Source organism: Bosea sp. RAC05 (assembly GCF_001713455.1).
Lineage (GTDB): Bacteria > Pseudomonadota > Alphaproteobacteria > Rhizobiales > Beijerinckiaceae > Allobosea.
In genome coordinates this window covers 524576-580947 of sequence record NZ_CP016464.1, presented here as the reverse complement: position 1 = coordinate 580947, position 56372 = coordinate 524576, and the positions used below count along the sequence as shown (strand labels likewise).

Genomic DNA, 56372 nt, shown 5'->3' with positions numbered 1-56372 from the left:
CAATGAGGGCGACTGGAAGGGCGGCTCGCGCGGCTTCACCATCTTCCGCAAGGACGGCACGGTCGAGTTCGATTCGGGCGCGGCGACCGACCATCTCGCGATCAGCCTCGGCCATTATCCCGAGCGCCGCTCGGCCGCCAAGGGCAGCGAGCCGGAGGGCATCGAGGTCGGGACCTATGGCCAGGACCGGCTGATCTTCGTCGGGCTGGAGCGTGCCTCGCTGGTGCTGGTCTACAAGGACGAGGGCCCGGGCCGCGCGCCGCGCTATCTCCAGGCGCTGCCCGGCGGCATCGCGCCGGAGGGGCTGCTCGCCATCCCGCAGCGCAATCTCTTCGTCTCGGCCTCCGAGGCCGATCTCGTCGCCAAGGGCGGGCCGCGGTCCGCCGTGACGATCTATCAGCGCAGCGAGGCCCCCGCCGCCTATCCGACGCTCGTCTCGGCCGATGTCGAGGGCGCGCCGATCGGCTGGGGGGCGCTCTCAGGACTGGCGGCGCATCCGGACCTGCCTGGCCGGCTGCATGCCGTCACCGACAGCGCCTATTCCCCGTCGCGCATCCTCGAGATCGACGCCACGCAGAAGCCGGCCCGGATCACGGCTGCCATCACCGTGACGAAGGACGGCAAGCCGGCCGCCTATGATCTGGAGGGTATCGCGGCGCGCGGCGACGGCGGCTTCTGGCTCGCTTCCGAGGGCAACCCCGAAACCAAGGACAAGCCGACCCAGAACATCCTGCTGCGGGTTTCGGCCAAGGGCGAGGTCGAGGAGGAGATCCTGCTGCCGGAAGAGCTGGCGAAGCAGGCGAGCCGCTTCGGCTTCGAGGGCGTCGCGGTGACGGGTTCCGGCGCCGAGGAGACGATCTGGCTGGCCGTCCAGCGCGAATGGAAGGACGACCCCAAGGGCAAGGCCAAGATCCTCCGCTACAAGCCCGCGAGCAAGAGCTGGGGCGTGCTGCACTACCCGCTCAGCGAGGCCGCCGCCGGTGCCTGGATGGGCCTGTCGGAGCTGACCGCGCTCGGCAACGACCGCTTCGCCGTGATCGAGCGCGACAATCTCTTCGGCGCGAAGGCGGTGAAGACGCTGGCGACCTTCTCGGTCAAGGGGCTGACGCCGGCGCCGCTCGGCTCGGCGACGATCCCCACCGTCGAGAAGACGCTGCTGCGCGACCTGACGCCGGCCCTGATGGCGCTCGGCGGCTATGGCCTCGACAAGGTCGAGGGCATGGCGCTCGACCGGGACGGCAACCTCTTCGTCGTCACCGACAATGACGGCGTCGACGATTCCTCCGGCGAAACGCAGTTCCTGGCGCTGGGCAAGATCGCCAACTGAGCGCGACGACCCCCGCCGTCATTGCGAGGAGCGCAGCGACGAAGCAATCCAGCCCTGGTGTCCAGTCGCCTGGATTGCTTCGCTGCGCTCGCAATGACGTCGAGGACATCGCCCAGCAGCCTCACAGGCGGCTGGCGCGTATGTCGCCAAGTGCGGAACAACAAAAAATGCCCCGGATGCGCGTCGCATCCGGGGCAGGCGCCTGGCGAGATGACAGCCAGGTGGGGAGGAACGGGATTACCAGCCGGCGAGCACGTTGCCCTTGAAGCGCTCGGCGACGAAGGCCTTGATCTCCGGCGACTGGTAGGTCTCGACCAGCGTCTTGACCCAGGGCTTGTCCTTGTCGGCGGCGCGGACCGCGATGACGTTCACATAGGGCCCCTTGGGGTCCTCGCGCAGGATCGCCGAGGTCGGCTCGATCTTGGCGTCGACGGCGTAGTTGGTGTTGATCGCGGCGGCGGCGACATCGGCCAGCGTGCGCGGGGTCTGGGCCGCCTCGACCTCGATGAACTTCAGCTTCTTGGGGTTGGCGACGATGTCGACCGGGCCCGGCTTGAAGCCGACGCCGTCCTTCAGCTTGATCACGCCCTTGTCCTGCAGCAGCAGCAGCGAGCGGCCGCCATTGGTCGGGTCGTTCTGGATCGCGATCGACGCCCCATCCGGCACATCGGCCCAGCTCTTGTGCTTGGACGAGTAGATGCCGAGCGGGAAGTTCACGGTCAGGCCGACACTGACCAGCTTGAAGCCGCGGTCCTTCACCTGGTTGTCGAGATAGGGCTGGTTCTGGAAGGAGTTGGCTTCCAGCTCGCCGGCGTCGAGCGCCTGATTGGGAACGACATAGTCGGAGAATTCGACTATCTTCAGGTCGATGCCCTTGGGCGCCAGCAGCGGCTTCACCTTCTCGAGGATTTCGGCGTGGGGGCCGGGCGAGACACCGATGCGGACGACCTGCGGGGCCTGGGCGAGGGCCGGGACGGAGAGGGTGAGCGCGGCGAGGGCCGTGGCGGCAAGGGCGGCGCGGCGGGAGATCGTGGTCATGCGGGCAGGTCCTTTGCTTGGGGCGAAAACCCCAGCCCTGATCCTGAGGAGCCGCGGCACGCGGCGTCTCGATGGATGCCCCAGCCTGCGCAGGAGCCTCCTGGACCATCCTTCGAGACGCAGGCTCCGCCTGCTCCTCAGGATGAGGGCTGAGGGGTGATGACCGGGGTGAAAGCCCCGGATTCTTCAGGCGTGGCGCAGGCGCTTGTTGAGCCGGCGGGCGAGATGGTCTCCGATCGTCTGGACGGTCTGGACGAGGACGATGAGGACGGCGACGACGGCGGCCATGACCTCGGGCATGAAGCGCTGGTAGCCGTAGCGGATGCCGAGATCGCCCAGGCCCCCGCCGCCGACAGCGCCGACCATGGCCGAGAAGCCGATCAGGCTGACGATGGCGAGCGTCAGGCCGAGCGCGATCGCCGGCAGCGCCTCGGGCACCAGCACCTTGCGGACGATCTGCAGGGGCGTCGCGCCCATCGACCGGGCCGCCTCGACCAGACCCTGATCGACCTCGCGGATGGCGCCCTCGATCAGGCGGGCGATGAAGGGCGTCGCGGCGACGGTCAGCGGCACGATCGCGGCCTGGGTGCCGATCGAGGTGCCCGCGACCAACCGGGTGAAGGGGATGATCGCGACGACGAGGATGATGAAGGGGGTCGAGCGCGTGGCGTTGACCAGCGTGCCGAGCAGCGTGTTGACGAGGGGCGCGGCAAAGAGTTCGCCGCGCTTGCTGGTCGCGAGGAAGACGCCGAGCGGCAGGCCGAGCACCGTGCCGAGGCCGGCGGCGATCGCCACCATCTGCAGCGTGTCGAGCGTCGCCTGCCCGATCAGGGCGAGAATCTGGGGCGAGATGATCTCAGGAAACATGGCCGATGACCTCCGCCTTGAGTTCGAGGCTGTTGAGCGCGCCGAGCACGGCGGCGAGTTCGGGCTCGCGCGTCGGCACCGAGACCAGCAGGCTGCCGAAGGGCTTGCCGGCGATGGCGTCGATGCGGCCGGCGAGGATGTTGACGTCGACGCCGATGGTCGAGCTCAGCCGGCTGATCACCGGCGCGGTGGCGTTCTCGCCGGTAAAGGTGATGCGCAGCACGGTGTCGTCGCCAGGCTTTGCGTCCTTGCGGATTCGGTCGGCGAGATAGGCCGGCAGTTCGACGCCGGTCACCGCCTCGACGAAGCGTGCCGTGGTCGGATGCTGCGGACGCGTCAGTACCGAGAAGACATCGCCCTCCTCGACGATGCGGCCATCCTCGATCACCGCGACGCGGTCGCAGATCTCCTTGATGACGGGGATCTCGTGGGTGATCAGCAGGATGGTGAGGCCGAGATCGCGGTTGACCTGCTTCAGCAGCGCCAGGATCGACTTCGTCGTTTCCGGATCGAGCGCCGAGGTCGCCTCGTCGCAGAGCAGCACCTTGGGGTCTGTCGCCAACGCACGGGCGATGCCGACGCGCTGCTTCTGGCCGCCGGAGAGTTCGGCCGGGTAGCGCTCGCGCTTGTCGGCGAGGCCGACGAGATCGAGCAGCCGCGCGACCTTGTCTTCGATCTGGGTCTTCGGCGCCCCGGCAATCTCCAGCGGCAAGGCGACATTGTCGAAGACGGTGCGCGAGGAGAGCAGGTTGAAGTGCTGGAAGATCATGCCCGTGGCGCGGCGGCGGGTACGCCAGCCGGCCTCGGTCAGGCCGGTGACGTCCTCGCCCTCGATCAGCAGGCGGCCAGAGGTCGCCCGCTCCAGCCCGTTGACGAGCCGGATCAGCGTCGACTTGCCGGCGCCGGAGCGGCCGATGACGCCGACGATCGCGCCCTTGGGCACGTCGAGATCAATGCCCGACAGCGCGGTGACCGACCCTTGCGCGCCACGGGCGGCATAGGTCTTGCCGATCTGCGCGAAGCGGATGATCGGGGCGGGCTGGTCCGGCGCAGGGCCGGGTTCGGCGCGGAAGACGCCGGGCTTCACGGGAGCGTTCATGGTGACCTCAGGAGGACATCGTGTCGGGGCGGCGCCGCGGCGAAGCCAGCTGCCGGGCGGCCCGCTCGGCCGCGACCGGCGTGGCGAAGCGATGGCCCTCGAGCGCGTCGAAGGCGGAAGCGGCGGAAATGAAGGTGAAGAAGCGCTCGTCAGCGCGCCGGCTGACGAGACCGGCCTGGGTCTCGCCGATCTCGATGACATAGGCCTGCTGGCTTGGCCGAAGCAGACCCTGGTCGGGCCGGCCGGCGTCGAAGGACAGGGTGTTCATGGCGGTGCTCCCGCCGCGGTTGCGGCGCAGGGTTGAGGATCTGAGTCAGCTGGTTTTCGAAGCCGCCGGCGGCGGCCTCATGGACAGGATCAGAGTCGACAACAGCCGCGATGCTGGAGCATGAGAGCGGGCTTGGAGGGGATGGCATCGGTCATGGTCTTCTCCCGTCGAATGGAGCCCACGACCGCGTCGTGGCGCTTTAGCGTTTGGTGACGCGGCGCAAGCTGCTCGCTCAAATCCCCGCGGCCGTTCGGCATGACCGAATGACAGTGTCCAATCTGACGGACTGAATCCTTTTTGTCAACGCAATCGTTCTTTTAAAAAAACGCCTCCGTCTGGAGCACTTCACCGGCCGCGGCCTCCGCGGGAGAAGGATCGCCTCCCGCGCCCTTGTCCGGCCTGCCGGCCTGCGGCCTCGCCGCGCCTTGACGCTGCGAGGCCGAGCGGGTCATCAGCACGACGACGGCGCCGCAAGGCGCACTTCCGGAACAGGACCTGCGATGACCAAGGCCCTTCTCGTCGCCATGGCGGCGCTCTCTTTGTCCCTGGGCGGCACCGCTCTGGCGCATGACTACAAGGTCGGCGCCCTCGTGATCGACCATCCCTGGAGCCGCGCGACGCCCGGCGGCGCCAAGGTCGGCGGCGGCTATCTCACGGTCGAGAACAAGGGCGCTGCCAGCGACCGCCTCGTGGCGGCAACCGCGCCGGCCATCGCAGGCCGGACCGAGATCCACGAGATGGCGGTGACCAACGGGGTGATGACGATGCGCCCGCTCGCCGACGGCATCGCGATCCCGGCCGGCGGCAAGGTCGAGTTCAAGCCCGGCGGCTACCATGTGATGTTCATGGAGCTGAAGCAGCCGCTGCGCCAGGGCGAACGGTTCAAGGGCACGCTGACCTTCGAGAAGGCGGGGAGCGTCGAGGTCGAGTTTGCGGTCGAGGCCGTCGGCGCGCGCGGCGGCGGACACGGCTCCGGCCATGGCGGCCACAAGGGCCATTGACCCTCTCCCGGAACGGCGCAGCCGGGGCCATGACAGGCCGCCCCCCTCGGTGCTAGGAACAGCCTCCCCCGGGGTCCAGGAACGTCAGCCTTGTCCGCCTCCCGCTCCATCCTGCTGATCATCGGCGGCGGCATCGCCGCCTACAAGTGCCTGGAGCTGATCCGGCGGCTGAAGGACCGGGGCATCGCCTCGCGCTGCATCCTGACCAAGGCGGGGGCAGAGTTCGTCACGCCGCTCTCGGTCTCCTCGCTCGCCGGCGAGCGCTGCTTCACCGATCTGTTCTCGCTGACCGATGAGGCCGATATCGGCCATATCGCGCTGTCGCGCTCGACCGACCTGCTCGTCGTGGCGCCCGCGACCGCGGACCTGATCGCCAAGATGGCGAACGGACTGGCCAACGACCTTGCCTCGACGGCGCTGCTGGCGACCGACAAGCGCGTGCTGATCGCGCCTGCGATGAATCCGCGGATGTGGCAGCATCCGGCGACGCGCCGGAACATGGCGCAGCTCGAGAAGGACGGCGTACTCGTCGTCGGCCCCAACTCCGGCGCCATGGCCGAGCGCGGCGAGAGCGGCATCGGACGCATGGCGGAGCCCGCCGAGATCCTGGCCGCGATCGAACGTGCGCTCGCGGGCGAAGCGCCTGCGCCGCAGCGGGCGATCGGCTTTCTCGGGCGCCTGCCCGGAGGCGCCGCCGAGGCCCCCGGCCTCCTCGCCGGTCAGCACGTGCTGGTGACATCGGGCCCGACGCATGAGCCGATCGATCCGGTGCGCTACATCGCCAACCGCTCCTCCGGCAAGCAGGGCCACGCCATCGCGGCGGCGGCCGCCGCGGCAGGGGCGCGGGTGACGCTCGTCTCGGGGCCGGTCGCCCTGCCCGATCCGGAGGGCGTCGAGACGGTCCATGTCGAATCGGCCCGCGAGATGCTGGCGGCGGTCGAGGCCGCCTTGCCGGCGCAGATCGCAATCTTCGCCGCCGCGGTCGCCGACTGGCGGGTGGCGGCGGAAGCGACGGAGAAGATGAAGAAGAATGGCGGCGGCCTGCCGCCGCTCGCCCTGATCGAGAACCCCGACATCCTCGCGACGATCGCGCGGCGCGCAGCGGGCCGGCCGGAACTCGTCGTCGGTTTCGCAGCCGAGACCGAGAACGTCGTCGCCTATGCCCAGGCCAAGCTCGCCAGGAAGGGCTGCGACCTGATCGTCGCCAACGATGTCGGTGGCACCGGCGTGATGGGCGGCGATGCCAACACGGTGCATCTGGTGACGCAGGACGGTGTCGAGAGCTGGCCGACCCTCGCCAAGGGGGAGGTCGCGACCCGCCTCGTCGCCCATCTCGCACGCCTGGCTGCCGGGCGACGCCCCGCGTGAGCCCGGCGTTGGAGATTGCGGTGCTGCGCCTGCCCCATGCCGTGGGCCTGCCGCTGCCGGCCTATGAGAGCGCCGGCGCCGCCGGCCTGGACCTGCGGGCCGCGCTGGCCGAGGGCGCGGTCCTCGAACTCGCCCCCGGCGCGCGCGATCTCGTGCCGACGGGGCTGTGCCTGCAACTGCCTGAAGGGTTCGAGGCGCAGGTGCGGCCGCGTTCCGGCCTCGCCGCCCGCCACGGCGTCACCGTGCTCAATGCGCCCGGCACGGTCGACAGCGACTACCGGGGCGAGGTCAAGGTCATCCTGATCAACCACGGGACGCAGACCTATCCGATCCGGCGCGGCGACCGCATCGCCCAGCTCGTGGTCGCTCCGGTCGCGCGGGCGCAGTTCAACGAGGTGACCGCCCTCGAGGCGACCTCGCGAGGAACCGGGGGCTTCGGCTCCACCGGCGTCCATCTTCAACACTCCCCCTCCCCTTCAATCCCGGATCCAGACCGATGATGCTGCTTTCGCGGCGCAGTCAGCTCGCCATCGCGGCGGTGGTCGATATCGCGTTGCATGCGCGCCCCTCGCCAGTGGCGGCGAAGCTGCTGGCGGCGCGGCACGATCTGCCGCCGCGCCATCTCGAAACCATGCTGCAGGCCCTCGTGCGGGTCGGCATCCTCAAGGGCGTGCGCGGCCCGCGCGGTGGCTATGAGCTGGCGCGCGAGCGGCGCAAGATCACGGCCGGAGACATCGCGCGCGCCGCCATGCAGGAATCCGGCGACGACGAGATTGGCTTGGCGCCGCAATCGGCACTGGTCGATGCCGTGGTCGGGCCTGAGGTGCTGCGAGCCTCGCGCGCCTTCCTCGCCATCCTCGACGAGGTGACCGTCGACGAGCTCTGCCGCCGAGCCCAGGTCCTGCCGGGGTTGGTCAGCGACCGGGCCATCTCTGATTTTACGATATGAATTTGTTATTTATTCGATTTATCGACATTGTATGTGAAATGCTCTAGCCTCCGGACACGGTCGGCATCGCCGGCGACAGAAGGAGCCCATCATGACCGAGGCAGCGCACAGACAGGATCCAGGCCAGGGCAAGCTGCCCGGGCGCGGCCGCATCTATGAGTCGATCACCGACACGATCGGCGATACGCCGCTGGTCAAGCTGAACCGGTTGCCGGCCGAGCGTGGGGTCAAGGCGACGATCCTGGCCAAGCTCGAGTTCTTCAACCCGATCTCGAGCGTCAAGGACCGGATCGGCGTCAACATGATCGATGCGCTGGAGGCGTCGGGGACGCTGAAGCCGGGCGGCACGCTGATCGAGCCGACCTCGGGCAACACCGGCATCGCGCTCGCCTTCGTGGCGGCGGCGCGCGGCTACCGGCTGATCCTGGTGATGCCCGAGACGATGTCGCTCGAACGCCGCAAGATGCTGGCGCTGCTCGGCGCCGAGCTGGTGCTGACGCCCGGCCCCGGCGGCATGCGCGGCGCTGTCGCGCGGGCGGAAGAACTCAAGGCCGAGATTCCCGGCGCGATCATCCCGCAGCAGTTCGAGAATCCGCACAACCCGGAGATCCACCGCAAGACGACGGCCGAGGAGATCTGGAACGACACGCAAGGCGCCGTCGACATCTTCATCTCCGGCGTCGGCACCGGCGGCACCATCACCGGCGTCGGGCAGGTGCTGAAGGCGAAGAAGCCGAGCGTGAAGATCATCGCCGTCGAGCCGGAAGACTCGCCTGTGCTGTCGGGCGGCGCGCCCGGCCCCCACAAGATCCAGGGCATCGGCGCCGGCTTCGTGCCCGGCATCCTCGACCGCTCGATCATCGACGAGGTGGTGACGGTCGGCAACCAGACGTCGTTCGAGACGTCGCGGGCGCTGGCCAGGAGCGAGGGCATCCCGGCCGGCATTTCGTCGGGCGCCGCCATCGCAGCGGCGCTCGAAGTCGGCGCGCGGCCGGAGAACGCCGGCAAGACGATCGTCGTGATCATCCCGTCCTTCGCCGAGCGCTACATTTCGAGCGCCCTGTTCGAGGGGCTGTGACGGCCGCGGCCGTCCAGATCGTCCGGATCGCCGAAACCCCGCCCGTCGGGTTCGAGACCTTGCGCGAGGAGGCCGCAGCCGAGGGCTACGGCTTCATCGACCGGCTGGCCGGGGAACTGGCGGGCGGGATCTATGCCGGGGATGCCGATCTCCCGGTGATGCTGGCCGCCTTCAGGGAAGGCGGCCTCGTCGCGATCGGTGGATTGACGCCAGACCCTTACGATTCCGCTCCGGACCTGGCCCGGATCCGGCATGTCTATGTCCGCCCGGCCATGCGACGCGAGGGGGTCGGCCGCTGGCTCACATCCGCCCTGATCCAGCAGGGCCTTGCAGTGGCCGCGCGCCTCTCGCTGCGGGCTGCCGATGCGCGCTCGGCCGCGTTCTGGGAAGCCCAGGGGTTCGCCCGCGACGAGGGCGGCACCGCGCGGACGCATCTGCTGACCCGTCAGGCCTGGCCGTCCTGACAGGCGTTCAGCGGCTTTGGGGGAAGACCAGCGTGACGCGGGTGCCCGGACGCTCCGAGCCGGGCGTCAGCGGAGATGATGTCATCGTCGCGCGCATGCTGCGCAGCAGGCTTGCGATCACCGTCTGGCCGAGCCCCTTGGCCTCGAGCTCCGCGGGCATGCCGACGCCGTCATCCTCGACCGTCAGGGCGAGCGCGGGCCCATCGTCGCGAGCCACCTCCTCGAAGCGGATGACGATTCGGCCCGGCCGGCCATCGGCGAAGGCATGCTTGATGGCATTGGTGACGAGCTCGTTGACGATCACCACGAAGGAGACGGCGTCGCGGCCGGGCAGGCGGATCTCGTCCATGGCGAGCGCGATCTCGATCGGCCGGCCCTCCGCCGCCTTGCCGATCTCGGCCAGCAGATCCTCCATATAGGGCCGTGCCTCGATCTCGTCGGTGTCGAGATCGAGCCGCAGGCGGCGCTGGCCGGCGGCGATCGCCTGGATGCGGGACTGCGCCTGCTGCAGCGCCGCCCGCACCGCCGGCTCCCGGCTCTGGCGGCTCTGCACGCTCAGGAGGGCCGAGACCATGGCGAGGTTGTTGCCGACACGATGATTGACGTCGCGCAGCAGCGCCTCGATGCGCAGGCGCTCGTTCTCGAGCTCCCGGGTGCGCTCGCCGACGACCCGTTCCAGCTCGGCATTGCTCTCGGCCAGCGACGCGCTGCGGCGCTGGCGCAGGCGCAGCTGCTGCCAGGCGGCGAAGGCCAGGCCCGCCAGCGCCACGACGATGCCGATGCTCGCCAGCAGCCGCCGCCGCTCCTCGTTGCGGTTGAGCGAGACGAGGCGGACATTCTCGGCGGCCTGCATCTGCTCGACGAGATCACGCAGCGCGTCCATGGCGCCGATGCCCTGGCCGCGGCGGATGAGCGCGAGCGCCTCGGCCTGGCGCCCGTCCCGCATCAGACCGATGGTGGCGTCGAGCTCGTCGAGCTTCAACTGCATCTGCGCGCGCAAAGCGGCGATCCGCTCACGCTGGGCGGGATCGTCGCCGACAAGCCCCTCCAGCGCGGCGAGGGCCGGCGCGGCCTCGCCGCGCCCTTCGGTGAAGGGCGACAGGTAGCTCGTCAGGCCGGTGAGCAGGTAGCCGCGCTGGCCGGTCTCGGCGTCGCGCAGATGCCCCAGGAAGCGCTCGGCGCTCTCGCGCACCGCGATCGCGCGGGAAACCTGTTCGGCCGTGTGCTGCGCCTGACGATTGATCCAGGCCGCCAGCAGGATCGCGATCGCGACGACCCCGATGGCGACGACCGTCGTCGTCGCTGAGCGAAGGCGCGCCCGCAAGGCCGGGATTGCGGGAGCGAGAAACCGTGTGCGCCGCCGCGCCTGAGTCGACATGCGCCCGGTCTTAGCGCGAAACGCCGATCGGCCCCATGTAAAATGACACGAGGATGCCGCCCGCGCGCCTCATGCTTCGTCGTCGCCGGACTCGTCACCGGTGAAGAACTGGCGGCCGAGCAAGGCGCCGAGCACGACGACGCCGCCGACGAGGGCGAGGCGCCAGCCCTTCTTCGAGGTCAGGCCGGCCCCGATCAGCTTCGCCGCCAGCGGCGCCGCGACCAGCGCCGTGGCCGCCATCGGGCGGGCGGGCCGCGGCCGGTTCTTGACGTAGAAGCCGATCGCGATCGCCATCAGCCCCGCCACGAACAAGCCGCCGGCCACGAACAGGCTGGCCTCGACTGACCCGTAGCGCAGCGCCAGGGCGGTGTGAACAGCCGCGACCAGATAGCCGCCGGCGCAGAGCATGAGGAGGACGCCGAGCCCCATGAGGACGGCGACCGTGACGTTGCGACGGACCGCGCCGGAGATTTCTCCCGCGATAAAGGCCCCGATACCCCCCAGCATGACGTCAGCGCGCCGAGAGGAAGCCGACGAAGAGGCCGACCGCTGCCGCCAGGCCGAGCGCGCGCAGCGGCCGCTCGCGGATCTCCTCCTCGATCAGGCGCTGGAGTTCGGTCGCCTGTTCCTTGGCGACATCGGCCATGCGGTCGGTGTCGACGCCGACGGAGCGAAGCTTCTCGCCCACGGTCGCGACCAGATCCTCGGCGCCGCGGGTGAGGCTCTCCTCGATCGCACCGGCCTCGCGCTTGACGCGGGCGGCGGTCTCCCGCGCCTCGCCCGCGATCTCCTCGCCACCGGCGACGACCTCGTCCTTGACCCGCTTGGCGGAAGCGGCTGCGCGTTTGGCGGCGGTGGTGCTGGTGGCCATGTCGGTCATCCTGTCCTTGCGTGAATCAACTCGATCGATCGTTTCGACGATCCGCCTCGGCAGGCGCATCGGTCCGGGTTCGATCCCGGGGCCAACGCCTGTGCGGTGCGCCGGTTCCCTCCGGCCCCGATTCAGGCGGGTTTCGCCTCGGCCTGCTCCTCGGCCTGCGCCGCCCGATAGCGCGAGAATTCCTCCTGCGCCACCATGGCGACGAGCAGGATCGGAGTCGAGAGCACCGCTCCCACCGGCCCCCAGAGCCAGAGCCAGAAGATGAAGCCGATGAAGACCAGGAAGGGCGAGACCGTCAGCCGACGCCCGACGAAGACCGGCGTCACCGCATTGCCCTCGATCAGGTGGATGACGAAATAGGCGGCCGCCGGCCAGACGGCCGTCAGGATGAGAGGCGCCTCGACCAGCGCACCGGCGAACAGCATGATGGTGACGATGATCGGGCCGATGAAGGCGAGGTAGTTGAGGACGAAGGCCAGCGCGCCCCAGAAGATCGGATAGGGCAGTCCCGCCAGCCCGGCGATGCCCATGGTGAGGATACCCATCCCCAGATTGATCAGTGTCACCAGCCCGAAATAGCGGGCCACGCGGCTCTCGATCTCCTGGAAGAAGACGCCGGCGGATTTCCTTGCGCCCCGGCCGAGGCAGAGGCGCAGGGCGCGGGCCTTGAGATGGCGCCGCGTGGCGAGCCAGAAATAGACGGTGGCCACGAAGATCAGCAGGCCGCCCGCGATCGCCGAGGACGACATGGCGAGGTCGAGCAGCGGGTTGCCCTGCGAGACGCTGAGTTCCGCACCGGTCTTGCCCATGAGCGTGCCGATGGCGGCCTTGGCCTCGTCCATCATCACGAAGAGGCCGGCGAGCTTGGTCTTCAGCGCGGTCATCATCGCCGGACCCTGATCGCTCAGGCTGGCGACGGGCACGGCGAGTACGGTGATCGCCGCGACGATGATGCCGAGGAACAGCAGCACGACGAGCGCGGCTGCGAGAAGCTGGGGGACATTGCGGCGCACGAGTCCGTCGACGGCCGGGCCGAGCACGAGGCCGAAGATGATGCCCGCCGTGATCGGCAGGGCGATCACCCGGGTCAGGTAGAGCGCGCCCGTCAGCAGGATCACGAAGATGCCGATGATGGCATAGCGGACGATCAGGTCATGCTCGGACGGGCTGACATCCTCGTTCGGGTCTTCGACCTCGACCTCGGGCTCCGCCCTGTATCGCGGAAACGGCCTCCAGGCAGACGAGTTCAACATGTTGTCAGGTTCCGACGCGCGACAGCGCCCCCGGCGCGTGTGCAGCGACAACGTGCCCTGGCCGGCGAAGGTTCCCGTCAGTGAGCCTCGTCCCAGTTGCCCGCCGCGCGGGCATCGACCTGGAGCGGAACCCGCAGCTGCACCGCCGAATGCGGCGCCTCGACCATCACCCGCGTGATCACGGGCAGCGCGGCCTCGACCTGATGGTCGGGCACCTCGAAGACCAGTTCGTCATGGACCTGCAGCAGCATGCGGACATCGAGCCTGGCTGCCTCCAGCGCGTCCTCCATGCGGATCATGGCGCGGCGGATGATGTCGGCGGCCGAACCCTGGATCGGCGCGTTGATCGCCTGGCGCTCGACGAAAGCGCGCTCGGAGGGGTTCTTCGAGGCCACCGCCGGGAAGTGGCAGATGCGCCCGAAGATCGTCTCGACATGGCCGTTGGCGCGCACGAAGGTCTTGGTCTGCTCCATGTAGTCGCGGATGCCGGGGAAGCGCTCGAAGTACTTGCGGATATAGGCGCTCGCCTCCTCGCGGCCGATGCCGAGCTGGTTGGCGAGGCCGAAGGCCGAAATGCCGTAGATGATGCCGAAATTGATCGCCTTGGCGCGGCGGCGGACCTCGCTCGGCATGCCCTGCACGGGCACGCCGAACATCTCGGAGGCCGTCATCGCGTGGATGTCGATGCCATCGGCGAAAGCCTGCCGCAGCTGCGGGATCTCGGCGATGTGGGCGAGCAAGCGCAGCTCGATCTGGCTGTAATCGGCCGAGACGAGCTTGTAGCCCTTCTCCGCGACGAAGGCGGTCCGGATCTTGCGGCCGGCCTCGGTGCGGATGGGGATGTTCTGCAGGTTGGGCTCGGAGGAGGAGAGCCGGCCCGTCGTCGTCGCCGCCAGCGCGAAGGAGGTGTGCACGCGCTGGGTCTGCGGGTTCACATAGGCCGGCAGCGAGTCGGTATAGGTCGATTTCAGCTTGGAGAGCTGGCGCCATTCCAGGATCTTGGAGGGCAGCGGGTGACCCTGCTCGGCGAGGTCCTCGAGCACGCCGGCGCCGGTGGCCCATTGACCGGTCGCGGTCTTCTTGGCGCCCGACAGCCCCATCTTGCCGAAGAGGATGTCGCCGAGCTGCTTGGGTGAGCCGATCGTGAACTTCTCGCCGGCGATCTCATAGATCTCGTCTTCCAGGCGCGCCAGCGACTGGGCGAACTCGCCCGAGAGCCGGGAGAGGATCTGCCGGTCGATCGAGATGCCGCGCGCTTCCATGCGGGCGAGCACGTCGATCAGGGGCCGCTCCAGCGTCTCGTAGACGGTGGTGCGGCCCTCCGCCGCCAGACGCGGCTTCAGGACGCGCCAGAGCCGCAGCGTCACGTCGGCATCCTCGGCGGCGTACTCCGTCGCCTTGTCGAGAGCGACCTTGTCGAAGGTGACCTGCGCCTTGCCGGTGCCGGCGACCTGGCCGAAGGTGATCGTCTCATGGCCGAGATGCAGCTCGGAGAGCCGGTCCATGCCGTGGCTGTGGTTGCCGGCATCGAGCGCGTAGGAGATCAGCATCGTGTCGTCGATGGGCGCGACGTCGACGCCGTAGCGCTTCAACAGGACGAGATCGTATTTGAGGTTCTGCCCGATCTTGAGCACGCCGGGGTCGGCGAGCAGCGGCTTCAGCGCCGCCAGCGCCTGGTCGAGCGCAATCTGCCCCTCCAGCATGCCGCCGCCGAAGAGATCGCTGCCGCCGCGATGCTGCAGGGGGATGTAGCAGGCCTTGCCGGGCGCGACGGCGAGCGAGATGCCGACGAGATCGGCCTGCATCGGGTCGATCGCGCTGGTCTCGGTGTCGACCGCGACCTGGCCGGCCTCGTAGGCCGCGGCGATCCAGCGCTCCAGCGAGGCGAGGTCGCGCACGCAGTCATAGCCCGTGCGGTCGATCTTCGCGGCGAGCGCCTCGTTCTTGCGGGCGGCGGCGAGATCGGCCGGCTTCAGCCAGCCATCGCCTCCGGTCGCCGAGACCGGCTGGGTCACGGCGGCGCTCGCGGCTTCCGACAGGGTGGGCTGCGCGTCTGCCTCATCGGCGCCGACATGGAGCGCCTTGAGTTCGGCCGCGCGCGTGCCGCCGGGCGCCAGGGCGGCATCGGCGTCGATCGCCGCGACATCGGCGTCATAGGCCTCGGCCACGCGCTTGGTGATGGTGGTGAACTCCATCGCCTTGAGGAAGGCGACGAGCCGGACGGGATCGGGCTGGCCTAGCGTCAGGTTCTCGAGCGGCGTCTCGACCGCGACGTCGTCGACCAGGCAGACGAGCTTGTGCGAGATGCGGATCTTCTCGACGATCTCGGGATTGGTCAGCGTCTCCCGGCGCTTGGGCTGCTTGATCTCGGAGGCGCGGGCCAGCAGCGTGTCGAGATCGCCATATTCGCCGATGAGCTGGGCCGCCGTCTTGATGCCGATGCCGGGCGCGCCGGGCACGTTGTCGGTGGCGTCTCCGGCCAGCGCCTGCACGTCCGTGACCTTGTCGGGTGTGACGCCGAAGTACTCGACGACCTCTGGCTCACCGATTTTGCGCTCGGCGCGGAAGCCCGCGCCCTTCTTGGCGTCGCCGGAGGCGGGATCGTACATCGCCACGCCCGGCCGCACGAGCTGCATCAGATCCTTGTCAGCCGAGACGATGAGCACGTCGGCGCCGGCCTCGCGCGCCTGCCGCGCATAGGTCGCGATCAGGTCGTCGGCCTCGTAGACATCCTGCTCCACCGGCAGCAGCCCGAAGGCGCGCACCGCCTCGCGCATCAACGGGAATTGCGGGATCAGATCGGGCGGCGGGTCCGAGCGATTGCCCTTGTAGGCGGGGTAGATCGCCTTGCGGAAGGAGTTCTCGGATTTGTCGAAGACGATGGCGAGATGCGTCGGGCGGACTCCGAGCACGCCCTCGCGCACGAACTGGAACAGCTTGGTGGCGAAGAGCCGGACTGCGCCGGAGGGCAGACCATCCGAGCGGACATTGTATTTCCGGTCCTGGTTGATCGACTGGAAATAGGCCCGGAAGATGAAGTTGGAGCCGTCGACCAGGAAGAGATGGTCGCCGGGCTTCAGGGCGGGGCCTGCGGCGGCACCGGCGGCGGTCTTGGCTGTCTCGCTCATGGCGCGGACCATAGTGGCCCGGCGCAGCCTGTGTCCATCGGCGCGGGCGGCCGATCCGCAAGATGCTGTCAGGAGCGGGGCCGCCCCGTGAGGCGGCCCCGCCCACTGATCAGAGGGCGGCGCGCTTGTCGGTTTTGGCGACGCGCGCCAGCAGATAGTCGACCTCGGTCTTCGCGAGGGCGCTGATCGCCGAGCCCGGCTTGCGCTGGGCGTCGCTGGCGAGGATGCCGCGCTTCATCAGCGTGTATTTGCGCACCGCCAGGCCGGCGCCGAGCTGCTGCTCGTAGCGCAGCAGCGGCAGATGGGCGTCGAAGATGTCATGCGCGTCGTCGCGCTTGCCGGCCTTCTGCAGCTTCACCACGTCGATCAGCAGCTCCGGGAAGGCGTAGCCGGTCATCGCGCCGTCGGCGCCGCGCTCCATCTCGAAATCGAGGAAGAGGCCGCCATTGCCGGTGAGGATCGAGATCGGGCGCAGGGAGCCCTCCTTCTGGAACTTGCGCAGGGTCGAGATCTTCTCCAGCCCCGGCCAGTCCTCGTGCTTGAGCATGACGCAGGAGGGGTTGTCGGTGACGATCTTGCGGATCACGGACGGCGTCATCACCACCGAGAGCGTCAGCGGATAGTCCTGGATGACGAAGGGGATGTCGGTGCCGATCGCCTCGACGGCCTGGGCGTAGTAGCCGGTGATCTGGTCGTCGGTGCGCAGGCTCGGCGGCGGCGCGATCATGACGCCGGCGGCGCCCAGCTCCATCGACTGGCGCGCCAGGGTGCGCATGGCGGCGAAGCCCGGCGCCGAGACGCCGACGATCACCGGCTTGCCCGGCATGCCGGCCACGGCCGTCTTGACGATGCGCAGGGATTCCTCCGGCTCGAGCTTGGGCGCCTCGCCCATGATGCCGAGCACCGTCGTGCCGTCCGAGCCGATCTCGTCATAGAAGGCGAAGAGCTTCTCGGTGGAGCCCCAATCGACCGAGCCGTCGGGGTTGAACGGGGTCGGCGCGATCGGGAAGACGCCAGCGGCGTCGGCGGTCAGGGTCATGGACACGGCTTTCCTGCAGGATGGGGAACGGGTTGCGGCGCCTCAGGCGATCCGGGTGCGGACGGTGCCGACGCCGGCGATCTCGCCTTCGAGCACATCGCCACGGACGACGGCGGCGACGCCCTCGGGCGTGCCGGTGAAGATCAGGTCACCCGGGGCGAGCTCGACAAGCCCGGAGAGATAGGAAATCGTCTCGGGCACATTCCAGATCTGCTTGGCGAGGTCGGAGCTCTGGCGCGGCACGCCGTTGACGACGAGCGCGATCTTGCCGGCGGCCGGGTGGCCGATCTGGCTGGCGGGGGCGATCTCGCCGACCGGCCCGGAGAGGTCGAAGCCCTTGGCCATGTCCCAGGGGCGGCCGGCCTTCTTGGCGGCGGCCTGGAGATCACGGCGCGTCATGTCGAGGCCCGCGGCATAGCCGAAGACATGGGCGAGCGCGTCGGCCTCGGCGATATCCTTGCCGCCGGTCCCGATGGCCACGACCAGCTCCATCTCGTGATGGAGGTCGGCGGTCTTGGTGGGATAGGGCATGTCGGCGCCGTTGATCAGCAGCGCATCGGCGGGCTTGGTGAAGAAGAAGGGCTCCTCGCGGTCGGGATCGCCGCCCATCTCGCGGGTGTGTTCAGCATAGTTGCGGCCGACGCAGAAGACGCGGCGCACCGGGAACATCCCGCCGCCCGCCACCGGCACGGCCGTCACCGCCGGCGGGTCGATCACGTAAGTCGTCATGGTGAAGCTCTCCTGCGCTCTTGTCGGCGTCGTTCATGCGTGAGCGCGGCGCGGCGGGCAAGGGCTCCGCTCGCGCCCGGCTTTGCTCGTGGGGCATGTCGGCCGCGGCGGCCGCGGCATGGCGCCCCTGCGACTCAAATTCTCGTTGTGCGCCGCGTCATTGCAACCGGAGCGAATTGCCCCCTACAGTAGGTTCGGCTCGGCATGTGCCGGGCTGAACTGAGACTGAAGGAACATCACGTGGCCACAGGTACTGTGAAATGGTTCAACGAAACCAAGGGCTATGGTTTCATCACGCCTGACCAGGGCGGTCAGGACGTGTTCGTGCACATCAGCGCGGTCGAGCGCTCGGGCATGCGCGGCCTGAACGAAGGCCAGAAGATCAGCTACGACCTCGAGGCGGATCGCAAGACCGGCAAGTCCTCCGCGGTCAATCTGAAGACGGCCTGATCCGACACCGAGACGGGAGGCCGATCGGCGGCGTCGCTTCCCGAGCCACTGCGAATCTCTCTCTATCTACCCGGACTGAAGACGATTCCCGGCATGCCCGTCGCCTCGATGGCGGCGGATGAGGGCCTCGAGGCCCGCCCCGCAGACACATCGGCGCCGGTCCTCTCCCGGCGTACGCCTCCCTCCATCCCCCACAGCCTTGCGCGCGCCCCTGGCGGGACGAACGGCCCCTTGCCGCGCCGCCTGGACGAGGCTGACCGCAGCGTCGTTGCAGAGCAGCTGCGCCCGGACTTTTCAGCCGAGCGCAAGGGACCCGACCGGTCGCGTCAGTGACGGCCCGCGGCGGGGCGGAAGAGCCGGCCCTTCTCCGCCACCAGCACGATCGCCAGCGCCACCAGCCCGCACAGCGCAAAGCCCAGCGTCAGCGGCACGACCGTGCCGTCGAAATGCTGGCCGATGTAGAAGCCCAGCAGCGCGCCGCCGATCGTCGTGACGAAGCCCTGGACCGAGGAGGCCGTGCCGGCGACATGGCCGAGCGGGTCCATCGCCATCGCGCCGAAATTCGGCGCGACCAGCCCGAAGCAGAACATCGCGCCGGCCTGGAAGGCGGCGAAGCTCCAGAGCGATTCGTAGCCCCACCAGGCGACCAGGGCATGGACGCCGGTCAGGCCGATATAGGCCAGCAGCGCGCCATGGGAGACGCGGCGCATGCCCAGCCGGCCGACGATGCGCGCGTTCAGCAGCGAGGCGGCGGCCATGAACATCGCGATCAGCGCGAAGATGGTGGTGAACCATTCCGGCGCATGGAAGACGTCGACGAAGACCTGCTGGGCCGAATTGATGAAGCCGAAGAGCCCGCCGAGCACGAAGGCCATCGCCAGCATGTAGCCGACGGCGAGCCGCGTCGTCAGCGTGGTGCGGAAGGCCGCGACCACCGTCGCGATCTCGATCGGCTTGCGATCCTCGGGGCTTTGCGTCTCGCGCAGGCTGAGGATGACCCAGAGCATCACCAGCGCACCGAAGATCGTCAGAACGCCGAAGATCCAGCGCCAGGGCGCGACGAGCAGGATCGCCTGGCCGATCGAGGGGGCGAGGATCGGCACCGCGAGGAAGACGATCATCGCCAGCGACATCACCCGTGCCATGTCGCGGCCGGAATAGCAGTCGCGCACGATCGAGACGACGAGGACGCGCGTCGCCGCGGCACCGATTCCCTGGACGACGCGGGCCACCATCATCGTCTCGAAGGAGCCGGCGAAGGCGGCCGCGATGCTCGCCGCGACGTAGACGACGAGCCCGAAGAGCAGGACGGGTCGCCGCCCGAAGCGGTCCGACACCGTGCCGTAGACGATCTGCGCCGAGCCGAAGCCGAGCAGATAAGCGGTGATGATCCATTGCCGGTCGTTGGCGCCGGCGATGCCCAGCGCCTCGGCCATCTGCGGCAGAGCGGGCAGCATCGAGTCGATCGCGAGCGCGTTGGCCGCCATCAGCGCGGCCATCAGGGCAACGAAAAAACGGAAGCGCATGCCGTGGCGGGGCCCGGCGGTCAGGGATGCGTCGGTCATGGCAGCCTGTCTGGGCGCCTCACGCCTGACGGCGGGCGCAGATGGTCGTAAGCCCCTGTCTGCCGCTCTAGGGCTTCGGGAAACGCGTGACAACCCGGCTTGAACAGGGCTCGCCATGCACAGGACGCCTGAGGCCGTGCCATGAAAAGCCCGGCGCAAGCCGCGGTCGCGCGCCGATGGTAATCGGTTTCGTCGTCGGCCGACGACCTGTTATCTTTGAGGCAAGCTGGGGAGCGGTGATCCGATGGTCGAAACAGGCGCGACGCGACGCGTCGCCATGGCGCAGGGGCTGATGACGGTCGAGGGCTCGCCCGACCGCTATATCCAGGGGCTGGGACGCTCGTTGCGCCTCGTCGCCGGTGGCTTGCGCATGGTCGGCGGCTTCACGCTGCGCGAGGGCCAGGTCGAGGACGCGACGCGGATCGAGGGACAGGCCCAGCTCGCCGGCGACCGGCTGATGCGGGCCGGTTTTCCCGGCGAGGCCACTTGGCTCGCGCTGACCATCCGGCCCCTCGCGACGGCAGGGGAAGCCCGCGCCCTGCTGATCCTGAGCTTCCGCGAGACGGAGGATCAGCCGGAGGGCGCCTATCTCGCCGAGATCTACGCGCCGCAGCGGGTGTTCGACGGGCTCGCCGGTGCCGTCGGTGGCGGGCTGGCGCACAGACTTTCGATGACGGCGGTGACGAGCCTGTGGGTGCGCGAGAGCGAGCGCGAGACCGCGCCCGGCGTGCCGGTCTCCTGGTTTCTGGGCGTCGAGGCCGACGGGCGTGTCAGCGCGCCCGCGCGTGGGCTGGTCGAGACCCTCGAATGGCAGCCGGCCGGCGCAGGCGAGGCCGAGCCCGCTCCGTCCCACGATGAGGACCCCGCCGAGACGACCCCGGGTCTGCTGGGCCGCATCAACTGGAGCCTCAAGCAGATCGCCCTCGTGCTGATGTTCCTGCTGATCGTGGTGGCGCTGAAGTGAGGGCCGGCCTCAGCGCTCGTGGCGGCGGATGCGCCGGACCATCTCGTTCAGCGCCAGCAGGACCAGCGCCAGGATAAAGGGCAGGATGTAGTAGATGATCCGGAAGATCAGCAGCGCGCCCAGCACCGGCTCGAAGGGCAGCCGGCTGAGCGCGACCAGCATCGTCGCCTCGAAGACCCCGAGCCCGCCGGGCGCATGGCTGGCGATGCCGACGAGGCAGGCGAAGACATAGACGGCCAGGAAGGTCGGGTAGTCGATGCCATGGCCGCCCGGCAGAAGGACGAAGAGCACGGCCGCCGCCGCGCAGACCTCGGCCGCGCCGAGGAACATCTGGCCGAGCGTGATGGCGAGGCCCGGCAGCGGCAGGTTCCAGCCGCGGACGCGGATGGTGCGCTCGCCGCTCGCGATCCAGAGCAGATAGCCGATGGTGCCAGCCGCGACGGCCGCGCCGACCGCCTGCACGACGAGGGGCGAGGTGCGCGCCAGCATCGCGACCGAGGGCGTGGCGTAGAACAGGCTGACGCAAAGGATGGCGCCCAGCCCGAGCCAGAAGGTCAGGCCGGCGATGACGGTGAGGCTCGCGACCTCGGAGGCGCGCACGCCCTTGGGCGAATAGATCCAGTAGCGCACGGTGCCGCCGGTCACGATCGGGAAGCCCAGCGTGAAGGAGACCGAATAGCTGGTGAAGGAGGCGAGCGCCGTCGTGCGATAGGGGATCGACAGGCCGAGCCGTTTCAGCGCCAGCGCGTCATATCCGGTCAGCAGCAGGTAGCTCAGGGCGGTGAAGCCGCAGGCCAGGCCGAGCTGGCGCAGGCTGGCATTGGCGAAGGCATTGGCGAGTTCGCCGGGCTCGATCTCCCGGACGATGTACCAGAGCACCACCAGCGAAGCGCCGAAGATGACGATGCTGGCGAGCGGACCCAGCCACCACCAGCGGCTGCGCCGACGCGGCGGCATTCCAGGCTCGAGCGGGCCGAACGACATGCGCACTCATGGTCGGTTCTGGCACCGGGGCGAAGAGCCGGCAGCGCCGATTGCGGGCACGAGGCGCAGGTGGCCCCGGCCGGAGACATAGCGCCTGCGCGCCAATCCACAAGGCGGGTCGGCGCGACGAATACGCGCCATGACCCGCGCGCGGGGGTGCCTCATCCGGCCTTGCGGAACACCCGCAGCGTCTTGAAGGACGCCACCTCCTCGACCGGGGCGGTCTTCGCCCAGTCGGCGATGATCGGTTCGGCCGTCGCATAGGCGAAGGAGCCGGTATAGAACAGCAGGTAGCCACCGGCATCGGTCTGGGCCGTGAAGAGGTCGATCACCTCGCGGTCGGTCAGCGCGCCATAGGCGTCATTGGCCTCCGTCCTGAACTCGCAGGCATGGAACAGGGTGACGATGTCGAAGCGCGGCAGAAGCTTGGCATTGCTGGTATAGATGTCGCCGAAATAGGCGCTGTAGGTCTTGGTGATGGTCGGGTTGCCGGTCGCGAGCTTGACGAAGGCGTCGTATTCCTTCGGCGAGGCGGTGATGCCCAGCACCGTGCAGTCGAGCTCGGGCTCGGCGCAGCGGATGCCGACATAGTGATGGCCGCCGGTACCGAAATGGTAGACGCGCTGGCCGGTGAGGCCGAGCTCCTCCAGCCATTCGACGAAATGCACGTCGCAGGGGCACTGCTCGACGCGCAGGCCCCAATAGACGTCCCAGATGTTCATCGCGGCAGCAGTCATCGTCTCGGGCTCCAGAAGGCGGTGAGGGTCATTCGGCAGGTCCGGCATGCGCGGGAGCTGCGAGGGGGGAGGCCGCTGGATCGGCGGCGGCGGGGCGTGCCGCCATCCGCACGACGCCGCCGGCGCGCTTCAGCAGCAGGCGGTGGGTCGCGGCCTCGGCGAAACCGGCGCCCTGGCCGAAAGCGATGATGATGGCCTCGGGCCGCGCGGCGCGCAGATGGTCGAGGAGTTCCAGCGCGGCGTCGGTGTCGAAGGCGCTCGTGGCCTCGTCCAGCAGGACGATGTCGGGCTGCTCCAGCTCGGCCCGGGCCAGCGCCAGGCGCTGTCGGTCGCCGGTGGCGAGTTCCCGGTCCCAGTCGCGGGTTTCGTCGAGCATGGGAGCGAGCGAGGACAGGCCGTAGCGCCGCAGGACCGTCTGCAGCTGCTCCTCCGGCAGGGTGCGGCCGGTTTCGAGGACGGCGCGCAGGCTGCCCTCCGAAAGGTGCAGCTTGTGCGGCACGGCCGTGACGAAGGCGCCCTCCGGAAGCCGGATCTCGCCGCGCCCCCAGGGCCAGAGGCCGGCGACGGCCTGGATCAGCGCGGCCTTGCCGAGGCCGAGTTCGCCCGAGATGTGCAGGGTCGTCCCGGGCGTCAGCGCACAGGAGATGTCGGCGACGAGGGTTCGCCCGTCGCGGTCGATCAGGGTCACCTCTTCGAGATGCAGCAGGCCGTCGGCGCTCGGCGCGATCGCGAGATGCTCGCCCGGCGGCTCGTGGTCGACACGCTCCAGCGCGTCGGCCAGCTCGTTGACGCGCCGGGCCGCCGCCAGCCATTCGGCGATGCGCATGAAATTGTCGAGGACCCAGTTGAAGGCGTTTTGAACCATCACGAAGGCGGCTGCGACCTGCACGACGCCGCCCAGGGACATGTCTCCGGACAGGTATTTGGGCGCCGCCAGCAACAGCGGCACCACCGGCACCAGCGCACCGCTGCCATTGGTGATCCAGGTCAGCCGGCCGCGCTGGCGGATCATGGCGAGCCAGCGGCCGACGAGGCTGTCATAGGTGCGCGCGACGGCGCGGCGCTCGCCCGCTTCGGTGCGGGACAGGGCGATGGTCTCGCCATGGTCGCGGATGCGCATGAGCGAGAAGCGCAGGCGCGCCTCGCCCTCGTTGCGGGCGGCGATGAGGCCGGGCAGCTTGCGACCGACGATGGTGATCAGCCCCGAGACCAGCACGGCATAGACGATCGCGGCGAGGACGAGATAGGCCGGGATCACCACCGTCGTGCCGCCCGCCTCGACGGTCAGCGAACCACCGATCTTCCAGAGGATCTCGATGAAGGTGATGATCGTGATGACGGCCGAGAGCAGGCCGATCGCGAAGTCGACCACCGGCTCCGTCGCCCAGCGGACGTCGTCGGCAATGCGGTATTCCGGATTGGCGGGCTCGTAGCCGGAGAGGCTGAGCCGGAAGAAGCGGCGCTGTCCCACCCAGGAATCGGCAAGCCTCGCCGTCACCCATTGCCGCCAATGGACCTGGAAGGTCTCGCGGGAGACCAGGATCACCACCCCGAGCCCCGCCACGATCAGCACGAGCACAGGAAAGACCGCCATGGCGATCAGCGCGCTCTCGCTGTCGCGTTTTTCCAGCGCGTCGAAGAACCAGCCGTTCCAGCGGTTGACGGTGACGTTGGCGAAGACGGAGAGAATGATGGCGCTGGCCAGCAGCAGTGACCAGAACCAGGCCCGAGCTGCGGTCCGACCGCTCCAGAAGCCGCCGGTGAGCCGCGCGAAGCGCAGCGCCACCTGCCGGTCCCCCGGTACAGCCTCCCTCCCCGGCGTCTCAGCTGGCGCCCGCACGAACCCGTCATCCCCCACTTGCCGGTTTTCCGGCCCTTGGCGTCAGGCTGGCCTGCGGAAAGTGAACTCGCCATGAACGGGGCGCGCGCGAGGGCCTTTCGCGTTCGATTTCGGCCGAAAGGGCCGCCGCGGCGCGCAAGGCGCGCGCCGCCACAGCCCGGGCGCGGCGGATCAGCCGCCGATGTTGAAGGCCGCCAGCGCCGCCATGTTGACGATGTCGCTGTCCTTGGCGCCGAGCGGCACGATCTGGACCGGCTTGTCGAGGCCGACGATCAGCGGGCCGATCACGGTCGAGCCGCCGAGCTCCTGCAGCATCTTGGTCGAGATCGAGGCCGAGTGGAACGCCGGCATGATCAGCACGTTCGCCGGCCCGCTGAGGCGGCAGAAGGGATACTGCGCCATTAGATCGCGGTTGAGCGCGACATCGGCGGCCATTTCGCCGTCATACTCGAAGTCGACGCGCTGGGCGTCCAGCAGCTTCACCGCCTCGCGCACCTTCTCCGAGCGCTCGCCCGCCGGGTGGCCGAAGGTCGAGAAGGCGAGCATCGCGACCTTGGGCTCGTAGCCCAGCCGCCGGGCGACGCCCGCGGCCTCGATCGCGATCTCGGACAGCTCCTTGGCCGTCGGCATCTCGGTGATGGCGGTGTCGGCGACCAGCACGGTGCGCTCGCGCGACAGCACGATCGAGACGCCGATGACGCGGTGCCCCGGCTTCTCGTCGATGACGCGGCGGACCTCCTCCAGCGCGATCGAGTAGTTGCGGGTCACGCCGGTGACCATCGCATCCGCGTCGCCGAGCGCGACCATGGCCGCGGCGAAATGGTTGCGGTCCTGGTTGATCAGTCGCTGGCAGTCGCGGAACAGGTAGCCCTGCCGCTGCAGGCGCTCGTAGAGATACTGGGCATAGGCCGCGTTGCGCTTCGACAGCCGCGCGTTCTGGACCGAGATGCCCTTGGTCTCGAGGTCGATGCCGAGGAACGTCGCGGTCTCGAAGACGCGCTCCTCGCGGCCGACCAGGATGGCGTGGCCGAGCCCCTGGTTGACGAAGGACACCGCGGCACGGATCACCTGCTCCTCCTCGCCCTCGGCGAAGACGACGCGCTTGGGATAGCGCCGGACGCGCTCGAAGATGCGGTTCAGCGTGCCGGCGACCGGGTCGCGCCGGGCCGAGAGCTGCGCCTTGTAGGCGTTCATGTCGACGATCGGCTTGCCGGCGACGCCGGTCTCCATCGCCGCCTTGGCCACCGCCATCGGCACGACCTGGATCAGCCGCGGATCGAAGGGCACCGGGATGATGTAGTCCTTGCCGTAGCGCGGGCGGGAGCCCTGATAGGCGGCAGCGACCTCGTCGGGCACGTCCTCGCGGGCGAGCGAGGCCAGCGCCTCGGCGGCGGCGATCTTCATCTCCATGTTGATGGTCTTGGCACGCACGTCGAGCGCGCCGCGGAAGATGAAGGGGAAGCCCAGGACGTTGTTGACCTGATTGGGATAGTCGGAGCGGCCCGTCGCCATGATGGCGTCGTCGCGCACGGCATGGACCTCCTCCGGCGTAATTTCCGGATCGGGATTGGCCATCGCGAAGATGATCGGGTTCTTCGCCATCGAGGCGACCATCTGCGGAGTCACCGCGCCCTTCTGCGACAGGCCGAAGAAGGCATCCGCCCCGTCCATCGCCTGGGCCAGCGTGCGCCGGTCCGTGATGGCGGCATGGGCCGACTTCCACTGGTTCATGCCCTCGGTGCGGCCCTGGTAGATCACGCCCTTGGTGTCGCAGAGGATGACGTTGTCGGGCTTGAAGCCCATCGCCTTGAGCAGCTCGGTGCAGGCGATCGAGGCCGCGCCGGCGCCGTTGATGACGAGGCGCGTCGTCTTGACGTCGCGCCCGGTGAGATCGAGCGCGTTGATCAGGCCGGCGGCGGCGATGATCGCGGTGCCGTGCTGGTCGTCATGGAAGACCGGGATGTCCATGAGCTCGCGCAGGCGCTGCTCGATCATGAAGCATTCCGGCGCCTTGATGTCCTCGAGATTGATGCCGCCGAAGGAGGGGCCGAGATAGCGCACCGCCTCGATGAACTTGTCGGCATCCTCGGTGTCGACCTCGAGATCGATCGAGTCGACGTCGGCGAAGCGCTTGAACAGGACCGCCTTGCCCTCCATCACCGGCTTGGAGGCGAGCGCGCCGAGATTGCCGAGGCCGAGGATGGCGGTGCCGTTCGAGATCACCGCGACGAGGTTGCCCCGCGCCGTGTAGTCGTAGGAGCGGGTCGGATCCTCCGCGATCGCCAGCACCGGGACGGCGACGCCGGCGAATAGGCGAGAGACAGGTCGCGCTGCGTCGCCATCGGCACCGTCGCGACGATCTCGAGCTTGCCCGGACGACCCTCCGAGTGGAACAGCAGGGCTTCCTGGTCGGTGAAGGTCGGGCGGGTGCGTTTGATCGGCGGCTGGTCGGGCATGGGATTGTTCTTTTTTGTCGGCGTTTCCTAGGGGACGCGGACCATAGGCAACGGCTCGCGCAGCCACAAGCCGGGCCGGCGTGGATCGCGCATGCGGGAGGAGGCAAAAGGTCGGCGGCCCCGCGGAGCCGAGGGCGGCCCCGCGTCCCGTTTCAGAGCTGGCGGCGCACGCTGGCGACGAATTGCCCGACATAGACGTCGAGCGCGCCGGTCTGCTCCTCGACGGTGCGCGCCGCCTCGACGACCAGACGCGCGGCCTCGCCCGTGACATGCGCCTCGTCACCGACCGAGCCGACATTGCTGGTCACCAGCACCGCATTGCCGGCGACGGCCTGCGCATCGGCGGCGATGGTGGAGGCGAGGTCCGCCTGCCGGTTGACGACGCGGGCGATCACGCCGGCGTTCTGCTCCATGTCGCCCATCGTCCTGTCCATGAAGGCGACGGCGCCCGAGGCCGTCGTCGCCGCCGCCCGGATGTCCTGCAGGGTGGCGGCAATGTCGCGGGTCGCCTTTTGGGTCTGCTCGGCGAGATTCTTGACCTCGCCCGCGACGACGGCGAAGCCGCGACCGGCCGCACCGGCGCGCGCGGCCTCGATCGTCGCATTGAGCGCCAGCAGATTGGTCCGTGAGGCAATGTCCTCGATGAAGCCCAGCACGTCGCTGGCCTTGTCGGCCGCGGTCTCGAGCCCGGCCACGTCGCGCTGCGATTCGCGGACATAGCACGCCGCCTCATGCGCCGAGCGGTCGGCCTGGTCAGCCTGGCGGTTGAGCTCGCGGATCGACGCGTCGATCTCCTCGGCTGCCCGCGCGACGCTGGCGATGCGGCTCGAGGCGCTTTCGACCTCCTGCGTCGCCGCCACAGCCCGGCTGGTCGTGTTGTCGGCGCTGCGCATCATCGCGCTCGCAGCCTCGTGCATGCTGCGGGCCGAGCGGGCGACGTCCCCCAGCGCCTTGCCGACCGTGACTTCGAGCTGACCCGCGAGATCGTCGAGCTGGCGGCGACGCGCCGCCTCGATCTCGGCACGCCGCGCCTCGAGCGTCCGCTCGTCGGTGACGTCGAACAGGATTCCGTCCCAGATCCGCGTGCCGTCCGGCAGCTGTCGCATCGTCGCTTCGCTGCGCAGGGCGACGATGGCCCCATCCTTGCCGTGGTAGCGCAGCTGGAGGCGCCAGTTGTCGCTCGGATCGAAGCCGTTCCGGCAGCTCTCCTCGAAACGCGCCCGATCCTCGGGAATCATCCGGTCGATCCAGACCCGGGCATCGCGCTCGACCTCCTCCTGCTTGAGGCCGAGCAATTCGCCGAGCTGGAAGGAGGCGAAGCGATAGCTGACCCGGCCACCGGGGGAGACGATGCGCTGATAGAGGGTGCCGGGCACGCGCTCCGCCAGATTGCGGAACTGGTAGGCCATCTCCCGGCGGTCGGCGTCGATCAGGATGATCAGCGCGCCCAGTGTCGCGCCAGCCACGTTCACGACCAGCGTCGGCGGCAGCGCCTGGGTCAGGACCGTCCAGATCATCTCGGCGTTCGGCAGCAGCAGCGGCGTCGGGAGCAGGACGCCGCCAGCGGCGAGCGCGATCAGGGGGATGTCGCCCTTGACCATGCTGCGCTCGCGGCGCGGCCTGCGCCAGAAGATCGCCAGCCCGGCGGCCCCGCTCAGCAGGATGCCCACGACGCCCATCACCATGCCCGAGCCGCCCTGCGAATAGCGCAGCAGCGACAACGGCAGCACCGTGGCGCCGGCGGCCAGCGGACCGCCGACGACACCGGCCAGCAGCGCCGCGATGTTGCGGGAACTGACGGTCACGCCGGGCGCGATCAGGAAGGGATGGGTCATGCTGGCGAGGCCCGCCGCCGCGAACAGCAGGCCAACCACGAGCGACCGCGCCAGTCTGTAGCGCTCCAGCCTCGGGGTGAGGACCGTGACCGCGAGCGCCGCCAGCAGGATGAAGGACAGGCTCTCGACGAGGGCGATGATCAAGTCCATCACCCGGCACTCGCCGAGGGCCGAACCGGTCGGCCCGGGACAGGAGAGGGAGGGCCGGGCGAGCGCATCATGACCGGGCGCCTAGAGCCTGCGCCGCAGGCTGCCGACGAACTCGCCGACATAGCGGTCGAGCGAGGCGGTCTGCTCGTCGACGGTGCGGGCGACATCGAGCACGCGCTCGGCCGCATCGCCGGTGACGGAGACCTCGGCGGCCACCGAACCGACGCTCGAGGTCACGGCGGTGGTGCTGCCCGCCACCGCCTGGGCATCGACGGTGATGGTGGAGGCGATGTCGGCCTGGCGGCTGACGACGCCGGCAATCGCACCCGAGGTCTGCTCGATCGTCGTCATCGTGACCTCGATCTGGGCGACGGCGTCGGAAGCGGTCGCCGCGGCGCCGCGAATGTCCTGCAGCGTCGCCGCGATGTCGCGCGTCGCCTTCTGCGTCTGCTCGGCGAGGTTCTTGACCTCGCCGGCGACGACCGCGAAGCCGCGACCGGCCGCGCCGGCGCGCGCCGCCTCGATCGTGGCGTTGAGGGCCAGCAGGTTGGTGCGCGAGGCGATGTCCTCGATGAAATCCAGCACGGAGCTGACCTTGTCAGCCGCGGCACCGAGCCCGGCGACGTCGCGCCGGGTGGTGCGGACATAGCTGGCCGCGTCCCGCACGGTCTGGTCGGCATGGGCGGTCTGGCGCGTCAGCTCGCGGATGGAGGCCTCGATCTCCTCGGCGGCGATCGCGACGCTGCCGACGCGGCGGGAGGCGAGATCGGCCTCGCGGGTCACCTCACCGGCCCGCAGGGCCGTGTTGTGGGCGCTGCCCGCCATCGCGTTCGCCGCGTCATGCATGCCACGGACCGAGGATGCGACCTCCTGGAGAGCCTTGCCGACCTTCGCCTCGAGCTGCAGGGCGAGCTCCTCGACCGCGGCCTTGCGATCCTCGTCCATCTCCTGGCGCTGCTGGGCCAGCGTGCGCTCGGCGGTGACGTCGGTCATGATGCCGTCCCAGCAGATCGACCCGTCCGAGAGACGGCGCGGCGCGGCGTCCGTCCGCAGCCAGATCAGCGAGCCGTCGTCGCGGATGTGCCGCGCCTCGAAGCGCCAGGGCTTGAGGGTGCGCTCGGCCACCGCGGCGGCGTTCGACCTGGCCAGAAACTCCCGATCCTCGGGCACCATCCAGCGCAGCCAGCTCTCGGGGTCGCGCTCGACCTCCTCGCGGGTCACGTCGAGGAACTGTTCGATGCGGGAATTGGCCAGCTTGTGCTGGATCGTGCCGTCCGGGCGCAGGATCTTCTGATAGATCACGCCCGGCATGTTGGCCGTGCAGGCCTCGAGCTGCAGCATCGCCTCGACGCGCTGATGGTCGCTCTTGATGATGAAGCCGATCAGCAGCGCACCGGCGACATTGACCGCCGTGGCCGCCGGTCCCGAGATCACGACCATCAGGTCCCAGGCGCGCGGAAAGGGCACATAGGCCGTGATCATCACCACCGGCATCCAGGCCGCGACGAGGCTCAGGCCGACGAAGCCGCCCATGGTCAGGCTGCGGGCCGTGCGCCTGAGCCAGAGCGAGACACCCAGCCCGATCAGCGCGCAGAGCACCAGGCCGACGACGCCGGCTTCCGTTCCCGAGCCTCCGATGTAGATCCGCGCGCCCGCCAGTCCCGCGGCCGTGATCACGGCGGCGATCGGACCGCCGAGCGGGCCGGCGAGAACGGCGGCGATGTTGCGGAAATCGAGCAGGATGCCGGGCTGGACGACGATGGGGTCGAACATGCTGGCGCTGCCGCCGGCCGCGATGATCACGCCGATGACGATCTGCCGGAGTCGGTGGTAATCCCCGAGCCGCTGCGTCGCCAGCGGCACCAGCACGGCCGCGACGATGAGGTAACCGAGACCCCGGGTCAGTTCCAGTAGCATATCGTCTGGCCTGCTGCGGCTGAGAACGGCATTGCCATGATCTACTGCGATTGCTGCTAACGAATCCTGAACCTTGTTGCGTTGCAGGATCATGCCGCGCGCATCCACACCAAAATGGTCGCGGAACGGGCAGGCCCGGGGCCTCGCGGTTTCCAACCCAGGCCCGAAACGCTAGCGTCCCGGCACCATGCACCGCGCCAGCCCGTCTCTCGCCGATCCGGCCGATCGGCCCGCCACCCCCGTGGCCGCAAGCCGCGAGGACGGCTCGCGCGTCACGCCGATGATGGCGCAGTACATCGAGATCAAGGCCGCCAATCCCGACTGCCTGCTGTTCTACCGGATGGGCGACTTCTACGAGCTGTTCTTCCACGACGCCGAGATCGCCTCGCGGACGCTCGGCATCGTGCTGACCAAGCGCGGCAAACACCAGGGCGACGACATCCCGATGTGCGGGGTGCCGGTCGAGCGCGCCGACGACTATCTGCAGCGGCTGATCGCCGCCGGACACCGCGTTGCCGTCTGCGAGCAGATCGAGGATCCGGCGGAGGCGAAGAAGCGCGGGCCGAAATCGGTGGTGCGGCGCGACGTCGTGCGCCTCGTGACCCCCGGCACGATCACCGAGGAGCGCCTGCTGGAGCCCGGCCGGGCCAGCCTGCTGGTCGCGGTCGCACGGCGGAAGCTCGGCGATGCCAGCGCCCTCTACGGCCTCGCCGCGATCGACATCTCGACCGGACGCTTCAGCGTGATGGAGACGCCGCAGGAGCGCTTGGCGATCGAGTTCGCCCGGCTGGAGCCGCGCGAGATCGTCTGCCCCGACGCGATCCATGACGATCCGGCCCTGCGGGCCTTCTGGCTCGACCTCGGCCTGCCCGTGACGCCGCTCGCGCGCGAGGGGCTCGACGCCGCCTCGGCGGAGCGCCGGCTGAAGGAGTTCTTCGGCGTCGCCACGCTCGACGCCTTCGGTCACTTCAGCCGCGCAGAGATCGCGGCGGCCGGTGCGGCGCTGGCCTATGTCGAGCGGACGCAGTTCGGTGCTCGCCCGCCCCTATCCCCGCCCGTGCGCGATTCCGGCACCGAGACGATGCTGATAGACGCGGCGACGCGGGCCAATCTCGAGCTGACGCGGACCCTGTCGGGCGAACGGGGCGGCAGCCTGCTCGCGACGATCGACCGGACGGTGACGCCCGGCGGGGCACGGCTGCTGGCCGAGCGCCTGGCGGGGCCGCTGACCGACCCACAGGCGATCGCGGCGCGCCACGACGCCGTCGCCGCGCTCGTGGCCGACGGCGCGCTGCGCGAGGATCTCCAGGCCGCGCTCGCCCGCGTACCCGACATCGCCCGGGCGCTGGCACGGCTCGCGCTCGACCGCGGTGGCCCGCGCGACCTCGCCGCGCTCGGCGCGGGGCTGACCGCGGCACGGGCGATCGTCGTCATGCTGCTCGACCGGGCGGCCCTGCCGGCCGAATTGTCGAAGGCCTCGCGCGCCCTGTCCGAGATCGACCCCGACCTGCCGGCGCGGCTGGACGCGACGCTGGCCGAGGAACTGCCGCTCAACCGGCGCGACGGGCGCTTCGTCCGGGAGGGCCATGACCCGGCGCTGGACGAGCTGCGCCTCCTGCAGGTCGATTCGCGCAAGGTGATCGCGCAGCTGCAGGCCCGCTATGCGGCCGAGACCGGGTGCCGGACGCTGCGCATCAAGCACAACGCCATGCTCGGCTATTTCGTCGAGGTGCCGCAGGCCGTCGGCGAGGATTTCCTGAAGGAGCCGTGGCGGGCGACCTTCGTGCACCGCCAGACCATGTCGGACGCGATGCGCTTCTCCTCCGTCGAGCTCGGCGGGCTGGAGGCCAAGATCGCCTCGGCGGCCGACCGCGCGCTGAAGCTCGAGCTCGGCATCTTCGCCGCGCTGCGCGAGGCGGTGCTCGCCCAGGCCGAGCCGATCAAGCGGGCGGCGGCGGCGCTGGCGGAGATCGACGTCGCCGCGGGGCTCGCCGAACTGGCGGCGCGGGAGGGCTGGGTCCGGCCCCTCGTCGATGCCAGCGAGGCCTTCACCATCGCCGGCGGCCGGCATCCGGTCGTCGAGGCGGCGCTGAAGCGCGACGGCAAGCCCTTCGTCGCCAACGAGACGGACCTCTCCCCGCCGGGCGACGGTGCGAAGGGCGGGCGCATCTGCCTGATCACCGGCCCCAACATGGCGGGCAAGTCGACCTTTCTGCGGCAGAATGCGCTGATTGCGGTGCTGGCGCAGATGGGGGCCTTCGTGCCGGCGTCGAGCGCGCATATCGGCATCGTCGACCGGCTGTTCTCCCGCGTCGGCGCGGCCGACGACCTCGCCCGAGGGCGCTCGACCTTCATGGTCGAAATGGTCGAGACCGCCGCGATCCTCAACCAGGCCGGACCGCGGGCGCTGGTCATCCTCGACGAGATCGGGCGCGGCACCGCGACCTTTGACGGGCTCTCGATCGCCTGGGCCGCGATCGAGCATCTGCACGAGGTCAATCGCTGCCGGGGGCTGTTCGCGACGCATTACCACGAGCTGACGGCTCTGGCCGACCGGCTGGAGCGCGTCAGCAACGCGACCGTCCGCGTCACCGAGTGGAAGGGCGAGGTCGTCTTCCTGCACGAGGTCGTGCCGGGTGCGGCCGACCGCTCCTACGGCATCCAGGTCGCCAAGCTCGCCGGGCTGCCCCCGGCGGTGGTCGAGCGCGCCCGGACCATCCTGGGCGAACTGGAGAAGAGCGAGCGGGAGAAGCCGGTCGCCTCGCTGGTCGACGATTTGCCGCTCTTCGCGGCGCCCCAGCGCCGCGCCGCCGCGCCGCCCGCTCTGCCGGCGGAAGACCCGCTACGGCTGGCCCTCGACGGACTCGACCTCGACGAGATGACGCCGCGCGAAGCGCTGGAGGCGCTGTATCGTCTGAAGGGGATCGGCTAGCCGATCCGACGGATGCTCGTGATCGCGCCGAAGCTCTTGGCCTGGATGCGATCGCGGGCCGCGCGCAGCGGTTCGCTCATCACCGTCATCGAATAGGCGGTGGCATGGAGCAGGGTCTCCGGGTCGGTCATGATGCCGACATGGCCCTTCCAGAAGACGAGGTCGCCGCGCCGCAGCCCCTGCAGGGCGTCGTCGAAGGGCACGGGCGCGCCGATATCCCGCTCGAGCATGTCGGAATCGCGGGGCGAGGCGATGCCGGCGGCGGCCAAAGCGAGCTGCGTCAGGCCCGAGCAGTCGAGGCCGAGGCTGGTCTTGCCACCCCAGAGATAAGGCACGTTCAGGAAGCGCTCGGCCACCGTGACGAAGTCGGGCGCGGGCTGGTCCAGCGGCGCCAGATGCGGCGCGAAGACGAAGCCGGTGGCATAGCGGCCGAACTCGGCGAGCGTCAGGAACTCCCCGCTCTCGCCGGCGACCGCGACACCGGCCCCCAGAGACAGCGCCGCCAGCGGCGGCAGCTTCATCGACGGGCCCGGATAGACGAAGGTTCGCAGCGCACTCACGCGGTGGGTCGGCGCGAGCGCATCCGGCCGCAGCGCGTCGTCGGGCACGTAGCCGACATAGCCATCCGAGCGAAGCTGGACCCAGGCCCAGCCCTCGAAGCGCTCGTAGACGTCGACCGCCTCGCCGCAGAGCGCCTCGGTATCGAGCGGGGCGTCGGGCCGCGGCTCACGCCGCAGCGGCGCCGAGGGTGCGGCCACGCGCATCGGCTCGGGGTCGACGAAGATACGCGCCTCGACGAGGCCCTGCAGATGGCGGGCGGCCAGATCGGGGCGAGCCGGCGTGAGCCGGCGGTCGAGCGTCGTGTTCATCTGTCGGGGATCCATCTCAGGGGCGGCGCGCCACCAGCGTCTCACCATCCCGGCCTTTGAGGACGAGGGCGCCGTCGGGGCGAATGTCGAAGCTGCCGACGCCCTCGAGCCGGCGCAGAAGCGCCTGCTCCTGCGCCATCACCGGCGGCTCGCAGGCCATCATCGTCGTGGCGGCGGGACCCAGCGTGAGGCCTTCTCCGGTCAGCGTGTAGGACGTCCGGAAGCGGTTGCACGATCCGTTGCCGGCGAGCCCGCCATCCGCGAGAAACTGCAAGGTCGGCCGGGTTTTGCCGAGCACGCGCTGGCCGCCGATCTGCGTGACCCGCCATTCCCCGGCACCAAGAAGATCACGCGGCTCGCCACCACACCCCCGCAGGACCGGCTGACGCCGCAGGATCGCGACGGTGTCGGGATGGGGCATCCCGCTCATCGTGTCGCGGCAGAGGCGGCGCTCGATCGCGATCCTGGCGGGGCGGCCGTCGAAAACGACGTCGTAGCGCGCCTGCCGGCCGCTCCGGCGCGCCCGCGGCGTGGGTGCCCGCAGCTTTTCGCCGCTCGCCATGTCCAGGGCGATGCTGTCCCGTGCGATGGTCAGCCGCCAGCCCGGCTCCTGACCGCGCGCGGTATAGGGTGGGGCGCCCAGCGGGGCCGCCAGCACAGCAGGGCTCAGGACGAGAGCGACGAGACCAGCGAGCGGGCCGAGGCGGCGTGTCCAGATCATGGTGATTCCCCGACGCAGGCGGCGACCATAAGCGCAACGCGCCATCTTCGTCACCAGAGCCCGCTCAGCCGGCGCCGATCTCGCGCGCCCGCTCGACGACGCGATCGGCGAGGCGCTCGACGGCCAGCGCTCCGGCCACCGTGCGCTGGATCACCACGTTGCGGCGGTCGGTCTCGTCGCGCCGGCGCGTCACCAGACCGAGCTTGCCCATGGTGTCCAGCGCGCGGGTGATGACCGGCTTGGTCACGCCGAGCTGGGCGGCGAGTCCGCGCACGGTGTGCGGCGGCAGCTCCAGATAGATCGTCAGCAGGATCGCCGTCTGGCGGGCCGAAAGGTCGGATTCCCCATCGCGCACCAGGTCGAGATGGACCTGGCGCCACAATCTGAGTGCCTGCGAGGGCCTGATCTCGAGGGGCATGGGCAGGATGGGTCCCGATCGTTACGGACCCGTATCATTAGCGCGCCCCGAAGCGGGCGCAATCGGCTTCTGGCGACAGGCTTAACCGGGCGGGTGAAGCTGCCTCACCAGCGCATAGGTCAGCCGCGCCGCCTGGCACTCGCCGCCCTCGGGCCGGCCGGGCTTGGCCGACGGGGTCCAGGCGTAGATGTCGAAATGGGCATAGGACTCGGTTTTCTCGACGAAGCGGTTGAGGAACAGCGCCGCCGTGACCGAGCCGGCGAAGCTGCCACCGGAGACATGGTTGAGATCGGCGATGCGCGAATCGAGCATGCGCTCATAGGGCGGCCAGAGCGGCATGCGCCAGACAGGGTCGTTGACCGCCTGCCCCAGCCGCGCGATCTCCGCCGCCAGCCCCTCGTCATGGGTATAGAAGGGCGGCAGCTCGGGGCCGAGCGCGGTGCGCGCCGCGCCGGTCAGCGTGGCGAAATCGATCAGCAGCTCCGGCGCCTCCTCGTCGGCGAGCGCGAGCGCGTCGGCCAGGATGAGGCGGCCTTCCGCGTCGGTGTTGCCAATCTCGACGCTGAGCCCCTTGCGGCTCGGCAGGATATCGCCCGGACGGAAGGAGGAGCCCGAGACGGCGTTCTCCACCGCCGGCACGAGCAGGCGAAGCCGCACCGGCAGACCGGCGAGCATGATCATCCGCGCGGCCGCGATCGCCGCGGCCGCTCCGCCCATGTCCTTCTTCATCAGCAGCATGCCCGCCGAGGGCTTGAGATCGAGCCCGCCGGTGTCGAAAGCCACGCCCTTGCCGACGAGGGTAACCTTCGGATGGGCAGGATCGCCCCAGACGAGGTCGATCAGCCTGGGCGCGCGCGGCGAGGCGCGGCCGACGGCATGCACCATCGGGAAGTTGCGGACGAGGAGATCGTCGCCGACGATCGCGGTCACCACCGCGCCGGTCTCGTCGGCGAGCGCGCGGATGGCGCCTTCGATCTCGGCGGGGCCCATGTCATTGGCGGGCGTGTTGACCAGGTCCCGCGCCAGAGCCACGGATCCGGCGATCCGGGCGAGATCCGCGCCGTCGACGCCGTCGGGAAGGACGAGACGCGCCGCGGCGGGCACCGGCTTGCGATAGCGGTCGAAGCGATAGGCCTGCAGCAGCCAGCCCAGCGCGGCGAGCTCGGGATCGCCCGTCTCGCCGGTCAGGACATAGTCGCCCGCCGGAAGCGAGGCCGAGAGCCGCCCGGGGGCGAAGGGATCGCGACGGCGCGCCTCGATGCCCTCGACGCCGAGCAGCACCGCCGCGACGGCGCCCGTGGCATCGGGCAGGAGGATGTGCTGCCCGGGCTGGGCCGCGAAGCCCTGGGCTTCGGCGAAGCGCCGGGCTTCCGGCGCGAGATCGGCCAGCAGCGCCCGCAGGCCGGTTTTCGTGACGCAATGGACGGGGATCGCGGCCGGGGACGCTGCAACGACGAGGCTGTTCACGGGGGAGGCTACCTGATGGGGAGGGCGACCGAGGCCAGTTAAGAATGCGTTAGGGTTAACGTTTTATCACCGGACAAACCACATCGGCCATGGTGGCGAGGCGGTGAGACCCATGTTTTCCAGTCATCTGTCGTTGCCTGTCACGCCATCGGGGGCCCTTGCGCCGCCGCGGCGGCTGTCGCGCCCCACCCTGGCTCTGTCGCTCTGCCTCGCCGGCCTCGCCCTCGCGGGTTGCCAGGGACGCGGGGGGCTTGGGGACATCACCGGTTCCATCGGCGGCAGCGCCACGCAGCCGCGCAGCGCCTCCGACTGGCAGGCCGAGAGCGACCGCTGGGGCAAGCGCTACGAAGCCAATCCGAAGGACCGCGACGCCGCCTTCTACTACGCCCGCGCCCTGCGCTCGCTCGACCAGAACGCCCAGGCGCTGGCCGTACTGCAGAGCGCCGTGCTGACGCATGGCAATGACCGTGCGCTGCTGGGCGCCTATGGGCGCTCGCTCGCCGACAATGGCCGCCTGAAGGAGGCCGACGACGTGCTGTCGCGGGCCCACTCCCCGGAGCGTCCCGACTGGCGCATCCTGTCGGCGCAGGGCACGGTCGCCGACCAGCTCGGCGAGCATGCCCGGGCCCAGCAGATCTACCAGGCGGCGCTGAAGATCGCCCCGGGCGAGCCGACGATCCTGTCCAATCTGGGGCTGTCGCTCGCCCTCTCCCGGCAGTTGCCGGAGGCCGAGCGCGTGCTGCGCGAGGCCGTCGCCGCCGGCCGCAGCGACCCGCGCGTGCGCCAGAACCTGGTTCTCGTGCTCGGCCTGCAGGGCCGCTTCGGCGAAGCCGAGACCCTGGCCCGCCAGGACCAGAGCCCGGCGGAAGCCGCGGCGACGATCGCCTATCTGAAGCGCAGCGTGAGCCAGCCCAACAGCTGGGAGATGCTGAAGACGGGCGGGGCCAAGCCCAGGGCCAAGGCCACGCCCGCGCAGGCGCGCGCACCCGAGCCGAGCGAACCGCAGGGCTGAAACGGCGCGGGCCGAAGCCCGCCGTCGTCCCTCAGAGCGCGGCAGCGGACACCGCTCCGTTCACTCCTCCCTTGGACATCACGATGGGCCACCCGCGTCGGTTCGTCCCGCTCTGCCCGGGGCCGGAGACGCGGCGGACGGCTTGCGCTTCGTCGAGAGAGCGATGCCCTGCCTGCACCGCCACCGCAGAGCCCGCGACAGCCCGACAGCGGGCCGCGAGCGCGGGCGAGAGCCGCCTATTGCAGCTTCATCACCTGGATGACCGCCGGCATCATGATGACGACAAAGAGGACCGGCAGGAAGAACAGGATCATCGGCACGGTCAGCTTCGGCGGCAGGGAGGCGGCCTTCTTCTCGGCCTCCATCATGCGCTGGTCGCGGCTTTCCTGGGCCAGCGTGCGCAGGGCGGTGCCAAGCGGCGTGCCGTAGCGCTCGGCCTGGATCAGCGCCGTCGAGACCGACTTCACCCCTTCGAGGCCGGTCCGGGCGGAGAGGTTCTCATAGGCCTGCCGACGCTCCGACAGATAGGAGAGCTCGGCCGTGCAGAGCGCGAATTCCTCGGCCAGCGGCACCGACTGGCCGCCGATCTCGGTCGAGACCTTGCGAAAGGCATGCTCGATCGACATGCCTGATTCGACGCAGATCAGCAGCAGGTCGAGCGCGTCCGGAAAGGCCAGCTTCATCGACGCCTGCCGCTTGCTGATCTGGTTCGACAGGAACAGCTCGGGCGCCTTGATGCCGACATAGGCCCCGCCGACGGCCATGCCGATCCGGACCATGACCGACTGGCCGAAATCGTTGAGCACGAAGACGTAGAACAGCGTGAAGAGGAACAGGCCGATCGGCATCACCAGCCGGAAGAACAGGAAGGCGACCTCGGCCTGCTGGCCGCGATAGCCCGCCATGGCGAGCTGGTGCTTCGCCGTCTCCGTCCCGAGCCAATCACCCAGTTTGAACTGCTGGACGATGCGGCGCATGAATTCCTTCGGCTCCTGGCGGAGCGAGGTGCGGTCGCCCTGCCGATTGAGCCGGTCGCGTTCGCGGGCGCGGATCTTCTCGCGCTCGGTGGCGACGTTCTTCATGCGCTTCTGGAGGTTCGAACCCTCGGTCAGCGGAATGGCGATGGTCAGGATCGTCGCCGCCGCCGCGATCGCGACGAAGAGCGACAGCAGGAACTGACTGTCGACAGCCTTGTCCGCGATCAGGGAAATCATCGCTGCGGCCTCAGATGTTGAAGTTGATCATCTTGCGCATGACCAAGACGCCCATCAGCATCCAGATGGCGCAGCCGACGAGCGCGAACTTGCCGGCCTGGGTGATCCAGAGCAGCTCGATGTAGCGGGGGCTGGTGAGGTAGACCATGGCGGCGACGGCCGGCGGCAGGCAGGCGATGATGCCGGCGGAGGCCTTCGCCTCCATCGACACGGCCTGGATCTTGTCGCGCATCTTGCGGCGGTCGCGGATGACGCGCGAGAGATTGCTCAGCGTCTCCGAGAGATTGCCGCCGGTCTTCTGCTGGATGGCGAGCACGATGCCGAAGAAGTTCGATTCCGCGCAGGGCATGCGCTCATAGAGCTTGCCGATGGCTTCCGTCAGCGGCAGTCCCAGCGTCTGGCTCTCGATGATGAGACGGAACTCCGTCTTCACCGGCTCGGCCGATTCCGACGCGATGATGCGCAGGCAGTCGTTCAGCGGCAGGCCCGCCTTGATGCCGCGCGTGATCACGTCGATGGCATTGGGGAATTCGTTGCCGAACTTCTTCAGCCGGCGGTTGCGGCAATGCTGCAGGAACCAGGGCGGAACACCCAGCGCCCCGATGAACAGGCCCGCGAGCGCCAGCATCGAATTGCCGCTCAGCACGAAGAGGAGCAGGGCCGTGCCGACCGACGTGGCAGCACTGAAGATGTAGTATTTCTTGCGGTCCCAGGTGAGCCCGGCCTGCTGGATCCGCTGCTCCAGCGTGAGCTTGTTGCGGGCGTTCTCGCGGCTTTCGATGTCCTTGAGGCTCTGGGCGATCTGTCCGCGCTTGATCCGGGCCTGCGCGTCGCGGTCCATGACCCGCGCGGTGACCGGAGCGGCAAACTCCTTGCGGCGCTTCTCGGCGCGGGCCTGCCCGCTGAGCATCGGGTAGAACAGCGCATAGGTGACGCCGCCCGCGGCGATCGTCGCGAGCAGGATGATGGCGACGACGCTCAGATCCATGGCCGTCCCTCCAGGTCCGCGGCGGCGTCAGGCCGCATTGGCTTCGCCCTGCTCGAGTTCGTCGATCGCAGCCGCGAGGCGCTGTTCCTCGCCGTAGTAGCGTGCACGATCCCAGAAGCGCGGCCGGCCGATGCCGGTGGCGCGATGGCGCCCGAGCAGCTTGCCGTTCGCGTCCTCGCCGAGGATGTCGTAGTTGACGAGATCCTGGGTGATGATCACGTCGCCTTCCATGCCCATCACCTCGGTGATGTGGGTGATGCGACGGGAGCCGTCGCGCAGGCGCTGCGCCTGGATGATCACGTCGATCGAGGAGCAGATCATCTCGCGCAGCGTCTTCGAGGGCAGCGAGAACCCGCCCATCGTGATCATCGATTCGATACGGCTGAGGCATTCGCGCGGCGTGTTGGCGTGGAGCGTGCCCATCGAGCCGTCATGGCCGGTGTTCATGGCCTGCAGCAGGTCGAACGCCTCGGGTCCGCGCACCTCGCCGACGATGATCCGCTCGGGCCGCATGCGCAGGCAGTTCTTGACGAGATCGCGCATGGTGACGGCGCCGGTGCCCTCCAGATTGGGCGGCCGGGTTTCGAGACGCACGACATGGGGCTGCTGCAGCTGCAGCTCCGCCGCGTCCTCGCAGGTGATGACGCGCTCGTCGAGGTCGATGTAGTTGGTCAGGCAGTTGAGCAGCGTCGTCTTGCCGGAGCCCGTGCCGCCGGAAATGACGATGTTGCAGCGGACGCGGCCGATGATCTTGAGGATCTCGGCGCCGGGCGGCGAAATCGCGCCGAACTTGACGAGCTGGTCGAGGGTCAGCTTGTCCTTCTTGAACTTGCGGATGGTGAGCGCGGGGCCGTCGATCGCCAGCGGCGGGGCGATGACGTTGACGCGCGAGCCGTCGGCGAGACGGGCGTCGCAGATCGGCGAGCTCTCGTCGACGCGCCGGCCGACCTGGCTGACGATGCGCTGGCAGATGTTCATCAGCTGCGCGTTGTCGCGGAAGCGGATGTTGGTGAGGGTGATCTTGCCGCCGGTTTCGATGAAGGTCCGGGTGGCGCCGTTGACCATGATGTCGGCGATGTCGTCGCGCGCCAGAAGCGGCTCGAGCGGGCCGTAGCCGAGCACGTCGTTGCAGATGTCGTCGAGCAGTTCCTCCTGCTCGGCGATGGAGAGCACGACGTTCTTCAGCGAGATGATCTCGTTGATGATGTCGCGGATTTCCTCGCGCGCCGATTCGCCGTCGAGCTTGGCGAGCTGCGACAGGTCGATGGCTTCGATGAGAGCACCGAAGATCATGCTCTTCATCTGGTAGTATTCTTCGGAGCGCTGCGGCTCCGGGGCGGCGACCGGCGCCGGGCGCCGGGGATCGGCTGCCTGCGGCTCCGGCTGACGCTGGACCGGGGCCGTCGGCGTCGGCGCCCTCACGGCCAGTGCGGGCGCTGCGGCTCCACCGGTGGATCGCTTTCCGAACATCTCAACCCTCTCGCACGCAAACGGCCAGAGCGGGCCGCCCGTAGGGCAACCCGGTCCCGCTCACGGTCCTGTCGACGGTGGCTCCGGCCTGGGGACTGTGCATGATCAGGCCTTGCGACGGAGCTTGGCGACGAGCGGCTCGAACAGGCTGCGCTTGCTGCGCTTGGCCTCGCCACGGCCGGTGAGGCTGCTGGCGATATGCACGAAGGCCTCCGCGATCTTGCCGCCGGCCTGCACCTCCGCGATCATCTGGCCATTGTTGGCCGCGGTGCCGAAGAGCTGCGCGTCGAAGGGAATCGACGTCAGCACGTCAATGCCGAGCGCCTTGGAGAACTCCGCCGCGTCGATCTCCGGCCGCTTGGGCATGCCGACCTGATTGAGCACGAGCTTCGGCCCGGCATCGTTGGGGCGGTTGGCGCGGGCGAGGTCGATCAGGTTCTTGGCGTTGCGCAGCGAGGCGAGCTCCGGCCCCGCCACCACGACGATCTCGTCGGCCGAGATCAGCGCCCGCCGGGCCCAGCCGGTCCAGACATGGGGCACGTCGAGCACCACGCAGGGAACGGTGGCGCGCAGCAGATCGAAGAGCTGCTCGAAGGCGTCCTCCGGCAGGTCCAGCGTGCGATCGAGCATCGCCGGGGCGGCCAGCAGCGCCAGATTGTCGCTGCAGCGGGAGAGCAGCCGGTCGAGCATGTTGGCGTCGAGACGCTCGGGCGCGAAGACCGCCTCGGCGATGCCCTGCGGCGGATCCTGATTGAAGTCCAGGCCCGCGGTGCCATAGGCGATGTCGAGGTCGACGATCACCGTCGAGGCATCGAGGTTGCGGGCGATCGCCCAGGCGACGTTGTGGGAGACGGTCGACGAACCGACGCCGCCCTTGGCGCCCATCACGGCGATGATGCGACCGAGATTGCGGGCGCCGGGCGCGACATAGAGCTCCGACAGCGTCTTCAGCACGTCGAGCGTACTGAGCGGGGCGATGAGGTATTCGCTGACGCCGCGGCGGATCAGGTCGCGGTAGAGCTGGACGTCGTTGACGTGGCCGATGACGATGACCTTGGTACCCGCGTCGCAGCTCTCGGAGAGCGCGTCGAGATGGCCGATCAGGCTGGACGCATCCGCGACCGTCTCGAGCACGATGATGTTGGGCGTGGGCGCCGAGCGGAAGGCTTCGACGGCGGCTGCGGGGCCGCCCATGTGAATGCGCGCATGCGCCTTGTCCATGCGCCGGTCGGCGATGGCGGCCTGCATGGTCGCGGCCACGCCCGGCGTCTCGCAGAACGCCTGCAGGGTGACGCGCGGCAGCGGCGCGACGACGTCCTCGACCGCGCTGCCCGAGACGCTGCCCTGGTCCTCCCCGGCGTTCATCAACGGCCTCCGACGCTGGAGTTGATCTGCGGCGTTTCCTGCCGGTACTGCGTCGACGGATCCTTGCCTTCGCGGATCTTGGCGATGGCGCCCATGCGCTTGGCGATGTCGGGACGACCCTCGCTGCGCGAACGGACCAGATCGATCGGGTCGGCCACCTGGGCGGCGAGCGTCGCCTGGCTGGAACAGCCGAAGTTCCAGTAGGGCTCGTTCGACATATCGTTCTTGAAGCTGGAGACGCCGGTATCGGCCGGCCACTGGCCGCAATCATGCGGCAGCTTGGCCTGCAGCGAGGCGAAGGTCAGGCGGATGGGCGAGGCGAGATTGGCGTCGGAGACCGGATAGGTGCGCACCGACAGGGCATTGCCGGGGATGCCGCCCCGCGCCAGCGCCGAGCGGATGCCGTTGAGCGTGTCGTGCGCCGCCATCTCGCGGCGGGTGCCCGTGGGAACCTCTGCGACCAGCCCGCCCTTGCCCGAGCGGCGATACTCGCGGGCGAAATCCGCGACATCCTCCGCCTGGCGATCGTCGAGCCCGCCGCCCGAACGTCCGACGAAAACGTCGAGCGAGCGTGGCGCGTCGCGCAGCACAATCGGATGCCGCTCACGCACGTCCACGGGGATACCCGTTTCGGCGAGGTCGCGCTTTCCGGAGCAGGCGCCGAGCAGCATTGCCGCAGCCAGGGCGATGCCGAGGCCGAGGGGCCGGGTGTTCTGCTGTGATCGAGCCATCATGGTCTCGCCATTCCTTGCGTGTTCGGACTTCGCCATCGCGACCGGCTTCAGTCGGCGATGAAGCCGACGCGGCCCTTGTAGGCTTGCGGAGCCGGCCCGCCGCCGGTTCCGTAGATCTTGTTCAGGCGCCCGAGCAGGACGGCCTGCGCGTCATGAGCATCGACGAAGCCGTCATCGGGGCGCTGCACCTGGTTGGGTTCCATCGGCTTGGCGATGTAGGGCGTCGCCGTGATCATCAGCTCGGTTTCCTCGCGCTGGTAATCGCGCGAGCGGAAGAGCACGCCGATCACCGGCAGGTTCATCAGGCCCGGGAAGCCGTTGAGCGACTGCTTGGAGACGCGCTGGATCAGGCCGGCGGTCGCGAGCGTGCCGCCGGAGGGCAGTTCGACCGTGGTGTCCGACTTGCGGACCCGGAAGGCCGGGGCGTTGACGACCTGCTGGCTGCTGTTGCGGGTGTCGCTCAGGCGCAGCTGGTTCTCGAAGTCGAGCTCCGTCACCTCGGTCGCGATGCGCATGCTGATCTTGTTGTCCGACAGCACGATCGGGGTGAAGTTCAGGGCCACGCCGATCGGCCGGTACTGGATGCCGAGCGTGCAGAGGCCGGTGCCATCGCAGGAATAGCCGCTGGGAACCGGGACTTCGCCGCCGGCCGTGAACTTCGCGCTCTCGCCCGAGATGGCCGTGACCGTCGGTTCGGCGAGGACGCGCGAGAGGCCGGCACGCTCCAGCGCGCGCAGGGTAAAGTTGGTCGAGTTGCCGATGCCGGCGGTGACGGCGGTCGCGGCCAGGGCCTGCGGCTGCAACGGCAGCGGGTTGTCCAGCGTCGGCATGACGGAGAAGTTTCCGAGCTTCCACTCGCCCGTCGAGTTGATGCCGAGCTGCTTGATCGCCTTGCGCGACACCTCGGAGACGACGACCTTGACCATGACCTGGTCGCGGCCGCGGATCGTCAGCGAATTGATCACCGCCCCCTTGGAGGACGTGAAGAAGCCGGACGAGGTGCCGACGAAGGCGTTGGCGATGTCGACGGCCTGGGTCGCCTCGGAGGCGTTGGCGACGTTGCCGATCAGCAGGATCGAGTTGCCGGCCGGCTTGACCTCGATCTGGGCGCGCGGCATCGCGGTCTTCAGCGTCTGGCGCAGCACGTTGAGGTCGCGCCCGACCTCGATCTCGAGGGCCGTGATCTGGCGACCCTCGCCGTCGATGACGAACATCGAGGTCGAACCGTCGGCGATGCCGATGATGAAGAGCTTGCGGGCCGAGCGGACGACCGCGTTGGCGACCTTCGGATTGGCGACGAAGACCTCCTTGGCGTCGCGCGGCAGCTCGACGATCAGCGAGCGGCCGATCGAGAGATCGAGCTTGCGCGAGATGGCGTGCTCGCTGGTCCCGACATTGAGAACGGGAGCCTGGCCGTTGGGCTGGGCGAAGGCCGGCCCGGCGAGCGCCAGTACGAGGGCGGCGGAGAGGAGGGTACGGTGCCGGTTCACTGGTTCGCACTCCTCATGGTCACGCCATATTTCACGATCGTCATCGCGCCTTCGGCCGTCGGGCCCGTCACGACCTGGCCGGCATCCTTGAGGCTGCGCAGCGAGAGCGAGAGCGTTCCCATCTTCTGGGCGCGGAACAGGCTTTCGGCCTGACCGGGCTCGACCTCGAGCGTCGCCGTCTCGCCGACGACGACCTTCTCGCCGTTGCGCTCCTGGACGTTCTGGCCGATCGCGAGAACGCGGAGATTGCGCAGGATCGTCTCGCTCATGAAGGCGTCGCCCTCGCCCTCGACCGCCGGCCCCTTCACCGTGACGATGACGTCGACGCGATCGTTGGGGAGGATGAAGCCGCCGGCCGTGTTGGCCCCGCGGCTGTCGGTCGAGATCGCAACGGCGCGCATGCCGGAGGGCAGCACCGCCGAGAGGAAACCGGTGCCGTCGGTCTTGATCAGCTTCTCGCGGCGGATCGGCTCGGAGGCGAGCATGCCGTAGCGCACGACCTGGCCGGCGAGCTCCGTTTCAGCCTGCGGCGCCTCGTCCTTGCGGACGACGCCGGCCGGCACGCTCGAGAGCGGCCAGTCGAGCCAGCGCAAGTCGCCGGCGGCGACGACGTTACCGACGGGAATATCCGCCGCGGCGACGAGGACGGGCACCGTCGGCGCCTGCTCGATCCGCGCTGCGGGAGCGGGGGCCTGCGACGGTTTCTGGATCAGCATGGCGGCGCCGATGCCGGCGACCAGCGCGACCAGGAGAATGATGATGCGGGCGGGACTCATAGCGACTGACCCTCAGCCAAACCCAGTTGGCTCTCGGCGAGGATCGTGCGGCTGGAATCGTCAACTTATGGTTAATCGGACGTATCTTTTTTGAAGGCTGGCCCGGCGTCGCGCCGGCGGCACCCTCACAGCCCCATCGCGGCCCGCCAGAGCGCGCTGTCGGGCAGCACCAGGAGCGCGGCGAAGGCCAGCGCGATGCCATAGGGCACGCCTTCCTTCGGCGAATGCAGCCGGCGGGCCCAGGACCAGCCGGTCGCGACCTGCGGCAGGGGACCGGAGCGCAGCTTGAGGAGGGCGAAGGTGAGCACGCCGCCGCCGATCGCCGCCAGGGTGAGATAGGGCATCAGCTGCTCGAAGCCGAACCAGAGCGCGGTCACCGCCGCGAGCTTGGCGTCGCCGCCGCCGATCCAGCCGGCGGCGAACATGCCGAAGCAGATCACCAGGACGAGACCTCCCGCCGCCAGATGCCAGGCGATCTGGCTCCAGCCCAGCCCGAGCGTGGCGGCGCAGACCGCGAAGGTGGCCAGCAGAACCAGGCAGAGCCGATTCGAGATCGTCATCGAGACGAGGTCGCTCGCCGCGGCATAGGCCATGGCGGCCGGAAACACGAAGAGCAGGGCGATGAACTGGAGCGACATGGACATCCCCTACGGGAGTGGTGATCATGGCGGCGATCCTGCCGCAGGCGCCTCACCAAACCCTTACTGTGGTCGCAGCGATGACGGCGAAACCGGCCGCCTCGAATCAAAACGCCCCGGACGAACCGGGGCGTTTCGGTTTCGCGGTGGCGGGACGTTGCCGCCCCACGCGCCGGATCTTACTTCAGGCCGTTGTTGATGGCCGTGAACTTGGCCGACAGGCTGGTGCCGATGTTCGTCCAGACGGTGATGCAGACGACGGCGATCAGGGCCGCGATCAGGCCGTACTCGATGGCGGTGGCGCCGGACTCATCCTTGGCGAAGCGAGCGAAAACGTTGGTCATGTGAAACTCCTCTTGAACCACGGTTTGACGGCTGCCTTCGCTCTGAAGTGGCTTCGGTCAGCGACAAGATGGACATTACCCCGCCCCCCTTGCCGATCGGTTAAGGCGAAGGAAGAATTCGCCCGATCTTCAAGACATTCGAGCGATGGTTAACGGCAAATTGCCATAGTCACTGACAGATTATATTATGTCACTACATGTTTTTGACAGTTAACGAGCCGTTTTAAGTTTCCCATTCCTGCCCATCAACATGGGGATCGCGTACCTTCGCGCCCCGTTATCGACACGAGAGGCCGCTTGTCTCCCTTGGTCAAGCTGCCGTGGCCGTCGCCAAACCCGCCCGCACAGCCCGATTAGGGTTTGATTCATCATTTTCCGCTTAGCTGTCGATACGGAAATCTTGAGGCAGCGCGATGTTCACTCTCCCGGCCGCCCTTCGGCGCCATCGGCCCCGCTCCGCCTTGACGATCGCCGCGCTCGCGGGAGCCGTCACGGCGCTCGCGCTGGCCGCCGGTCCGACGCAGACCCAGGCGGCGCCCGCCACGGGCACCGTCGAGAGCGTCATCGTCAAGGTCGACCACGCCAAGGTGGTCCGGCTGCCCGAAAAGGCCCAGACCGTGATCGTCGGCAACCCCGCCATCGCCGATGTCGCCGTCCAGAAGAACGGCGTGATGATCGTCACCGGCAAGAGCTTCGGCGTGACCAACCTGATCGCGCTCGATGCGGCCGGCACGCTCCTGGCGGAATCCCTCGTGCGCGTGGGCGCGGATTCCGATTCCGTCCTGACCGTGCAGCGGGGACTCGAGCGCGAGAGCTATTCCTGCACACCCGTCTGCCAGCCGGCGGCGCAACTCGGCGACGCGCAGAAGTATTTCGGCGAGGTCGGCTCCCAGGCCAGCACCCGCAATGGCGCGGCGCTCGGCGCGAGCAAGCGCTGAAACTCGACGCCACAGGGTTAAGCATCCGCTAACCGCGATTCGACCGCACCTGCGACCGGTCTAACGGATCGGCAATTCTTTGCCCGTAAGAGTGGAAGCGTCATCTGACCGATGCCGCTTCCAAGGAGCCAACAGGCGAAAGCCGGCCCGAGGTTGCGCGGCAGCGACCTGCACGCGACAACGGGACCCGGACGGCATGACCGACCCCTCCACCATCGATCCCCCGGCGGCCCCCGCGCCTGTCGCGGCACGCCGTGCACGGTTCCGGCTGCTCGGCCGCTTCCGCCGGTCGCAGGAGGGTGCGACCGCCGTCGAGTTCGCCTTCATCTCGATCCCCTTCCTGATGCTGCTCGTCGCCATCCTGGAAACGGCGCTGCTGTTCTGGACCAGCCAGGTGCTCGAGGAGGCGGTCTCCCAGACCTCGCGGCGCCTGCTCACCGGCGAGGCGCTGACGCGCTACACCGGCAATGCGGCCACCAACACGCAAGCCTTCAAGAATGACGTCTGCGCCAATGCCCCGGGCCTCGTCGACTGCTCGAAGCTGGTCATCGACGTTCGCGCCTACACCTCCTTCGCCAATGCGAAGAACGGCACCGACGGCACCAATCCGATCTCGGCCGGCGGGCTGAACACCACCGGCTTTGGCTACAATGCGCCCCAGCCGCAGCAGATCGTCGTGGTTCGGGCCGTGCTCGAATACCCGCTCTACTTCACCTACTGGAGCGCGAGCCTCGCCAATATCGGCTCCGGACGTCGTGGCATCGTCGCCTCGACGACCTTCCGGACCGAGCCCTTCAACGCGCCCGCGCCATGAGGTTTCCAATGACGCGCGTCTTTTCCCTGCGCCGCAACCGGGCGGCCCTGCGGCGCCTGACGCGACGCTTCCGCGGCAATCCTCGCGGCGTCGCCGCCGTCGAATTCGCGATGATCCTGCCGGCGATGCTGGCGATCTATTTCGGGATCGTCGAAACCGGCCAGGGCGTCATGATCGACCGCAAGGTCACGCAGCTGACGCGCTCGCTGGCCGACCTGACCGCGCAGTCCACCACCATCTCCAACACCGAGATGAGCAACATCTTCGATGCGGCGCAGACGGTGATGATGCCCTACACCACCGTCAGCCCGAAGATGTCGGTCCATCACATCGTCGTCGACAGCGCCGGCGTGGCAAAGGTGTGCTGGAGCGAGCAGCGCAACTCGACCAAATTCGCGCGGGGAACCACGGTCACGATCCCCGCCGATCTGCGCCTGCCCAACAGCTCGCTCATCATGGCGCAGGCGAGCTACGACTTCACGCCCGTCGTCGGCTGGCTCATCCAGGGCGGCGCGATCTCGATCGGCGGTGACCCGATCTATATGCGCCCGCGCCTCGGCAAGGCCGGCGGCACCGCCAGCATCGAGCAGGTCGAGCGCTCCGGCGTGTCGATGTGCCCCGGCTTCAGCTGACCGGGACGACGCGCGCGCCCGACCGCCTCAGATCGTCTGGTTGTAGGCGCCGACTTCCGGGTTGAGCCGCAGCACCGCATCGATCGCGGCGAAGACCTCGCGCATCCGCGCATCCGACACCGGGCTCTCGCAGACCACGACGAGCTCCGGCTTGTTCGACGAGGCCCGCACGAGGGCCCAGCTGCCGTCCCGCGTGGTGACGCGTACGCCATTGACGGTGACGACGTCGCGGATCGGCTGGCCGGCGAAGTCCGCCCCTTGCGTCTGCAGCGCCTGGATCGCCGCGGTCACGCGCTCGCTGACCTGGTACTTGATCTCGTCGGCGCATTTGGCGGCCATGGTCGGCGTACCCCAGGTCTTGGGCACGGCGGCGTAGAGCTCCGCCATCGATTTTCCGGGGTTGCGGTCGAGCATGTCGATCACCGCGATCGCCGTGACGAGCCCGTCGTCATAGCCGCGGCCGACCGGGGCGTTGAAGAAGAAATGGCCGGACTTCTCGAAGCCCGCGAGCGCGTTCAGATCGCGCACACGGCGCTTGATGTAGGAATGGCCGGTCTTCCAGTAGTCCGTCCTGACGCCGAGCGCCTGCAGTTCGGGATCGGTGTGGAACAGGCCCGTCGACTTCACGTCGACCACGAACTGCGCGCCGGGATGCAGCCGGCCGAGATCGCGGGCCAGCATGACGCCGATCTTGTCGGCGAAGATCTCCTCGCCATGGTTGTCGACGACGCCGCAGCGGTCCCCGTCCCCGTCGAATCCGAGCGCGACGTCGGCGCCATGCGCCTTCACCGCGTCGGCCATGGCGTGGAGCATCTTCATGTCTTCGGGGTTGGGATTGTAGCGCGGGAAGGTGTGGTCGAGCTCGGCATCCATCGGGATCACCTCGCAGCCCAGCGCCTCGAGGATCTGCGGGGCGAAGGCGCCGGCCGTGCCGTTGCCGCAGGCCGCGATCACCTTGAGCTTGCGGGTGATCTTCGGCCGGGAGGTGAGGTCCTTGAAGTAGACCGCCGGGAAGTCCGGCACGAAGACATAGGAGCCGCCGCCGACGAGATCGAAGTCCCCCGAGAGGACGATCTCCTTGAGCGCGCCCATCTCCTCCGGGCCGAAGGTGACGGGCCGCTGGGCGCCCATCTTGATGCCCGTCCAGCCATTGTCGTTGTGGGAGGCGGTCACCATCGCGACGCAGGGCACGTCGAGCGCGAACTGGGCGAAATAGGCCATGGGCGACATGGCCAGCCCGATGTCGTGAACCTTGCAGCCCGCCGCCATCAGGCCGGTGACCAGCGCCATCTTGATCGAGGAGGAATAGCCCCGGAAATCATGCCCCGTGACGATCTCGGGCGCGATGCCCATGCGCCGGATCAGCGTGCCAAGCCCCATGCCGACGGCCTGGACGCCCATCAGATTGAGTTCCTCGCCGAAGAACCAGCGCGCATCGTATTCGCGAAAGCCGGTCGGCTTGACCATCGGCAGGGATTCGTAGGCGAAGGTGTTGGGTGTCAGTTCCGGGAGCGGCTTGGGGAACATCGGGGCATCCATCGCGAAGAACGGCTCGGGGTGCGGGTAGCGCAGCATGGGACGGACCATGTGACGCAAGAACGACGCCAGCCCATAGCGGATCGGGCGCGAAACGCTAGGGGGCGTCGCGCCAACCAGGCGTTGGGCACCGAGGGCGCGGTCAGCCGCGCAGGATCATGCGGCCGGTCTGGACCTCGTAGCCGCGCAGCTTGGCAAGGAAGGAGGTGCCGAGCAGGCTCATCGAAAGCGCGCCTTCGGGCAGGACGACCGCCTCGACATTGCGGACGAGGATGGAGCCGAGGCGGATCTCGCGCAGGGTGACGCGGGCCCCCTTCACCGTCCCGTTGGCGGTGCTCAGCGTCATCTTGTAATCCCCCGGGGAGGGGCGGATGCCCAGCGCGATCGCATCCTTCGCCGTCAGCGCGACGAGGCTGGCGCCGGTATCGACGAGCATCTGCACGCGGAAATTGTCGATCGAGGGATGCACGACATAGTGGCCGCGATAATCGGCCGCCACCGTCAGGGTCGGCGGTTCGGCGGGACGGAACGGCGCGGCCGGCGGCTCGTTCGCCCGCGCCGTGGCCGGGCTTGCGGTCATGCTCGCGGCACTCGGCGCTTCGCCCATGCCGACCCAGTCGGCCAGCCTTCCGCCATATCCCACCGCGCTCAGTGACGCGATCGCCGCGATCCCGAGCGCCCAGACGACCGGATTTTGTGCCATCGGCCTGCCTTTCCCCTGCGTTCCGGCGACGATGCGGCGCAGTTCCTGCGGAAGGGTGAAGACGGGCTGCAGGATGAGGCGCGATCCGGGGTTGTGGATCGACCAATGCGCGACAGGCTTAACCGCGCTTTGCCAGGACCGCGTGAATTGGCCTCGAACGGGCTAGAGGCGGGCTAGAGGAAGGACTGCCCGACCAGGGCCTCGATGGCGTCCCGGCGCGGAATGCTCGGCTGGGCGCCGGCCGCCGTACAGGCGAGAGAGCCGGCGGCGAGGCCGCGCTGCAGGGCGCCCGAGAAGCCGTAGCCGGCGGACAGCGCCGCCGCGAAGGCGCCGGTGAAGCTGTCTCCCGCCGCCACCGTATCGACCACACTGACGACGGGGGCCGCGAGCCGGCGGCGGACGCCGCCATGCCAGCCGACGACACCCTCGGCGCCGAGCGTGACGATGCAGGCGATGCCGAGTTCGCCGTCGCAGCGGCGGGCGATATCGTCGGGCTCCCGCTCGGCCCAGCCCAGCGACTGCGCCAGCACCAGCGCCTCGTGCTCGTTGGCGACGAGCATGTCGAGGCCCGCGAGCAGCGCGGGATCGGGCGGCCCGGCGGGCGCGAGGTTGAGGATGACGCGGCCGCCGGCCTGCTTCATGCGCCGTGCCGCCATGAGGCATTCCGTTTCCGGCACCTCGCGCTGGAGCAGCAGGATGTCGCCCTCGCCGAGCGGCAGCGACGCCAGGGGCGTCGCGCTCGCCTGGGCATTGGCGCCGGCGGCGACGACGATCTGGTTGGCGCCGTCGGCATCGACGGCGATGAAGGCGGCGCCGGTCGGCGCCGCGACGCGCGCGACATCGGCGAGGTCGACCCCGTCCTGCGCCAGCAGCGAGAGCGCGATGTCGGCGAAGGCATCGGTCCCGACCGCGCCGACGAGGCGCACCTGCGCCCCGGCGCGGCGGGCCGCGAGCGCCTGGTTGGCGCCCTTGCCGCCGGGATGGAGAGCGTAGGACGGACCCATCACGGTCTCGCCGGCGCCGGGCAGACGCTCGACCGGGGTGACCAGATCGACGTTGAGCGAACCGAAGACGACGATCATGCCGCGATGGCTCCGGCGAGACGGCGGATGCCGGCGACGAAGGCGGCTTCCGGCGTCGTCACAAGGGCCTGCAGCCCCGCCGCGGCCAGCCCGGCGCCGTAGCTCTCCGCCATGGCGCCCTCGGCGACGAGATGGACGGTGTCATGCCGCCCGAACAACGCCAGCGCGCCCGCGATCTCGTGGCCGACCAGCAGGGCCGAGAGATAGGGGCCGACGGCCGAACCCGGCAGCCGCCCGGCCAAGACCTCAGAGCGGGCCGCGAAGGCGGTGTTGAGCAGGCCGCCGGGGCGCCGCGAGGCGGCAAAGCCCGCCGCCAGGCCGAGCCGTGCGCCCTCCTCGCTTTGCTCCTCGGCGAGACGGGAGAGGATCGAGTTCTGCCGCAGCAGGCCCCAGATCTCGCCGGTCATGAAGCTGGCGAAGCGGGTGATCCGTCCGCCCTCCACGAGGGCCCATTTCGAATGCGTGCCGGGCAGGCAGACGATGCCGTCCGCCAGCCCGAGCCCGACGATCAGGGTCTCCTCGCCGCGCATGACGTCGAAGGCGCCCTCGTCGCAGGAGAGGCCGGGCAGGATCAGCGCAGGCGTGCCGTCGGCCAGCGCGACCGTCAGGCCGGCCGCGGCGATGGCATCCGGCGAGGCCGGGCATGGCACATAAGCCGCCTCGACCCAGCCATTGCGGCTGCCGACCATGCCCGCCAGCACGATCTGCGCCTCGGGCGCCATCCGGCGCAGGTCGCCGGCGATGGCCTCGAAGGCGGCCGGGAAACCGCCTGCGGGAACCGACTGGATGCCCTGGTCGGCGCTGCGGCGCTCCAGAACCTCGCCGGCTGCCGAGATGAGGAAAGCGCGGGCGCGGGTCGTGCCCCAGTCGAGCGCGATCAGGGGTCTGGGCATGGGGAAGGCTCCGGGACCCCCTCCCCCTCGTGGGGAGGGGCAGGGGTGGGGGGCGAACGACCGGGTGACAGTTGCACCACCAAAAGCGCTGGATCAACCGTTCACGCCTCGATGCATGCGAGGTGCTCCGCCTTTACGCCCCCACCCCTAACCCCTCCCCACAAGGGTGAGGGGAATAGCCTCACGACGCGAAGAAGACCGTCTCGTTCTCGCCCTGCAGATGGACATCGAAGCGGAAGCTGCCGTCAGGCTGGCTCGTCGCGATCAGTGTGTGGCGCCGCTCGGCCGGCACCAGCGCCAGCACCGGATCGGCGGCATTTGCCGCTTCGCCTTCGAAATAGATCCGCGTCGTCAGCCGGGTGAGGAGGCCGCGGGCGAAGACGGAGAGCGAGAGATGCGGCGCCTGCATCGTCCCGTCCGGTGCGGCGACAGGGCCGGGGCGGATGGTCTCGATCTGGAACGTGCCCTCGGCGGTCGCCTCGATGCGGCCGAAGCCGGTGAATCCGGCATTGCCGGCGGCGTTGTAGCGGCCCTGCGCGTCGGCCTGCCAGGTTTCGAGCATGGCGTCTCCCACCGGGGCGCCGTCGCCGTCATAGACCGTGCCGACAATGCGGATGCGCTCGCCGGCGACACCCTCGGCCGCGACGGTCCCGGTGGCGAGCTCGCTGCCGCCATAGGCGCGCGGTGTCAGCGCATAGGCGAAGAAGGGGCCGATGGTCTGCGACGGCGTGATGCCGAGGGGGGCCTGGGCCGTTTGCGGATCAATGCTCATGCGGTTCCTCCACCGGCGTCGCGTTGCGGCCGCGCAGGACGATGTCGAACTGGTAGCCGAGCGCCCATTCCGGCTCGGTCGTGGCGAGGTCGAAGCGCGAGACGAGCCGATCGCGCACCTGAGCGTCGGTGATCGACTGGAAGATCGGATCGTATTGGAACAGCGGATCGCCCGGGAAATACATCTGGGTGATCACCCGCGACAGGAAGCTCGGCCCGAAGAGCGAGAAATGGATATGGGCCGGGCGCCAGGCATTGTGATGGTTGCGCCAGGGATAGGCGCCGGGCTTGACCGTGACGAAGCGGTAGCGCCCTTCGGCATCCGTCAGGGCCCGGCCGGCCCCGGTGAAGTTGGGATCGAGCGGCGCCGGATGCTGGTCGCGGACATGGACATAGCGCCCGGCCGCATTGGCCTGCCAGATCTCGATCAGCGTATGCGGCACCGGCCGGCCGTCCTCGTCGAGCACGCGGCCCGAGACGATGATGCGTTCGCCCAGCGGTTCGCCGACATGCTGGCGGGTCAGGTCGGAATCCCCCGCAGCGACCGCCGAATGGCCGAAGACCGGGCCGGTCGTCTCCGAGAGGGTGTGGGGCAGCAGGATCAGTGGCTGCGACGGCGCGCGCTTCACCGTCGAGCCATAGGCCGGCGAGGCGTTCGCCGGATGCGCAGCCAGGCTCTCGCGGGGATAGATCAGGCTCATGCCGCCACTCCATGGGCTTGCTTGGTGCGGATGTGGAGATCGCGCAGCACCGACAATTCCTGTTCGGTCGCAGCCGGCGTTTCCGCGACGTCGGGCGCGAAGCGCAGCGGCCAGCCGCAACCGGCCTGGACCTGCTCGCGCGTCACGCCCGGATGCAGCGAGACGACGGTGAGTTCCGCGGTTTGCGGATCCGGCTCCAGCACGCAGAGATCAGTCATCACCTTGGTCGGACCCTTCGTCTTCAGGCCGAGCGCGGCGCGGTCACCCTTGCCCTTGCCGTGGCCGAAGGAGGTGATGAAGGGCAGCCTGTCGACGAAGGCGCGGGTGCCCATCGCCATGGTGATGAAGATCTGGCCGCAATTGCTGGCGATCTCGGGCGCGCCGCCGCCGCCGGGCAGCCTCACTTTCGGAGCGTCGTAGGGGCCGACGACCGTGGTGTTGAGATTGGCGAAGCGGTCGATCTGCGCGCCGCCGAGGAAGCCGATGGTGATGCGCCCGCCCTGGAGCCAGTAGCGGAACATCTCGGGCACCGCGACGGTGGTCAGCGCGGTGTCGCAGAGCTCGCCGTCGCCGATCGAGAGCGGCAGCACGCTGGGCCGCGTCGAGAGCGTGCCGGATTCGTAGATCAGCGTGATCTTCGGCGCATGGGTGAGGCGGGCGAGGTTGCAGGCGGCCGAGGGCGCGCCGATGCCGACGAAGCAGACGTCCTGGTTCGTCAGCAGGCGCGCCGCCGCGATGGTCATCATTTCGGTCGGGGTCGCGGTCATCAGGCTGCCTCCCTCTGCGGCTGCGCATGGCGGGCGAAGGCATCAGGCCCCTTTTCCAGCACGTTTTCCTTGATCCAGGCCAAGAAGGTCTCGCGCTCGCGGGCGATCTTGTCCCAGGCGATGTAGAAATCGTTGGCCCGCTTGTAATAGCCATGGGCATAGGACGGGTAGGCGCCGCCCGGCACACGGGCGATTGTCGTGACGGCCCAGGAGGGCAGGATCACCGCGTTGGCGTTGCGCGGGCCGAAATCGTCGACGATCTCCTCGACGGTGACGAGCGAGCGCTTCGCCGCCAGGACCGCCTCCTTCTGCACGCCGACGATGCCCTCGAGC

Annotated in this window: 52 protein-coding genes and 1 pseudogene (2 of these 53 running past the window's edge); 14 read left to right on the top strand and 39 right to left on the bottom strand. The window is 69.2% G+C overall.

Going from position 1 to position 56372, the window contains the following annotated elements:
* Window positions 1–1327, top strand: the 3' portion of a protein-coding gene (locus tag BSY19_RS06255) for an esterase-like activity of phytase family protein (RefSeq protein ID WP_069053393.1). Its footprint begins 875 nt before the window's first position; only the last 1327 of its 2202 coding nucleotides appear in the window; the start codon falls outside the window, past its left edge; it ends in the stop codon at window positions 1325–1327.
* A 237-nt stretch (window positions 1328–1564) separates the two neighbouring features.
* Here BSY19_RS06255 and BSY19_RS06250 read toward each other — a convergent pair whose 3' ends face one another.
* The 4 genes from BSY19_RS06250 to BSY19_RS06235 all read right to left on the bottom strand — a co-directional run bounded on the left by BSY19_RS06250 (window position 1565) and on the right by BSY19_RS06235 (window position 4599).
* The gene (locus BSY19_RS06250; RefSeq protein WP_069053392.1) at window positions 1565–2365 is read right to left on the bottom strand and encodes a MetQ/NlpA family ABC transporter substrate-binding protein; all 801 of its coding nucleotides are present in this window, start codon (window positions 2363–2365) and stop codon (window positions 1565–1567) included.
* A 186-nt stretch (window positions 2366–2551) separates the two neighbouring features.
* Window positions 2552–3232: a methionine ABC transporter permease gene (locus BSY19_RS06245; protein ID WP_442856689.1), complete on the bottom strand. Its 681-nt coding sequence runs from the start codon at window positions 3230–3232 to the stop codon at window positions 2552–2554.
* Window positions 3222–4331 (bottom strand): methionine ABC transporter ATP-binding protein, encoded by a 1110-nt coding sequence (locus BSY19_RS06240; RefSeq protein ID WP_069053391.1) that lies wholly within the window; start codon window positions 4329–4331, stop codon window positions 3222–3224. Before BSY19_RS06240 ends, BSY19_RS06245 begins: the two co-directional genes overlap by 11 nt.
* A 7-nt stretch (window positions 4332–4338) precedes the next feature.
* On the bottom strand, window positions 4339–4599 hold the full coding sequence (locus BSY19_RS06235) for a hypothetical protein (protein WP_083247427.1): 261 nt from the start codon (window positions 4597–4599) through the stop codon (window positions 4339–4341).
* 500 nt (window positions 4600–5099) lie between these two features.
* On the opposite strand from BSY19_RS06235, the gene BSY19_RS06230 reads away from it, so the two are divergent.
* From BSY19_RS06230 to BSY19_RS06205, 6 genes are all read left to right on the top strand, one after another.
* Window positions 5100–5600, top strand: coding sequence for a copper chaperone PCu(A)C (locus BSY19_RS06230; RefSeq protein WP_069053390.1), 501 nt, complete (start codon window positions 5100–5102; stop codon window positions 5598–5600).
* 90 nt (window positions 5601–5690) lie between these two features.
* On the top strand, window positions 5691–6968 hold the full coding sequence (locus BSY19_RS06225) for a phosphopantothenoylcysteine decarboxylase domain-containing protein (protein WP_069053389.1): 1278 nt from the start codon (window positions 5691–5693) through the stop codon (window positions 6966–6968).
* Entirely contained in the window at window positions 6965–7468 is a 504-nt protein-coding gene (gene dut / locus BSY19_RS06220) for a dUTP diphosphatase (RefSeq protein ID WP_171905094.1), read from the top strand. Before BSY19_RS06225 ends, dut begins: the two co-directional genes overlap by 4 nt.
* Entirely contained in the window at window positions 7465–7917 is a 453-nt protein-coding gene (locus BSY19_RS06215; RefSeq protein ID WP_069053387.1) for an RrF2 family transcriptional regulator, read from the top strand. Before dut ends, BSY19_RS06215 begins: the two co-directional genes overlap by 4 nt.
* A 91-nt stretch (window positions 7918–8008) precedes the next feature.
* The gene (cysK, locus tag BSY19_RS06210; RefSeq protein WP_069053386.1) at window positions 8009–8995 is read left to right on the top strand and encodes a cysteine synthase A; all 987 of its coding nucleotides are present in this window, start codon (window positions 8009–8011) and stop codon (window positions 8993–8995) included.
* Window positions 8992–9459: a GNAT family N-acetyltransferase gene (locus tag BSY19_RS06205; RefSeq protein WP_069053385.1), complete on the top strand. Its 468-nt coding sequence runs from the start codon at window positions 8992–8994 to the stop codon at window positions 9457–9459. Before cysK ends, BSY19_RS06205 begins: the two co-directional genes overlap by 4 nt.
* 7 nt (window positions 9460–9466) lie before the next feature.
* Here BSY19_RS06205 and BSY19_RS06200 read toward each other — a convergent pair whose 3' ends face one another.
* The 7 genes from BSY19_RS06200 to BSY19_RS06170 form a co-directional block, all read right to left on the bottom strand.
* Window positions 9467–10837 carry a sensor histidine kinase gene (locus BSY19_RS06200; protein ID WP_083247426.1) on the bottom strand — a complete coding sequence of 457 codons (1371 nt, stop codon included), beginning with the start codon at window positions 10835–10837 and terminating at the stop codon, window positions 9467–9469.
* Between the two features lie 69 nt (window positions 10838–10906).
* Window positions 10907–11344, bottom strand: a complete 438-nt coding sequence (locus BSY19_RS06195) for a hypothetical protein (RefSeq protein ID WP_069053383.1) — start codon at window positions 11342–11344, stop codon at window positions 10907–10909.
* Window positions 11345–11348: 4 nt separating this feature from the next.
* The gene (locus BSY19_RS06190; RefSeq protein ID WP_150129514.1) at window positions 11349–11708 is read right to left on the bottom strand and encodes a DUF883 C-terminal domain-containing protein; all 360 of its coding nucleotides are present in this window, start codon (window positions 11706–11708) and stop codon (window positions 11349–11351) included.
* Between the two features lie 131 nt (window positions 11709–11839).
* Window positions 11840–12970 carry an AI-2E family transporter gene (locus tag BSY19_RS06185; RefSeq protein ID WP_069053381.1) on the bottom strand — a complete coding sequence of 377 codons (1131 nt, stop codon included), beginning with the start codon at window positions 12968–12970 and terminating at the stop codon, window positions 11840–11842.
* 77 nt (window positions 12971–13047) lie between these two features.
* Window positions 13048–16098, bottom strand: a complete 3051-nt coding sequence (gene polA / locus BSY19_RS06180; protein WP_069056894.1) for a DNA polymerase I — start codon at window positions 16096–16098, stop codon at window positions 13048–13050.
* A 109-nt stretch (window positions 16099–16207) separates the two neighbouring features.
* Window positions 16208–17137, bottom strand: a complete 930-nt coding sequence (locus tag BSY19_RS06175) for a dihydrodipicolinate synthase family protein (RefSeq protein ID WP_069053380.1) — start codon at window positions 17135–17137, stop codon at window positions 16208–16210.
* 42 nt (window positions 17138–17179) lie between these two features.
* Window positions 17180–17866 carry a fumarylacetoacetate hydrolase family protein gene (locus tag BSY19_RS06170; protein WP_069053379.1) on the bottom strand — a complete coding sequence of 229 codons (687 nt, stop codon included), beginning with the start codon at window positions 17864–17866 and terminating at the stop codon, window positions 17180–17182.
* Between the two features lie 240 nt (window positions 17867–18106).
* Between BSY19_RS06170 and BSY19_RS06165 the strand changes: the two genes are divergently transcribed.
* Window positions 18107–18316: a cold-shock protein gene (locus BSY19_RS06165; RefSeq protein WP_066718201.1), complete on the top strand. Its 210-nt coding sequence runs from the start codon at window positions 18107–18109 to the stop codon at window positions 18314–18316.
* A gap of 326 nt (window positions 18317–18642) precedes the next feature.
* On the opposite strand, the gene BSY19_RS06155 is transcribed toward BSY19_RS06165, so the two are convergent.
* Window positions 18643–19881 carry a multidrug effflux MFS transporter gene (locus BSY19_RS06155; protein WP_236840479.1) on the bottom strand — a complete coding sequence of 413 codons (1239 nt, stop codon included), beginning with the start codon at window positions 19879–19881 and terminating at the stop codon, window positions 18643–18645.
* Window positions 19882–20125: 244 nt separating this feature from the next.
* Between BSY19_RS06155 and BSY19_RS06150 the strand changes: the two genes are divergently transcribed.
* Window positions 20126–20845, top strand: coding sequence for a hypothetical protein (locus BSY19_RS06150; protein ID WP_069053377.1), 720 nt, complete (start codon window positions 20126–20128; stop codon window positions 20843–20845).
* Window positions 20846–20854: 9 nt separating this feature from the next.
* On the opposite strand, the gene BSY19_RS06145 is transcribed toward BSY19_RS06150, so the two are convergent.
* The 6 genes and pseudogenes from BSY19_RS06145 to BSY19_RS06120 form a co-directional block, all read right to left on the bottom strand.
* Window positions 20855–21829: a lysylphosphatidylglycerol synthase domain-containing protein gene (locus BSY19_RS06145; protein ID WP_069053376.1), complete on the bottom strand. Its 975-nt coding sequence runs from the start codon at window positions 21827–21829 to the stop codon at window positions 20855–20857.
* 161 nt (window positions 21830–21990) lie between these two features.
* Window positions 21991–22566, bottom strand: a complete 576-nt coding sequence (locus tag BSY19_RS06140; protein WP_210184408.1) for a hypothetical protein — start codon at window positions 22564–22566, stop codon at window positions 21991–21993.
* Window positions 22567–22594: 28 nt separating this feature from the next.
* Window positions 22595–24352 (bottom strand): ABC transporter ATP-binding protein/permease, encoded by a 1758-nt coding sequence (locus tag BSY19_RS06135; protein ID WP_069053375.1) that lies wholly within the window; start codon window positions 24350–24352, stop codon window positions 22595–22597.
* Between the two features lie 225 nt (window positions 24353–24577).
* Window positions 24578–26862: pseudogene (locus BSY19_RS06130) on the bottom strand (NADP-dependent malic enzyme).
* 152 nt (window positions 26863–27014) lie between these two features.
* A complete protein-coding gene (locus BSY19_RS06125; RefSeq protein ID WP_069053374.1) occupies window positions 27015–28847 on the bottom strand; it encodes a methyl-accepting chemotaxis protein in 1833 nt (610 codons plus the stop codon).
* 81 nt (window positions 28848–28928) lie between these two features.
* Window positions 28929–30857 (bottom strand): methyl-accepting chemotaxis protein, encoded by a 1929-nt coding sequence (locus BSY19_RS06120; protein WP_150129513.1) that lies wholly within the window; start codon window positions 30855–30857, stop codon window positions 28929–28931.
* 94 nt (window positions 30858–30951) lie between these two features.
* On the opposite strand from BSY19_RS06120, the gene mutS reads away from it, so the two are divergent.
* Window positions 30952–33696, top strand: coding sequence for a DNA mismatch repair protein MutS (gene mutS, locus BSY19_RS06115; RefSeq protein WP_083247423.1), 2745 nt, complete (start codon window positions 30952–30954; stop codon window positions 33694–33696).
* On the opposite strand, the gene BSY19_RS06110 is transcribed toward mutS, so the two are convergent.
* The 4 genes from BSY19_RS06110 to BSY19_RS06095 all read right to left on the bottom strand — a co-directional run bounded on the left by BSY19_RS06110 (window position 33693) and on the right by BSY19_RS06095 (window position 37171).
* On the bottom strand, window positions 33693–34565 hold the full coding sequence (locus BSY19_RS06110) for a C40 family peptidase (protein WP_069053372.1): 873 nt from the start codon (window positions 34563–34565) through the stop codon (window positions 33693–33695). The two genes, mutS and BSY19_RS06110, sit on opposite strands and share 4 nt — an antisense overlap.
* 16 nt (window positions 34566–34581) lie before the next feature.
* Window positions 34582–35286, bottom strand: a complete 705-nt coding sequence (locus tag BSY19_RS06105) for an META domain-containing protein (RefSeq protein ID WP_069053371.1) — start codon at window positions 35284–35286, stop codon at window positions 34582–34584.
* A gap of 64 nt (window positions 35287–35350) precedes the next feature.
* On the bottom strand, window positions 35351–35704 hold the full coding sequence (locus BSY19_RS06100) for a MarR family winged helix-turn-helix transcriptional regulator (RefSeq protein ID WP_069053370.1): 354 nt from the start codon (window positions 35702–35704) through the stop codon (window positions 35351–35353).
* 81 nt (window positions 35705–35785) lie between these two features.
* On the bottom strand, window positions 35786–37171 hold the full coding sequence (locus BSY19_RS06095) for a leucyl aminopeptidase family protein (protein ID WP_069053369.1): 1386 nt from the start codon (window positions 37169–37171) through the stop codon (window positions 35786–35788).
* 112 nt (window positions 37172–37283) lie between these two features.
* On the opposite strand from BSY19_RS06095, the gene BSY19_RS06090 reads away from it, so the two are divergent.
* Complete coding sequence (locus BSY19_RS06090; RefSeq protein WP_069053368.1) at window positions 37284–38183, top strand: tetratricopeptide repeat protein; 900 nt, start codon at window positions 37284–37286, stop codon at window positions 38181–38183.
* Window positions 38184–38419: 236 nt separating this feature from the next.
* Here the strand turns inward: BSY19_RS06090 and BSY19_RS06085 are convergent, their stop codons facing one another.
* The 9 genes from BSY19_RS06085 to BSY19_RS06045 all read right to left on the bottom strand — a co-directional run bounded on the left by BSY19_RS06085 (window position 38420) and on the right by BSY19_RS06045 (window position 47202).
* Window positions 38420–39397 carry a type II secretion system F family protein gene (locus BSY19_RS06085; RefSeq protein WP_069053367.1) on the bottom strand — a complete coding sequence of 326 codons (978 nt, stop codon included), beginning with the start codon at window positions 39395–39397 and terminating at the stop codon, window positions 38420–38422.
* 10 nt (window positions 39398–39407) lie between these two features.
* The gene (locus BSY19_RS06080; RefSeq protein ID WP_069053366.1) at window positions 39408–40385 is read right to left on the bottom strand and encodes a type II secretion system F family protein; all 978 of its coding nucleotides are present in this window, start codon (window positions 40383–40385) and stop codon (window positions 39408–39410) included.
* A gap of 27 nt (window positions 40386–40412) precedes the next feature.
* On the bottom strand, window positions 40413–41855 hold the full coding sequence (locus BSY19_RS06075; protein ID WP_069053365.1) for a CpaF family protein: 1443 nt from the start codon (window positions 41853–41855) through the stop codon (window positions 40413–40415).
* A gap of 105 nt (window positions 41856–41960) precedes the next feature.
* Window positions 41961–43220: a CpaE/TadZ family protein gene (locus tag BSY19_RS06070; protein ID WP_069053364.1), complete on the bottom strand. Its 1260-nt coding sequence runs from the start codon at window positions 43218–43220 to the stop codon at window positions 41961–41963.
* Window positions 43220–43954, bottom strand: coding sequence for a CpaD family pilus assembly protein (locus tag BSY19_RS06065; RefSeq protein WP_236840478.1), 735 nt, complete (start codon window positions 43952–43954; stop codon window positions 43220–43222). Before BSY19_RS06065 ends, BSY19_RS06070 begins: the two co-directional genes overlap by 1 nt.
* Window positions 43955–44001: 47 nt before the next feature.
* Window positions 44002–45444, bottom strand: a complete 1443-nt coding sequence (locus BSY19_RS06060; protein WP_069053362.1) for a type II and III secretion system protein family protein — start codon at window positions 45442–45444, stop codon at window positions 44002–44004.
* A complete protein-coding gene (cpaB, locus tag BSY19_RS06055; RefSeq protein ID WP_069053361.1) occupies window positions 45441–46220 on the bottom strand; it encodes a Flp pilus assembly protein CpaB in 780 nt (259 codons plus the stop codon). Before cpaB ends, BSY19_RS06060 begins: the two co-directional genes overlap by 4 nt.
* 125 nt (window positions 46221–46345) lie before the next feature.
* Window positions 46346–46858: an A24 family peptidase gene (locus BSY19_RS06050; RefSeq protein ID WP_069056890.1), complete on the bottom strand. Its 513-nt coding sequence runs from the start codon at window positions 46856–46858 to the stop codon at window positions 46346–46348.
* A 179-nt stretch (window positions 46859–47037) separates the two neighbouring features.
* Window positions 47038–47202, bottom strand: a complete 165-nt coding sequence (locus BSY19_RS06045) for a Flp family type IVb pilin (RefSeq protein ID WP_069053360.1) — start codon at window positions 47200–47202, stop codon at window positions 47038–47040.
* A gap of 413 nt (window positions 47203–47615) precedes the next feature.
* On the opposite strand from BSY19_RS06045, the gene BSY19_RS06040 reads away from it, so the two are divergent.
* The 3 genes from BSY19_RS06040 to BSY19_RS06030 all read left to right on the top strand — a co-directional run bounded on the left by BSY19_RS06040 (window position 47616) and on the right by BSY19_RS06030 (window position 49586).
* Window positions 47616–48140, top strand: a complete 525-nt coding sequence (locus BSY19_RS06040) for a pilus assembly protein N-terminal domain-containing protein (RefSeq protein WP_069053359.1) — start codon at window positions 47616–47618, stop codon at window positions 48138–48140.
* Between the two features lie 196 nt (window positions 48141–48336).
* A complete protein-coding gene (locus tag BSY19_RS06035) occupies window positions 48337–48954 on the top strand; it encodes a TadE/TadG family type IV pilus assembly protein (protein ID WP_069053358.1) in 618 nt (205 codons plus the stop codon).
* 8 nt (window positions 48955–48962) lie between these two features.
* Window positions 48963–49586, top strand: a complete 624-nt coding sequence (locus BSY19_RS06030) for a TadE/TadG family type IV pilus assembly protein (RefSeq protein ID WP_069053357.1) — start codon at window positions 48963–48965, stop codon at window positions 49584–49586.
* 27 nt (window positions 49587–49613) lie between these two features.
* Here the strand turns inward: BSY19_RS06030 and BSY19_RS06025 are convergent, their stop codons facing one another.
* The 8 genes from BSY19_RS06025 to BSY19_RS05990 all read right to left on the bottom strand — a co-directional run.
* Window positions 49614–51113 (bottom strand): phosphomannomutase/phosphoglucomutase, encoded by a 1500-nt coding sequence (locus BSY19_RS06025; protein ID WP_069056889.1) that lies wholly within the window; start codon window positions 51111–51113, stop codon window positions 49614–49616.
* Between the two features lie 151 nt (window positions 51114–51264).
* The gene (locus BSY19_RS06020) at window positions 51265–51825 is read right to left on the bottom strand and encodes a retropepsin-like aspartic protease family protein (protein WP_069053356.1); all 561 of its coding nucleotides are present in this window, start codon (window positions 51823–51825) and stop codon (window positions 51265–51267) included.
* Between the two features lie 173 nt (window positions 51826–51998).
* The gene (locus BSY19_RS06015) at window positions 51999–52907 is read right to left on the bottom strand and encodes a ribokinase (RefSeq protein ID WP_069053355.1); all 909 of its coding nucleotides are present in this window, start codon (window positions 52905–52907) and stop codon (window positions 51999–52001) included.
* The gene (locus BSY19_RS06010) at window positions 52904–53800 is read right to left on the bottom strand and encodes a 2-dehydro-3-deoxygalactonokinase (protein WP_069053354.1); all 897 of its coding nucleotides are present in this window, start codon (window positions 53798–53800) and stop codon (window positions 52904–52906) included. Before BSY19_RS06010 ends, BSY19_RS06015 begins: the two co-directional genes overlap by 4 nt.
* A gap of 181 nt (window positions 53801–53981) precedes the next feature.
* Window positions 53982–54572 (bottom strand): protocatechuate 3,4-dioxygenase subunit alpha, encoded by a 591-nt coding sequence (gene pcaG / locus BSY19_RS06005; RefSeq protein ID WP_069053353.1) that lies wholly within the window; start codon window positions 54570–54572, stop codon window positions 53982–53984.
* The gene (gene pcaH / locus BSY19_RS06000) at window positions 54562–55272 is read right to left on the bottom strand and encodes a protocatechuate 3,4-dioxygenase subunit beta (protein WP_069053352.1); all 711 of its coding nucleotides are present in this window, start codon (window positions 55270–55272) and stop codon (window positions 54562–54564) included. The genes pcaG and pcaH overlap by 11 nt, the downstream gene beginning before the upstream one ends.
* The gene (locus tag BSY19_RS05995; RefSeq protein WP_150129511.1) at window positions 55269–56042 is read right to left on the bottom strand and encodes a CoA-transferase subunit beta; all 774 of its coding nucleotides are present in this window, start codon (window positions 56040–56042) and stop codon (window positions 55269–55271) included. The genes pcaH and BSY19_RS05995 overlap by 4 nt, the downstream gene beginning before the upstream one ends.
* A protein-coding gene (locus BSY19_RS05990) for a CoA transferase subunit A (protein ID WP_069053350.1) crosses the window boundary here: on the bottom strand, window positions 56039–56372 show its final stretch. Its footprint extends 524 nt past the window's final position; only the last 334 of its 858 coding nucleotides appear in the window; its start codon lies beyond the right edge, outside the window — the gene reads right to left on this strand; its stop codon occupies window positions 56039–56041. Before BSY19_RS05990 ends, BSY19_RS05995 begins: the two co-directional genes overlap by 4 nt.

Excerpts from the sequence above, each read along its gene's own strand:
- BSY19_RS06175 (WP_069053380.1), bottom strand. The coding sequence starts at position 17,137 with ATGACCCTGACCGCCGACGCCGCTGGCGTCTTCCCGATCGCGCCGACC.
- BSY19_RS06195 (WP_069053383.1), bottom strand. The coding sequence starts at position 11,344 with ATGCTGGGGGGTATCGGGGCCTTTATCGCGGGAGAAATCTCCGGCGCG.
- BSY19_RS06120 (WP_150129513.1), bottom strand. The coding sequence starts at position 30,857 with ATGATCCTGCAACGCAACAAGGTTCAGGATTCGTTAGCAGCAATCGCA.
- BSY19_RS06140 (WP_210184408.1), bottom strand. The coding sequence starts at position 22,566 with ATGACTGCTGCCGCGATGAACATCTGGGACGTCTATTGGGGCCTGCGC.
- BSY19_RS06250 (WP_069053392.1), bottom strand. The coding sequence starts at position 2,365 with ATGACCACGATCTCCCGCCGCGCCGCCCTTGCCGCCACGGCCCTCGCC.
- BSY19_RS06125 (WP_069053374.1), bottom strand. The coding sequence starts at position 28,847 with ATGGACTTGATCATCGCCCTCGTCGAGAGCCTGTCCTTCATCCTGCTG.
- pcaH (WP_069053352.1), bottom strand. The coding sequence starts at position 55,272 with ATGAGCCTGATCTATCCCCGCGAGAGCCTGGCTGCGCATCCGGCGAAC.
- BSY19_RS06145 (WP_069053376.1), bottom strand. The coding sequence starts at position 21,829 with ATGTCGTTCGGCCCGCTCGAGCCTGGAATGCCGCCGCGTCGGCGCAGC.
- BSY19_RS06110 (WP_069053372.1), bottom strand. The coding sequence starts at position 34,565 with ATGAACACGACGCTCGACCGCCGGCTCACGCCGGCTCGCCCCGATCTG.
- BSY19_RS06050 (WP_069056890.1), bottom strand. The coding sequence starts at position 46,858 with ATGTCGCTCCAGTTCATCGCCCTGCTCTTCGTGTTTCCGGCCGCCATG.
- BSY19_RS06215 (WP_069053387.1), top strand. The coding sequence starts at position 7,465 with ATGATGCTGCTTTCGCGGCGCAGTCAGCTCGCCATCGCGGCGGTGGTC.
- BSY19_RS06230 (WP_069053390.1), top strand. The coding sequence starts at position 5,100 with ATGACCAAGGCCCTTCTCGTCGCCATGGCGGCGCTCTCTTTGTCCCTG.
- BSY19_RS06025 (WP_069056889.1), bottom strand. The coding sequence starts at position 51,113 with ATGTTCCCCAAGCCGCTCCCGGAACTGACACCCAACACCTTCGCCTAC.
- BSY19_RS06245 (WP_442856689.1), bottom strand. The coding sequence starts at position 3,232 with ATGTTTCCTGAGATCATCTCGCCCCAGATTCTCGCCCTGATCGGGCAG.
- cysK (WP_069053386.1), top strand. The coding sequence starts at position 8,009 with ATGACCGAGGCAGCGCACAGACAGGATCCAGGCCAGGGCAAGCTGCCC.
- polA (WP_069056894.1), bottom strand. The coding sequence starts at position 16,098 with ATGAGCGAGACAGCCAAGACCGCCGCCGGTGCCGCCGCAGGCCCCGCC.
- BSY19_RS06030 (WP_069053357.1), top strand. The coding sequence starts at position 48,963 with ATGACGCGCGTCTTTTCCCTGCGCCGCAACCGGGCGGCCCTGCGGCGC.
- BSY19_RS06020 (WP_069053356.1), bottom strand. The coding sequence starts at position 51,825 with ATGGCACAAAATCCGGTCGTCTGGGCGCTCGGGATCGCGGCGATCGCG.
- BSY19_RS06185 (WP_069053381.1), bottom strand. The coding sequence starts at position 12,970 with ATGTTGAACTCGTCTGCCTGGAGGCCGTTTCCGCGATACAGGGCGGAG.
- cpaB (WP_069053361.1), bottom strand. The coding sequence starts at position 46,220 with ATGAGTCCCGCCCGCATCATCATTCTCCTGGTCGCGCTGGTCGCCGGC.
- BSY19_RS06155 (WP_236840479.1), bottom strand. The coding sequence starts at position 19,881 with ATGACCGACGCATCCCTGACCGCCGGGCCCCGCCACGGCATGCGCTTC.
- BSY19_RS06100 (WP_069053370.1), bottom strand. The coding sequence starts at position 35,704 with ATGCCCCTCGAGATCAGGCCCTCGCAGGCACTCAGATTGTGGCGCCAG.
- BSY19_RS06200 (WP_083247426.1), bottom strand. The coding sequence starts at position 10,837 with ATGTCGACTCAGGCGCGGCGGCGCACACGGTTTCTCGCTCCCGCAATC.
- BSY19_RS06190 (WP_150129514.1), bottom strand. The coding sequence starts at position 11,708 with ATGGCCACCAGCACCACCGCCGCCAAACGCGCAGCCGCTTCCGCCAAG.
- BSY19_RS06150 (WP_069053377.1), top strand. The coding sequence starts at position 20,126 with ATGGTCGAAACAGGCGCGACGCGACGCGTCGCCATGGCGCAGGGGCTG.
- mutS (WP_083247423.1), top strand. The coding sequence starts at position 30,952 with ATGCACCGCGCCAGCCCGTCTCTCGCCGATCCGGCCGATCGGCCCGCC.
- BSY19_RS06240 (WP_069053391.1), bottom strand. The coding sequence starts at position 4,331 with ATGAACGCTCCCGTGAAGCCCGGCGTCTTCCGCGCCGAACCCGGCCCT.
- BSY19_RS06045 (WP_069053360.1), bottom strand. The coding sequence starts at position 47,202 with ATGACCAACGTTTTCGCTCGCTTCGCCAAGGATGAGTCCGGCGCCACC.
- BSY19_RS06080 (WP_069053366.1), bottom strand. The coding sequence starts at position 40,385 with ATGGATCTGAGCGTCGTCGCCATCATCCTGCTCGCGACGATCGCCGCG.
- BSY19_RS06170 (WP_069053379.1), bottom strand. The coding sequence starts at position 17,866 with ATGACGACTTACGTGATCGACCCGCCGGCGGTGACGGCCGTGCCGGTG.
- BSY19_RS06235 (WP_083247427.1), bottom strand. The coding sequence starts at position 4,599 with ATGAACACCCTGTCCTTCGACGCCGGCCGGCCCGACCAGGGTCTGCTT.
- BSY19_RS06070 (WP_069053364.1), bottom strand. The coding sequence starts at position 43,220 with ATGAACGCCGGGGAGGACCAGGGCAGCGTCTCGGGCAGCGCGGTCGAG.
- BSY19_RS06075 (WP_069053365.1), bottom strand. The coding sequence starts at position 41,855 with ATGTTCGGAAAGCGATCCACCGGTGGAGCCGCAGCGCCCGCACTGGCC.
- BSY19_RS06015 (WP_069053355.1), bottom strand. The coding sequence starts at position 52,907 with ATGATCGTCGTCTTCGGTTCGCTCAACGTCGATCTGGTCACCCCGGTC.
- pcaG (WP_069053353.1), bottom strand. The coding sequence starts at position 54,572 with ATGAGCATTGATCCGCAAACGGCCCAGGCCCCCCTCGGCATCACGCCG.
- BSY19_RS06105 (WP_069053371.1), bottom strand. The coding sequence starts at position 35,286 with ATGATCTGGACACGCCGCCTCGGCCCGCTCGCTGGTCTCGTCGCTCTC.
- BSY19_RS06065 (WP_236840478.1), bottom strand. The coding sequence starts at position 43,954 with ATGATGGCTCGATCACAGCAGAACACCCGGCCCCTCGGCCTCGGCATC.
- BSY19_RS06040 (WP_069053359.1), top strand. The coding sequence starts at position 47,616 with ATGTTCACTCTCCCGGCCGCCCTTCGGCGCCATCGGCCCCGCTCCGCC.
- BSY19_RS06090 (WP_069053368.1), top strand. The coding sequence starts at position 37,284 with ATGTTTTCCAGTCATCTGTCGTTGCCTGTCACGCCATCGGGGGCCCTT.
- BSY19_RS06010 (WP_069053354.1), bottom strand. The coding sequence starts at position 53,800 with ATGCCCAGACCCCTGATCGCGCTCGACTGGGGCACGACCCGCGCCCGC.
- BSY19_RS06035 (WP_069053358.1), top strand. The coding sequence starts at position 48,337 with ATGACCGACCCCTCCACCATCGATCCCCCGGCGGCCCCCGCGCCTGTC.
- BSY19_RS06085 (WP_069053367.1), bottom strand. The coding sequence starts at position 39,397 with ATGATTTCCCTGATCGCGGACAAGGCTGTCGACAGTCAGTTCCTGCTG.